Below are 57,671 nucleotides of genomic sequence, written 5' to 3'. Positions count from 1 at the left end.
GGACCTGGGAGACGAAGACCTACCGGAAGACCAAGGCCAGCAACACGATTCGCCTGCCGACGGTTCGGCAGAACAGGCCGACGACGAGAACGCGTCAGCCGACGAGCCGCCGGCCGGGCCGACATCGGTGACGCTGCCCGACGGCGAAACGGTGACCGCGGCCAGCCCGCAGCTGGCGGCGGCGATCAAGGCCGCCGTCGGCGGAACCCCGATCGCGGAAGCCTTCCAACAACAGGGAATGACCCTCCCCGCACCCGGGACGGCGGTGGCCAACCCCGTCGACGTTGTGCGGGTGAGTCCCGGCGACATCGGCATGTTCACCGATCGCCACGCCCTGGCGCTCGGCCCCGGCAAAGCGCTTCTGGACGGGCAAATTCAACACATCGCCACCGTGAGCGGGCCGAGCTTCCTAGGCTGGGAGCACCCGCCGGCGGCGGCCGCGAGCGTGACCGCGCCGGCTAAGCCCGACCCACCGACACCGACCCGGCCGGCGAGCTCGTCGACCACCTGAGAAAAATGAACTCGCCGGCAGGACCGGCGGTCCTCAACAGGAGACAGCGGATGGCAGATTCGATCCATGTAGTGCCCGCGCACCTGCGTCAGGCCGCTGCGCATCACCAAGACACCTCGGAGTACCTGCGCACCGTCCCGTCGTCGCACGCCGCCATCCAGGAGAGCCTGGATTCGCTCGGGCCGATTTTTAGTGAACTGCGCGACGCCGGCCGCGAACTTCTCGAGCTGCGGCGCCAGTGTTACGAGCAGCAAGCTGCTGACCACGCCGACCTGGCCGACCAACTGACGGTTTCGGCGGCGATGTGGGAGCAGCACGAGCAGGAGGCGGCAGACAAGTTCGGCAGCATCGTCGACCGCGGTCGATGACGGACGCGAATCCCGCTTTCGACACTGTTCACCCGAGCGGACACATCCTGGTCCGCTCGTGCCGCGGCGGCTACATGCACAGCGTCGCGCTGAGCGAAGAGGCGATGGAAACCGACGCCGAGACGCTGGCACAAGGCATTCTGCTGACCGCCGACGTGTCCTGTCTCAAGGCGTTGCTGGAAATCCGCGACGAGATCGTCGCCGCCGGGCACACACCGTCGGCGGAAGTTCCGACCCCGCGCGACCTCGATGCGGCCATCGAAAAGTTGCTGGCGCACAAGTTGCGCCGCCGCACGCACGCCAAGTAGACGGCTCGGACCGGTCTCAGCCGAGGTGTTCGGTTAGCGCAGCCACGGCTTGGCCGCGCTGGGATCGGGAGCGATACCGGTCGGCGGCTCTACCGGATTGGGGCCGAACAACTCTCGCGCTCGGGCGAGCAGCGTGCGCACCTCGTCGAGTTGCTGCTGCAATGCAGAATCAGCCATGTCCCCACGCTACCCAGGCCTTGACGGCCGCACAATTCACTGACTGCACAACTCGCCGGGCGGCTGCCGCTAGGCTTAGCCGGTGGCGATCTTCGGTCGGATGACGGCGCGTCAGCGCCTCCGGAGAGCTACCCGGGAATCACTGTCGATTCCGGCCTTCAGCTCTCCCGTCGACTGCACCCCGTGGGTGACAGGCGGGCTGTGGCCTGCCGAATTGTCGACGGTCACGCCCGAAACCGCCACGCTCGCAGAGTATCTCAAGGCCGACCTGCAGCGAATTGCCGACGGCGCCAACGATGAATTGCGCAAGCTCAAGCGCGCGGGTATGACCGACACCGCCCGGCAGGCTGCCGAGGCGCGAGTCATCGAGCAGGCCCGCACGCGTGCGGTGCGACGGGTCGAATCGACGATCCGCTACCTGCATGCGGTGCAAAGCGGCGCCCGGCCGCCGGCTCCACCGCGGCCGACCCTCGATGCTCCCGGCGCGGACTTGGAAAGGACGCAGGTGCTGCCCGCGGTCGGCGACGCCGAGCACACCGCCGGCCCGCCAGCGCAGCAGACGCCCGAAGCGCGCCCGCGACCGACCCGGCGGCGGGCGGCCGAGGACGAGCCGGCGCAACTCGAGGAGACCCGGGTGCTTCCGGCCATTCGCGACGACGCGGCGGCCGCGGACGCTTCGGTCCCGGAGACGCCGGCCCCGGAAACACCTGTCCCGGAGGCACCGGCCGCCGAAGCACCTCTCCCGGAGGCGCCGGCCCCGGAAGCGCCGGCCGCCGAAGTCCCGGAGGCGCCGGCCCCGGAAGCGCCGGCCGCCGAAGTCCCGGAGCCGCTCGGCGAACCCACCACCCGCGGTCGTCACCACGCGCCGGTGCCCGAACCGGTCGCCGAGCGCGTCGAACCGGACATCGCCGCACCCGCCGAGGCGGCCGACCTGGAGCAGACCCAGGTCATCCCGGTCGTCAGGCGAGACGAGCCGGTCCCCGAGCCGCCGGTCGTTGCCCCACCGGAGCCGGCCGAGGAGCCCGCGGACAGCGGCCGGCACCACGCGCCGGCGGACGGCGACGAGCCGGCGACCGAAGGCCGGCCCGCCGGCGCCGACACCGATACCGCCCAGCCCCGCGTCGAAAAGCCCGCGGCCACAACGGCATTCGACAACAACCGCTTGAACCGGCTGCTGGAATTCGTGGTCCGGCAAGAGCCGCGGCTGAATTGGGCGATCGGCGATCGCGCCGACGGGACGACGATCCTGGTGACCGATCTCGCCCACGGATGGATACCGTCGGGCATCGCCCTGCCGGCGGGCGTGCGGTTGCTGGAACCCGAGCGGCGCAGCGGCGACGTGGTCGCGCTGATCGGCGAGACGGTACGCCGCGTCACCTACACACCCGGTGATACGCTGCGCCGCTCGGCGGACTTCGCCGCCACGCAATCGTCGTCGCAGCCGCGTGAACTGCCCCCCATCGACGACTTGGCGACAGCGATCAGCCGGGCCATCCGCGGGCGCGCCGACCTGCCCAAGATCGTGCCGCGGCTGGCCGACGCGGCGGCCGCGGGCGCGGTCATCGTCGACCAGGAGGTCGACGTCTTGCGGGTGCACCTGGACACGGCCCGCTATCAGCTGCTGGTGCAGTATCCGAACGTCAACCCGGCGCTGCTGCTCAAGTGCCTGTTGATGGCCGCCACCGAAGGCATCGCCAGCGGCGACCCGGTGTCCGCGAACTACCACCTGGCCTGGTACCGCACTCTGGCCGCGCCGGCCTCCGGTGGTTGAGCCGGCAACCCGTCGTATGAATTGACGCTGGTCGGAGGGCTCGACGATACTGTGCAGGTGTCGGATTCGGGCAGTCGCGCGAATCTCAGCGACAAGGATCTCGTCGAATCGGTTCTTCGCGAACTGAGCGAGGCGGCCGACAAGTGGGAAGCCCTGGTGGCGCAGGCCGAGGCCGTCACCTACAGCGTCGACCTGGGCGACATCTACGCCGTGGCCAATTCCGACGGCCGGCTGCTGAAGCTGACCCTGCATCCCGGGGTGATGACCGGGTACGGCCACGGCGAGTTGGCCGACCGGCTCAACCTCGCGATCACCGCGCTGCGCGAGGAGGCGGAGGCCGAGAACCGGGCGAGTTACGGCGGTCCCCTGCACTGACGCGCCTCCCCTGCACTGACGGGTTCGCGCGTTTCACGCGCTCATCGCCCGGGGCTGAGGTTGTTGGCCCCGGCTCTCTTCGCGCGTTTCACGCGCTCATCGCCCGGGGCTGAGGTTGTTGGCCCCGGCTCTCTTCGCGCGTTTCACGCGCTCATCGCCCGGGGCCGGGCGGGCCGGCGAAGGCCTGCGCGATCTCCAGCCAGCGCTGCGCATCGGCGCCGAAGGCGGTGATGTCGAGCGCGCTCAGCGGCCGCCGCTGGGTGACCAGGAAGCAGAAATCCTCCGCGGAGCCGGTGACCCGCTGCACCGCCTCCGGCGGCCCCCACGACCAGGTGTCGCCACGGGGGCCGCGCAGCTCGACCAGGAACGGCTCGGCCGGCGGCGTCAGATTGTTGACGGCGAACGCGTAATCGCGGGTGCGCACGCCCAGATGAGCGATCGATCGCAGCCGGTCGGTCGCCGGACGGATGACCCCCAGCGCGTCGGCGACGTCCAGGCCGTGCGCCCAGGTCTCCATCAACCGCGCGGTCGCCATCGACGCGGCACTCATCGGCGGGCCGAACCACGGGAGTTTGCGACCGGCCGGCACCCCCAGCAGCGCCCGATGCAGCCGGTCGCGGGTGGCGCGCCAATCCGCGAGCAGCTCGGCCGGGGCGACGGCCGCGAGCTCCTCGGCGCCCTTGTCGACGAAGCCGGCCGGGTCGGCGGCCGCGCCGGCCAGCACCTCGGAGAACCCGGATTCATCGGTAACCGCGATCAGCGCGACCCGATCGGTCCACAGCAGATGCCCGATCTGGTGGGCGATCGTCCAGCCGGCCGCCGGCGTCGGGTCGGCCCAGCGGCCCGGCGGCAGCGGTGCGACCAGGGCGTCCAGCGCATCGCTCTCGGCGCGCAGATCCGCCACTATCGGGGCCGGACCGGTCATTGCCGCCCCCGCCGGTCGGTGCCGGCCGTCGGACAATTCACGTCGCCACCTTAGCGATCACTCGCCGCGCCGCCCGACGATGCCGTGCACGGCCAGCCCGACCAGATAGAGCACCGACCCGAACAGCGCGAACACCGGGGCGTGCCCGTCGTCGGGAATCACCATGCCGGCCACCGTGATCGCGACGATGAACGCCACCCAGAACAGCGCATCCTGCACCGCGAACACGTGTCCGCGCAGCGCATCGTCGACGTCCATCTGCATCGCCGAATCGGCGCACAGCTTGACCATCTGCCCGGTCACCCCGAGCAAGAAACCGCACACCACCATCACCGGAAGCAGCAGTTCGGCGCCCGCGACCTCGACGATCGCCGACGCGGCGAGCGCGCCGTTCGCGGTGGCGTAGCGGCCCCACCGGCGGATCGCGGGCGGCGTCAGCACGTTGGCCAAGAACGCGCCCAGGCCGGCGGCGCCGAAGAACAGCAATGCGGTGCCGAATCCCCCGCCCTCGAGGCCCGGCAGGTGATGGACCAGCAACAGCACCAGCAGCGAATTGATACCCACCACCATCCGATGGGCGGCCAGGCCGGACAGCGTGGCCGCGACCGTCGGGCGCTGAGCCACCGTCCGCGCCCCGTGCAGCCAGCCGGTGATCACCGCATAGAGCACCGGCCCGTGGATCGCCCGCCAGGTGTCGTCGGGACCCAGCGCCCGCGGGGCGAACCGCCACGACAACAGCAACGCGATCGAGACCGGAACCACGGTGAGGAAGACGATCGCCGCGGCGCCCCGGTCGCCGGCGCCGAACAGGAACCGCGGCACCAGCATGAAGTTGGCGCCGAGAAACGCGGCAACGGCCCCGGCCGCGGTGGCCACCGCGTTCATCGTCACCACCTGCTCACGCGGCACCACGTGCGGCAGCGCCGCCGACAGGCCGGACCCGACGAACCGGGCCAAACCGTTGGCGAACAGCGCGCCCAGCAGCAGCGGCAGGTCACCGGCCCGCACCGCCAGGATCGTGCCGATCGCGGCGATGAGCACCAGCCGGCCCACGTTGGCGCCGACCAGCACCAGCCGCCGGTCCCAGCGATCCATCAGCGCGCCGGCGAACGGCCCCAGCAGCGAGTACGGCAGGAACAGGACCGTGAAGGCGCGCGCGATGGCAAGCGGGTCGGCGGCCCGATCCGGGTTGAACAGCAGCGCCCCGGCCAGCGCCGCCTGGAACAACCCGTCCCCGAACTGACTCGCCACCCGCACCTGCAGCAGCCGCCAGAAATCCGGCAACGCGCGCACCGAGCGCCAGATTTCGACGGGTGCGCTGGACTGCATCCGGGTTGGAATCACCGAAACCGACTTCCACGATTGGGGCTGGAACGCTGGCGTGGTCAGGGCCGTGCCAACAACAGTACAAATCTTCGTGCCCCACGCTCCCGATTGCCCTGGGCGACGATCGGGCGGATGCCATGATGGTGGGGTGCCGCCGCCGGAGGATCCCGAGGACTACGTCGCACCCGCCGCGCAACGGGTGCGGGCGGGCACCTTGCTGCTCGCCAACACCGACCTGCTGGAGCCGACGTTTCGGCGCAGCGTGATCTACATCGTCGAGCACAACGACGGCGGCACCCTGGGCGTCGTGCTCAACCGGCCCAGCGACACCGCCGTGTACAACGTGCTGCGGCAGTGGACCACGCTGGCGGCCAAGCCGAAGACGATGTTCATCGGCGGGCCGGTCAAGCGGGACGCGGCGCTGTGCCTGGCGACGTTGCGGGTGGGCGCCGATCCGCAAGGCGCACCAGGCCTGCGGCACGTGGACGGCCGGGTGGTGATGGTCGACCTGGACGCCGACCCCGACGCGATCGCGCCGTTGGTGGAAGGCGTGCGGATCTTCGCGGGCTACTCCGGCTGGACCATCGGTCAGCTCGAAGGCGAAATCGAGCGTGACGACTGGATTGTCTTGTCCGCCTTGCCTTCCGACGTTCTGGTGGGGCCCAGGTCGGATCTGTGGGGGCAGGTTCTGCGCCGCCAGCCGCTGCCGCTGTCGCTGCTCGCGACCCACCCCATCGACATCAGCCGCAACTAGCTGGCTCCCCCGCCGTCACGCGCACGACTGCGTGCAGCCGGTGCAGCTGCCGGCGCAGGCCGGCGCGGCGGACTGCTGGCGCACCGCGAAGCGGGCGCTCTGCCACGAGCCGGCGGCCAGGGTCCCCAACGCCCCGGCGACGCAGACGATGAGCACGACCAGCGCGGTGTGCGGGACCGCGGCCAGCGCCACCGTGCCGCCGGCGGCCAGCATCACCGCGGCCGCCAACTGGGTGGGCGCCATGGCGCGCAGCGCCAGCGCGGTGGCTCCGTAGTTCCGGTTGTGCGCAAGCGACCAGGTGCCGAACCCCGCCGAGGCCACCGCCGCACAGATGCACAGCACGCCCGCAATCAGCATGGCCTCACAATACGAGCCGGGTCACCGCCGCGCGCAGCGGGCCGGGTAGTCGTTCTCAGTGCTGCAGGAACGAGAAGTTCGGCAGCGGGGGCAGGCCCGGCACCATGGCCAGCAGGCTGGGGGTGTGCTGTTGGTTGGGCAGCGGCTGCGCGGGCAACCCGGCCGGGGCCGCCGGAGCGGTCTGGGCGAGCGGCACCAGCGGAGCCGCGGCGGGCGCCGGCGCGGTCGGCGCGGTCGGGGCGGCGGGGGCGACGGGTGCCGGTGCGACGGGAGCGACGGCCGGCGCCTGGGCGGGCAGCGCGACCGGGGCGGCCGTGGGTGCCGGGGCGCTCGCGCCGGGCACGGTCACCCGGAATCCGTTGACGATGGCGTCGGTGGCCGGGGCGTCGGCCACGGCGACCGCACGGTCGGTGGTCACCGCCAGCGAAACCAGGTATTTGTCCGGCCCCGAGGTGGCGATGACGTGACGACGCGAGGTGTTCAGCGTCAGGTCGCCGTCACGGTAGGTGCCCTCCACGATCGACGACGGGAATCCGCCGAAATCGGCCATCGAGGCGTTGGTGGGCTGCCACGCCGGAAGCTTCTGGCTGTCCACGTAGCCGTGGGTGATGGCTTCCCTCGGATCGAAGTTGCCGACCAGCTTGTACACCACGACCTGGGCATTCGACGAGTAGATGCTGCTGCCGTGCCGGTCGGCGATCACCGCGAACGCGTCGGGCACGTTCGGGTCGGGCACCTGGGTCCAGCGGGCGGGCATCGGCAACGTGATGTCGAGCGCCTTGAACCCCTGGGGCTTTTGCGCCTCGAACTTGACGCCCTTGGACTGCAGGAATTCCCGGATGGTGCCCGAGGTCGCGGGAGCCGGGGCCGGGGCCGGAGCGGGGCCCGGGGTGGCCGGGGTGACCTGGGTGGCCGCGGTGGTGGCCTGCGGCGCGGCAAGGTATCTGCTCGGCGGCACCAGCTCGGGCCCGAGGTTCGCCGGCGCCGGCGCGGGGACGGGCGCGGGCGCCGGCAGCAACGGGTCTGCCGATGCCGTACCGCCCGCAGCAACCGCCAGGCCGATCAGGCCGGCGACCATACCGCCGAGAAGTGCCCGGTGGCCGGGGACGATCTCAATCATCTGCGTCGGTCCTTCCCATGGCTGCCTACCAGAAGCCGTCGATAGTGGCTGACTGTAACTACAGGTCAAAGGCGGTGAACAGGCTCGAAATACAGCTGGGATGAACCCCTGATCGGTGCGCAACGCAACCGAGACCAACCTGTGGCCGGCGAAGCCGCCGCGTCGGCCCTTATACCCTGTTCAGGTGACTGAATCCCCGACCACTTCGCCCGCCACCGGCTCCGGTGCCGCCGCGCCGGACTCCGACGCGCCGCCGTATCGCTACACCGCGGCGCTGGCGGGCCGGATCGAGGGCAGCTGGCAGGACACCTGGGCCAAGCTCGGGACGTTCAACGTGCCCAACCCGGTCGGTTCGTTGGCCCCGACGGACGGGACCCCGGTCCCCGAGGACAAGCTGTTCGTGCAGGACATGTTCCCCTACCCGTCGGGGGAGGGGCTGCACGTCGGCCACCCGCTGGGCTACATCGCCACCGACGTGTACGCCCGCTACTTCCGGATGACCGGCCGTAACGTGTTGCATGCGTTGGGTTTTGACGCTTTCGGCCTGCCCGCCGAGCAATACGCGGTGCAGACCGGCACCCACCCGCGCACCAGGACCGAGGCCAACGTGGTCAACTTCCGCCGCCAGCTGGGCCGGCTGGGGCTGGGCCACGACAGCAGGCGCAGCTTCTCCACCACCGACGTCGAGTTCTACAAGTGGACGCAGTGGATATTCCTGCAGATCTACAACGCCTGGTTCGACCCCGCCGCCAACAAGGCCCGCCCCATCGCCGAGCTGGTCGCCGAATTCGATTCCGGCGCGCGCGGCCTCGACGACGGGCGCAACTGGTCCGAGTTGTCGGCGGGGGAGCGGGCCGACGTGATCGACAGCCACCGGCTGGTATACCGCGCGGACTCGATGGTCAACTGGTGTCCCGGACTGGGCACCGTGCTGGCCAACGAGGAGGTCACCGCCGACGGACGCAGCGACCGCGGCAACTTCCCGGTGTTCCGAAAGCGGTTGCGGCAGTGGATGATGCGGATCACCGCCTACTCCGACCGGCTGCTCGACGACCTCGACCTGCTGGACTGGCCGGAGCCGGTGAAGACCATGCAGCGCAACTGGATCGGCCGTTCCACCGGCGCCAAGGCCCTGTTCGCGGCGACCGGCGCCGACGGCGCGGCGCTCGACATCGAGGTGTTCACCACCCGACCGGACACGCTGTTCGGCGCCACCTATATGGTGCTGGCCCCCGAGCACGAGCTGGTCGACGAGCTGGTCGCGCCCGCCTGGCCGGACGGCACCGACCCGCGCTGGACATACGGCGCCGCCACTCCGGGCGAGGCGGTCGCCGCCTACCGGCGGGCGATCGCCTCGAAGTCGGACCTCGAGCGCCAGGAGAGCAAGGCGAAAACCGGTGTCTTCCTGGGCAGCTACGCCACCAATCCCACCAATGGCAAGCCGGTTCCGATCTTCATCGCCGACTACGTGCTGGCCGGATACGGCACCGGCGCGATCATGGCAGTGCCCGGCCACGACCAGCGCGACTGGGACTTCGCGCACGAATTCGGCCTGCCCATCGTGGAAGTCATTGCCGGAGGCGATATTTCGGAGGGCGCCTACGCCGGCGACGGGGTGTTGGTGAACTCCGGCTACCTGGACGGACTGGATGTGGCGGCGGCCAAGGAGGCGATCACCGCCCGGCTGGAAGCCGAAGGCCGTGGCTGCGTGCGGGTCGAATTCAAGTTGCGTGACTGGCTTTTCGCCCGGCAACGGTACTGGGGCGAGCCGTTCCCGATCGTCTACGACAGCGACGGGCGGCCGCATGCCCTCGACGAAGCCGCCCTGCCGGTGGAACTGCCCGACGTGCCGGACTATTCGCCGGTGCTGTTCGACCCCGACGACGCCGACAGCGAACCGTCGCCGCCGTTGGCCAAGGCGACCGACTGGGTGCACGTCGAGCTGGACCTCGGCGACGGCCTGAAGCCCTACAGCCGCGACACCAACGTGATGCCGCAATGGGCCGGCAGCTCCTGGTACGAACTGCGCTACACCGATCCGCACAACTCGGAACGCTTCTGCGCCAAGGAGAATGAGGCCTACTGGATGGGGCCGCGGCCCGCCGAGCACGGGCCGCAGGATCCCGGCGGCGTCGACCTGTACGTCGGTGGGGCCGAACACGCGGTGTTGCATCTGCTCTACGCCCGGTTCTGGCACAAGGTGCTCTACGACCTGGGCCACGTCAGCTCCCGCGAGCCGTACCGCCGGCTGGTCAACCAGGGCTACATTCAGGCGTTCGCCTACACCGACTCGCGCGGCTCGTACGTGCCGGCCGAGGAGGTCGTCGAACGCGACGGCCGGTTTTTCTACCGCGGTCCCGACGGGGAGATCGAGGTCTTCCAGGAATTCGGGAAAATCGGGAAGAGCCTGAAGAATTCGATCTCACCCGACGAGATCTGCGACGACTACGGCGCCGACACGCTGCGGGTCTACGAGATGTCGATGGGTCCGCTGGAGGCGTCCCGTCCCTGGGCGACCAAGGATGTGGTGGGCGCTCACCGGTTCCTGCAGCGGGTGTGGCGACTGGTCGTCGACGAGCAGACGGGCGAGACGCGGGTGGTCGACGGGCCCGGACGGGATCTGCCCACCGGCACCCTGCGGCTGCTGCACCGCACCATCGCCGGAGTCTCGGAAGACTATGCGGCCCTGCGCAATAACACCGCCGTGGCCAAGTTGATCGAGTACACCAACCATCTCACCAAGGAACATCGCGACGCGGTGCCCCGCGCGGCGGTCGAGCCGCTGGTGCTGATGCTGGCGCCGTTGGCGCCGCACATGGCCGAGGAGTTGTGGCTGCGGCTGGGCCACACCACCTCGCTGGCGCACGGCCCGTTCCCGGTGGCCGACCCGGCGTACCTCGTCGAGGACACCGTCGAATACCCGGTGCAGGTGAACGGCAAGGTGCGCGGGAGGGTGACGGTGGCGGCCGACGCCGATCGGGACACCCTCGAGGCCGCCGCGCTGGCCGACGAGAAGGTGCTGGCGTTCCTGGCCGGCGCCCAGCCGCGCAAGGTGATCGTGGTCCCGGGCCGGCTGGTCAACCTGGTGGTGTAGCGGCGGCTACCGCCGGGCGGGCCGCAGCACCACCTCGTGCACATGCCCGTCGGGCGGGGTGGCCACCACATTGGCGACCGCGGCCGCGACGGTTTCCGGCTTCAAAAACCTGTCCGGGTCGTAGCTTCCGCCTTCGAACGCGATGAGCTCGCGCTGCATGCCGGTGTCGGTGCGACCCGGATACACGGTGGTGACCCGCAACTCGGGCTCGTCGTTGCGCAGCGAATCGGCGAAGGCGCGCAGCGCGAACTTGCTGGCCGAGTAGGAAGCCATGCCGGGGGAGACGTTGCGTCCCGCGCCGGAGTTGATGAAAACCACCTGACCGCGGGCCCGCCGTAGCGCCGGCAACAACGCCAGCGTGAGCTCAACCGGTCCAAAGACGTTGACCGCGAAGGTGGCACGCCACTCGCCGACGTTCGAGTCGGCCACGTTGCCGGGTATCGACAGTCCCGCGTTGTGCACCAACACGTCGAGTTCGTCCACGACTTCACAGGCGGCCTCGATGTCGCCGCCGTCGGTGAGGTCCAGCGGGAACGTGGTGGCACCGAGCCGCCGGGCGACCGCGTCGAGCCGGTCCGACGGCCGGCCGGCCAACAACAGGGTGTGCGTGGGAGCCAGCGCCGTGGCGATCGCCGAACCGATACCGCCCCCGGCGCCGGTGATGAGTGCATTGGGCATGCGGTGGAGTCTACCGATCCCGCGTCGCCGATCGAAAAGGGTTGAACTGCAGCCCGTTTCAGGCTTCCTTGCGTGCCGGGGGCACACCGGCCGGCCCGGACGTCGGGTCGCCGGAGGCCAGCCGCTCCAACGGCGCCAGCGCCTTCATCAGCGTGTCGAGGTCGGACGCGGGGAGCTGGCTCAGCATCGCCGCCAGCGCCGCGCGCCGATTGGCCAGGGACTCACCGTGAACCGCGCGGCCGCGCGGCGTGATGTCGACCAGCACCGCGCGCAGGTCGGACGGGTCGCGAGAACGCTTGACCAGCCCCACCTTCTCCAGTCGCCGGATCGCCACGGTGGTGGTGGGAGTCCGCACCCGTTCGTGCGCCGCCAGGTCGGTCATCCGGATCGGGCCCTGATCGAGCAGGGTGACCAGAATCGACAGTTGCGCCAACGTCAAATCCCCGGCCGCCGCCCCGCTGGGATCGCCCCGCCGCAGCATCGCAAACAATTTGGACAGCGCTCGGTGCAAACCTTCGGCGAGCTCGGCAACCTCGGCCGCGTTCGATTCGCTGTCTGCCATAAATCGGGAGTCTAACCTGATATCAGAGGCGTACAAGGGAGCCATTGCCCCGATGGTCGGTTCGGATCAAAGCACTTGGGACAGGAATCGCTGCAGCCGTTCGGTCTCGGCGGCTTCGAATATCTGCTCGGGCGGGCCCGATTCCACCACCTTGCCGTGATCCATGAATATCACCGCGTCGGACGCCGAGCGGGCGAACCCCATTTCGTGGGTCACCACAACCATTGTCATGCCCTCGGCGCCGAGGTCGGCGATGAGTTGCAGAATTCCTTTGACCATTTCGGGATCCAGCGCCGAGGTCGCTTCGTCGAAAAACATCACCTGCGGCGACATCGCCAACGCGCGGGCGATCGCCACCCGCTGTTGCTGCCCCCCCGACAGCGTCGCCGGCCGGGCACCGGCCTTGTGTTTCAGGCCAACTCGGTCCAGCTGGGTCAGCGCCAGCTCGCGGGCCGCCTCGGCGGGCAGCCGCCGAAGTTTCCGCGGCGCCAGCGCCACGTTGTCCAGCACGGTGCGGTGCGGGAAGAGATTGAAATGCTGGAACACCATGCCGATGCGCTGGCGCAGCTGGTCGGGGTCGTCGTGCAGAACCGACCGGCCGTCCAGCAGGATGTCGCCGCGGTCCGGCTCGTACAAGCGGTTCAGGGTGCGCAACAGGGTCGACTTGCCCGAGCCGGACGGCCCGATCACCGCCACGGTGCTGCCCGCGGGAGTGTCCAGATCGACACCGCGCAGCACCGCGTTGCCGTTGAGGGTTTGGTGAATGTCTTTGCACGCCAACGAAACCGACGCGCGGGAGGCGGGATTGCTCACGTGATCTCCTGCCCGAAGGTCAGCATGTCGGCAGGCTCCTCGGGGTCGACCGCGGCGCGGCCGCGGCGCAGCCGGGCGTCGATCATGTTCACCAAATGCGTCAGCGGCACGGTCAATATCAGGTAGCAGGCGCCGGCGGCGACCAGCGGCGACAAGTTACCGGTCTCGGCGTTGAGGTCGCGACCCACCTGGAACAGCTCCCGCTGATCGGCGACCAGACCCAGGAAGTACACCAGCGCGGAGGCCTTCAACAGCGCGATGAATTGATTGACCAGTGCCGGCAGCACCCGCCGGACACCCTGCGGCACCACCACCAGTCGCATCGCCGTCGCATAGCTGAACCCCAGCGCGCGCGACGCTTCCAGCTGGCCGGGGTCCACGCTCTGGATCCCGGAGCGCAGGATCTCACCGATGTAGGCGGCCGCCATCATCCCCAGCGCGGCGATGCCGAGCGGGTAGGGATTGTTGTTCGTCAATCCGCCCACGATCGGCCCGATCCCGAGCCCGATGAGCAGGATGATCACCACTTCCGGAAGCCCGCGGAACACATCGGTGTACACCCGGGCCGGCCAGCGCAGCCACCGCGCATGCGAGATGCCGGCGACGGCCAGCACCATGCCCAGCACCAGCCCGATCACGCTGGCGCTGAAGGTCAGGATCAGCGTGTTGGGCAACCCGGTGCGCAACAACGTGGGGATGGCCTGCCGATACATGTCCCAGTCGAAGAAGGAGTCGCGCAGCTGCGCCAGCGTCGATTTCGGCGCCGCCGGTCCCACCGCCTTGTGATGCTGACTCGCCGCGATCGCCGCGAAGTCCGGCAGTTTGGGGGGCGCCACGGCCTGGGAGCCGGGTTTCCAGCCCGGCGGCAGGGTGCGGGGCACCCACTGCGAGTACAGGTTCGACCAGGTGCCGTCGGCGATGACGGCATCGAGGCCGGAGTTCAGCGCATCCACCAAGGGCTTGTTGTCCTTGGCCACCGCGTAGGCCACGAAATTGCCCGGGCTGATCGTGTTCGCCACCACCACCGCCGGATCGCCCGGCTGGATGGTGGTCGCGGCCTGACCGGCGGGCGCCACCCAGGCGTCGATCTGGCGGGTCTTGAGGCTGGCGTACACGGTGGCGAAGTCGGGATACTTCACCGGCTGCAGATGCAACGTGTCGACCACGTAGGACTCCTCGACGGTGCCCTGCACCACCCCGATGCGCTGCCCGGCGGCCAGGTCGGTGAATTCCTTAATAGCGGAACCGGGCGGCACCACCAGCGCGTAGTAGCCGAAGTCGTAGCCGTTGGTGAAGGCCACGGTTTGGCGCCGCTCGTCGGTGGCCTTGATCGACGACGACCCGACGTCGAAGCGGCGCGACGCCACCTGGGCCAGCAGCCCGGCGAAATCAGTGCCGACGAAACGGACTTGGAGGCCGAGCTTGCCGGCGATCGCGCGCAGCAGCTGGTTGTCGAAGCCGCTGTACTGGCCGGTGGGGGTGATGCACACGTTGGGCGGGGCGCCCGACAGCGTCCCCACCGTCAACACCCCCGGGGTGCCCAGACCCAACGTGTCGATGCGCACCGAACTCAGCGGCTCGACGGTGGGCGTCGTGTGCTCGTCGGGCTGGCTCATGGAGCCGCCGCGGGTCAGGTTCTCGGGCAGCACAGCCGCGCTTTTCGGGCCGGCCGGCGCGCACTGGTTCCGGTCGGCCGCCGCCGACGGCGCCAGCAGCGCCGACGACCCGCACACCATCAGCACGGTCGCGGTCAGTGCGAGTAGCTTTCCCCGGCGCATGCAGCGCCGGCCCACGGGCAAATTCATCACTGCCACCGTATCGACTGGTCGGCGGCGCGGCCCGCCCAGAGCCGGTGCTACAGGGCCAGCGACGCCCCGCCGCAGATGGTGTCCGCGTCGGCCAGCACCGGCAGCGGGCCGGCAACGACGCGGCCGGCATCGTCGGGCGGCGTGAACACCCGGCGGCGAAACAGCTCGCCCAGCATCGTCTGGGCCATCCGGTAGGAGCGCTCGACGCACGCCGCGCGCGCCGCTTCGGCATCGCGCCGGTGAATGGCCGACGTCTCGTCCTCGTAGAACGGCAGCAGGTCGTCGCGACCACCCTGATAGGTGGTCCAGAACAGGCGGGGAATCAGGTTCTGCGAGGCGCGGATGGTCGCGTGCAGCCGCGGTCCGGCGTATTCGTCGTTGACGGTGCGCCGGTACTCGGCGGCGAGGTCGGTGAACGCGCGCGAATCCTTGGCGGTGCGCAGCGAGCGCAGCAGCGTATCGAGCTCGCCGAGGATCCGTGGGGTGGGACTGGTCGCCGCGCGGGCCGACGCGATCCCGTTGAGCAGCCCGTCCAGTTCGTGGTGCTCGAGCACGGTGGCTTCGTCGAACCGCTCGACGAACGCGCCGCGGTGGTAGCGGGTGGACACGATGCCGTCGTGCTCGAGTTGCACCAATGCCTCTTGAATCGGCACCCGGCTGACTCCCAGGCCAACGCAATTTCATTGCGGTCCACCCGGTCCCCGGTGCGCAGCTTCCCGGTCAGCAACAGGTGCAAAATGTGCGAAACAACCAGGTCCTTTTCCTTGACCCCATATTTCTTCGGCATCTTTTCGCTTCAGTCTCTTTCACACCGAACAGCTCTGGCGCTGAGAGTTTCTCACGAATTAACGCACGCGTTCATGCGTTTGGCCGACGAACTCGGAACCGGACGCGGGCGGGCACGCTCAGCGGCCGTCGCGCCATTTGCACAACGCCTCGGCGTCGCGGAGGTCGTAATCCGGGCCGTCGCACCCCACCGTCAGCAGGGTGACGCCGAGGCCGACCAGTGCTTCGGCGTTGGCGAGCAGTTCGGCACCGCCCTTGACCGCCGCGGAACGCTCGATGCGATCCGGGTCGCGGCCGACGTCGGCGCAGTGCCGGGCGAGCACCTCCGACTTCGCCGGGTATTCCTCGGCGGAGGTGAAGCTGTGCCAGATGTCGGCGTGCTGGGCGACCAGCCGCAGCGTCTTGCGTTCCCCGCCGCCGCCGATCAGCACCGGGATGTCGCGGGTGGGAGCCGGATTCAGCTTGGCCAGCCGCGCCTCGATCCGGGGCAGCGCGCCGGCCAGGTCGTCCAGCCGGCTGCCGGCGGTGCCGAATTCGTAGCCGTACTCGTCGTAGTCCTTCTGCTTCCAGCCCGAGCCGATGCCCAGGATCAGCCGGCCCTCACTGATGTGGTCGACGGTGCGCGCCATGTCGGCCAGCAGCTCCGGGTTGCGGTAGGAGTTGCAGGTCACCAGCGCGCCGATCTGGATGCGCGAGGTCTGCTCGGCCCAGGCGCCGAGCATCGTCCAGCACTCGAAATGCGCGCCGTCCGGATCGCCGTAGAGGGGGAAGAAGTGGTCCCAGTTGAAGGCGATGTCGACGCCGATGTCCTCGCAACGGCGCACCGCGTCGCGGATCTGGTTGTACTGCGGGGCGTGTTGGGGCTGTAACTGCACACCGATACGGATGGGGTGGGTCATAACGTCCACCGTAGGCTCAGCGCGCGTCGAGCACCCCACGCAGGATGTCGATCAGCGCGCGCGGCTGGTCGCTTTGCACGGAGTGCCCCGAGTTCGCCACCACGTGCGCGGTGCGGAAATGCTTTGCGCGACGGCCCAGCTCGGCCGCGTCCTCGTCGCTGACGAAGCCCGAGGAACCGCCGCGGACCAGGGTGACCGGCGCGGACAGGGCGTCGACGTCCGCCCACAGGCCGTCGAAGTCCGGGAATTTGCGGATGGCGTCGTAGCGCCACGTCCATTTGCCGTTGTCCAGCTTGCGCGAGTTGTGGAACACCCCGCGGCGCAGCGCCTTCACCTCGCGGTGCGGCGCCGCGGCGATCGTCAGGTCCAGCATGGCCTGGAAGCTGTCGAACTCGCGTTCGCCGTGCATCAGCGCCACCGTGCCCTGCTGCTCCTTGGTCATCTCGGAATGCCGTTGCAGCGCCGAGGGGGTGACGTCGATCAGCACCAGTTCCTTGACCAGATCGGGTGCGACGGCGCCCAGCCGGATCGCGGTCAGCCCGCCCAGCGACATTCCGACGACGAGGTCGGCGCCGGCGGCGTGCTCGCGCAGCATCGGCAGTAGGGCGTCGGCGTTCAGCTGCGGCGAGTAGTCGCCGTCCGCGCGCCAGGCGGAGTGTCCGTGTCCGGGAAGGTCGACCGCCAGCGCGGGCTCGCCGACGCCGACGATCACCGTGTCCCAGGTGTGCGCGTTTTGCCCGCCGCCGTGCACGAACACGATGCGGGGGTCGGTGCTGCCCCAGCGCAGCGCGCTGACTTTGGCGTCGCCCCTGCCCGATTCGACCCGGGCGACCTCGGGCAGGGAACCAGATACCCCGGCCTGCTCGGCGTTTTCGTGCAACAGCGCGAATTCGGACAGGCCCGCCAGTTCGTCCTCAGATACGTCGGTCACGTTCTCGACCCTAGCCCCGGTGTCTACAGCACGTAGCGGCGGCGAATGCCGCGGAAGCGTTCCCACATCGCGTCGGCGCGCTGCGACGGCGTCACCATCACGGTGTCTTTCGGCAGGGCGTCGAGCAGCTCGTCGTGCCCGACCACCCGGGTGTCCAGCACGGCGGGTTCGCCCTCCAGCATGTGCCGGTAGGTCAGGTTGCCGCGCTCGAAACCCTGGGTGTCCAGCCAGTTGTGCACGCCGGGATCGCGATGGGCCATGACCAGCCGGATGCGTCCGTCGCCGTCGACGGTGGTGCGGCTCGGTGTGTAGCTGACCGGGCGGTACAGGTAGTCCATGCTGTTGAAGAAGACGCCCATGTTGGTGAACATCCACAATCCGGGGTGGGCGTCGAATTCGACGATCAGCGCCTCGTCGGGCGCCAGTTCCCAGTACATGTTGGCGGCGGCCCGGCCGCGCTTGCCGTCGGCGTCGGTCGCGGCGGCCCGGGGGAACGTGTTCGGGCTCTCGGCGTCGACCCCGCCGTGGCGGAACGGGTATTCCGGCCAGTCCGACATCAGCCCGGTGACGAAATCGCCCGCCCACCGCATCGCCTCGACCATTTCGCCGGGTGTGGGCAACGGTTTCGGGATGGCCATGTCGACGCGTTCGATGCGCAGCTGCGCCGGGGTTTCGTCCCAGCTGTCGAAACCCTGGCGGATGAACAGTTTTCGGGATTCGGGCGTGGTGGGCAGCCAGTTGTGCCCGCGCTCGGCTCCGCCGACGTACAGCTCGAAGCGGCCGTCGGCGCCGACGCGGAGTTGCTGGCCGAACAGGTTGGCCTGCGGTGCGTCGCCGAAGGGTTCATGCAGCACACCCTCTCCGGGCGTGCGCCGTCCCTGCACGGTGACATTGAAGAAGCGCGAGGTGCCGCGGGTGCCGGTGATCCGGTAGGTGGACCGCCCGTCGATCCACGCCTGCTGGTAGGTGAAGTCGGCGCAGTCGCCGCCCAGCTTGCGGGTGGGGCCGCAGAAACTGTGCAGCACAGGATAATTGGTGTCGCGGGTCTCCAGGGCCAGATCGAAGGCCTGCCCGAGGTTTTGGGTCAGGAACCGGAAGGCGTCGACCCGATGCGGTCCGGAGGCCGGGTTGTGGTCTTTGAAGGCTCGCTCGCCCGCGCGTTGCAGCCGGGCGCAGAATTCGGTCCACGCCGCCCGCAGCGCCGCATCGTGCGGGCCGTCACCGAAGGCCATGTTCACCCACCCAGCCGGTCCAGCATCGCGCCGACGACATCGCAAGCGCGGCGGGCGGATTCGAGCCGGCCCTCCCGCTCGATGCGGGGGCCGATGAGTTCCAGGTCGAAGCCGTGGGCGTAGCCCACCGCGAGCGCCTGCGCGACGAACGCCTCGATCGGGATGGCGCCGTCGCCGGGCACGGCTCGGCCCGGCAGCGCGCGGTCGCCGAGCACGTAGTCGCTCAACTGGATGAGCGCGGTGCGCGGCAGCGCCCGCGGCAGCTGCGCCTCGAAATCCCCTTCGGCCCAACAGTGGAACAGGTCGATGCAGATTCCCAGGTCGCTCATCTCGGCCAGGGCGACGGTGTCGCGCAACGTGTGCGCGATGTGGATGTCGGCGTACAGGCTGGACGCGTTCTCGATCGCCAGTACCACGCCCGCCGCCTTCGCCCGGGCGGCGCACGGCGCGACCATGGCGGCGAACCGCTCGGCGGCCTGCGGCCAGGTGAGCCCGGCACGGCCCCCGGTGAGCAGGTAGACGGTGTGCGCGCCTACGCTCGCGGCGGCGTCGATGACCGCAATCAGCGCCTCCCGGGCAGCGCCGGGGTCGCTGGTCAGGCGGCCACCGGCGAACAGATGGTACACCGCTTCGACGGTGTAGTCGTTGCGCCCCAACAGCATTGGCAACTGCGGATCGAGCAGCTGGTTGTCCAGGATGCTCAGCCGGGACACCCCCAGCGCCGCCCAATGTGCTTGCAGCGCAGCCGGCGGCGCGCCGTAGAACGTGACGTTGTGCACGGACAGCCGTTTGTGTGCGCCCGTCATCTCAGCCCCGGTTTTCGATCGGGACGCCGAACCGCTGCCGGAACGGCCGGAATTCGGCGTGCAGCGCGTCGAGGTCCTCACCGATGTCGGTCAGCAATTGCGTGGAATAGCGGAACTTTCCGTACCGGTCGCCGGGGTTGTCGGCCAGGTAGGCCCGCATCGCCGACTCGGCCTCGGCCGTGAGCTCGCGCCCGCAGAACGCGTAATAACGCCGCACGGCCCCAACATGATCGGCGATGAAGTCGGTGTAGCTCAGGTGCAGGATGCGCGGATCGTCGACCAGGGGATTGGTCATCGTGTTGGCGATGCTGGCCCGGGTCATCTCGAGGTGCTTCTTCGCCTCTGCGTGCAGGTCGACCGGCCCGACCATGCCCTCGGCGATGTCGGCCATCATCATGGTGCGCGACGCGGCGACCTGGACGGGGTCGCGGTGCAGCCACACCATCCGCGCATCGGGGTAGGTGTCGAACAGCTCCTTGAGCCGAAACCCATGAAAGCCCTTCAGCACCCAATACTTTCGCGGCCTGTTGTATTGCAGCTGTTGCAGCATCGCCTTGTGCAGCCGGTACTGCGCGGCCGGGTCGGTGGGCAGGCCGGCGACCAGCGACTGCATCGGCACCCGCCACCACGCGGTGGGCGTCATCACCCGGAAGTCGAACGCCCAGGTGCGTTCGTCTTCGGGCAGGCCGTCGCCCAGCATGTCGTTGTAGGGGTGGCTGTGCAGCCACTTCGGCATCTTCGCGTTGATCTCACGCCAGTCGGCGTCCGCCCGCGCCCGGCGGTCGTCGTCGGGCCCCGCCAGCCCCGGCGGCGGCGACGGGTACATCACCTCCCAGAACCGCAACGCCCGCGCGTGCGGGTCGACCGACATCAGCGCGTGCATAAGCGTTGTGCCCGAACGAGGTTCACCAGTGACGAACATCGGCGCCTCGACCACCTCGGCCCCGATCGGGTAGCGGTTGCGGTCCTCGATGAGTTCCAGGCGGGAGGTCAGCAGCCAGCGACACACCTGCGCGGCTTCGAAGCGGCCATCGGCGTCCAGCCCCAGGGCGTTCAGGTGTTCGACGGCGACGGTGAAGCGTTGCGGCAACGTCGGATCGCCGTAGTCGTGCAGCCCGGTCTCCGCCTCGGCGGCCGCGAGCATCTCGGCGGCGTCCAAAAGCGTTGTCACGACCCGTCTCCGCACAGCCGCATGAGTTCATCCTCGGTGGCCCGCACGTTGGCCGCCGAGCTCTGCGCGTGGCCCAGGCCGGCCATGGCGCCGTAGTCGAGGATCTTGGGTACCCGCAACCCGGCGTCCACGTAGCTCTTGACGATCTTGGCGACCTGCTTCGGTGTGCCGTGCGGGACGACCGCCAACACCATCTCGGGTCGCACCCTGTGCAGGAACTCCACGATCCGGTCCCTGCCCAGTGCCGCCGGGTCGATGTCCTGGAATCCGCGCCAGCCATCGCCCATCGGGTGTTCAAACCCGAACTCGCCCAGGGTCTTCGCCGACACCTGCAGCAGGAACGCCTTGACCAGGGGAGCGCGCAGGATCTCGGCGAGGGCGTCGTCGTCCTCCCCGATCAGGCACACCTGGATGAAGCACGGGGTGATCGCCATCGGATCGCGCCCGGCACGCTCGGCGGAAACCCTTACCGCGCCGAGCATCTCGGCATAGTGCTCGGGTGTCCACGCCCCGGCCGGCCACCATCCGTCGGCGTACCGGCCGGCGATGTCGAGCATCCGGGGCCCGCTGGCGCCGATCCAGATCGGCGGCAGCCGGTCGTGGTAGGGCTCGGTGTCCAGGCGGGCCTGGTGCAGCGAGTAGAACTCGCCGCCGAAGTCGACCGGGCCGTCGGTGTCCCAGAGCAGCCGGATCACCCGCAGGGCTTCCTCGAAGCGGCTGACGGGACGGGCGAAATCGAAGCCGTAGGGCACGGTGTTTTCGCTTTCGCCGCTGCCCAGGCCGAGAATGAAGCGACCCTTGGACAGGTGGTCGAGGGTCAATGCGGTCTGCGCGAGCAGGGCGGGATGGCGGCGCACGGTGTCGACCACGGCGCTGACCAGCGGCACCCGCTCGGTCAGCACTGCCGCCGCGGCCGCGACCGCGAGCCCGTCCAGGTGCCGGTGCGGCGAGGCGGAGGCCGTGGCCAGATCGGTGAATTCGGGCGCCCAGATCGAGTCGGGCCAGAAGCTGACCATGTGGTCGGGCAGCCAGACGGAGTGGTAGCGCCCGCTGTCGAACTCGTCGAGCCGGGACAGGTCGAGGGCCAGCGTGGTGCGCAGGAACGCCGCGGGCTGAACGGTCATCGAGAGATGATGCTAAGCACCTGCACAGCGTTCTGTCGATGAATCGGCTCCAGCGACCGCGGGCGTAACGCCGTGGCGAAATCCGGCCGGGAAAATCGCCGTGGCGTTACGCCCGCGGATCGACGAGGCTGCTAGCCGCCGATGATGAACTCTTCGAGCTGGGTGCGCGCGACGTCGTCGGGCAGCTGCTGCGGCGGGCTCTTCATCAGGTACGCCGACGCCGGGATCACCGGGCCGCCGATGCCGCGGTCCTTGGCGATCTTGGCCGCCCGCACCGCGTCGATGATGACGCCCGCGGAGTTCGGCGAGTCCCACACCTCGAGCTTGTACTCCAGGTTCAGCGGCACGTCGCCGAAGGCCCGGCCTTCCAGCCGGACGTAGGCCCACTTGCGGTCGTCGAGCCAGCTGACGTGGTCGGACGGGCCGATGTGCACGTCCTTGGTCTTGAACTCGCGCTGCAGGTTGCTGGTGACGGCCTGGGTCTTGGAGATCTTCTTGGACTCCAGCCGCTCCCGCTCGAGCATGTTGAGGAAGTCCATGTTGCCGCCGACGTTGAGCTGCATGGTGCGGTCCAGCTGCACGCCGCGGTCCTCGAACAGCTTGGCCATCACCCGGTGGGTGATGGTCGCGCCGATCTGGCTCTTGATGTCGTCGCCGACGATCGGCACGCCGGCGTCGGTGAACTTCTTGGCCCACACCGGGTCCGAGGCGATGAACACCGGCAGCGCGTTGACGAACGCCACACCGGCGTCGATGGCGCACTGGGCGTAGAACTTGTCGGCCTCCTCCGAACCCACCGGCAGGTAGGACACCAGCACGTCGACCTTGGCCTCCTTGAGCACCTGGACCACGTCGACCGGCTCGGCGTCGGACACCTCGATGGTGTCGGCGTAGTACTTGCCGATGCCGTCCAGCGTCGGGCCGCGCTGCACCGTGACGTTGGTGGGCGGCACGTCGGCGATCTTGATGGTGTTGTTCTCCGACGCGAAGATCGCCTCGGACAGGTCGAAGCCGACCTTCTTGGCGTCCACGTCGAACGCGGCGACGAACTTGACGTCGCGGACGTGGTACTGGCCGAACTTCACGTGCATCAGGCCGGGCACGGTGCTGTTCTCGTCGGCGTCGAAGTAGTACTGCACGCCCTGGACGAGCGAAGATGCGCAGTTACCGACGCCGACGATGGCGACTCGTACCTCCGACTGCGCGTCTTCCGCCTGCGGCGGTTGGTGATCACTCATACGGGCGTTCTCCTAACCTCTAACCTTCTGTCTGGGATGCTGGGTTTTCGTACCGGGATTTACGTTTGCTCGGAGAGGCCGGGCATCGCCCGCTCCGCAGCAATGAGCTCGTTGAGCCACTTGACTTCGCGCTCACTGGACTCGAGCCCCAATTGGTGAAGTTGGCGGGTGTAGCGGTCGAACGAGCTACTGGCCCGCGCCACTGCTTCGCGCAGACCTTCCCGCCTTTCCTCGACCTGGCGGCGGCGACCTTCCAGAATGCGCATCCGCGCCTCTGCCGGAGTCCGGTTGAAGAAGGCCAGGTGTACCCCGAAGCCGTCGTCGGTGTAGTTGTGGGGGCCGGTGTCGGCCACCAGCTCACCGAAGCGCCGACGGCCCTCGTCGGTCAGCTGGTAGACGCGGCGGGCCCGCCGGACAGGCGTCCCGGCCGGCGCGGCGTCCTCGGCGATCAACCCTTCGGCCTGCATGCGCCGCAGGGCGGGGTAGAGCGAACCGTACGAAAACGCCCGGAACGCACCGAGTAAACCGGTCAGCCGTTTGCGTAACTCGTAGCCGTGCATGGGCGACTCGATCAGGAGACCCAGGATGGCGAGCTCCAGCAATCGAATCACCCCCTCGAAAAGGATTTGCGTAGCTTGTTACGACGGTCCGACGCCTCGCGCAATCGTATCGTCTCGATATATTAGCCACAACACCACTCGCTGTTGGCTTGCAGTTCGTCACACCGGTCGGGCCGCGGGAGCCGCCGTTACGTGGGCAAATTCATCTGCTTGACGGTGCCGTCACCGGTGAAGGCGATGTAGCCGCCGCCGTAGTCGCTGGAGACGTACACCGACAGCGACAGCGCGCCGGGGGTCGTCGGGTCCGTCGCCGGTTCGACGATCAGGTAGCTGGTTTTGACGTCGGACGGTTTCATCCGCAGGGTTTCGGGGGCGCCGCGCATGATGCCCACCGCGGCGGTGACGTCGAATTTGCTCAAGTCCACCAGGACGGGACCGTCCGAGGAGCTCTTGGCCGAGCTGGTCGGATCGCCCCAGCCGCCGCGGTAGGTGTAGGCCAGCACCCGGCGGTCGTCGGACGGGTCCGGACGGTCCAGCGCCGCGTAGGTCGGGTAGATCACCAGCCGGTAGCCGAGGGTGCTGCCGAACCGTTTGCGCATCTGTTCGAGCAGCCCGGTCAGCCCGCCGACCGAGTGCAGCTGGGTCGGCGGCGTGAGCACCACGGCGTTGACGCCGTCGGGTTTGGCGCCGGGGTCGCTGGTGAAGTCCAGCGGCGAGCTGGTGTTGCCGTACAACCCCCAGCCGATGCCGATGCCGAGCAGCACCGACACCACGAAGGCGGCGGCCAGCGTCCCCCAGCCGCGCACCCGCCCCGACGGCGGTGACGGGTCGAGGGCGGGCGGCTGCGGCCCGGTTTGCAGATCGCACACCAGGGTCTGCAGGTCGCCCAGCGTCACCGCCCTGGTGGCCGCGCTGACGCGTTCCCGATGTTCCTCGGCGGACAGCTCGCCGTCGTTGAGCGCGTTGTCGAGGATGGTGCAGGTGCTTTGCCGGTCGCTGTCCTTGGCGCGGGTGCTCGCCCGGCCGGACGGCGGCGCGGTGCCGGCGGGTGGTGTCCCGAGCCATTTCGCCACGGGGACGATCGTAGAAGTCCGGCCGCGGTTCGGCGGGCGAACCACCGTCGGGCAGCGGGGCGCGACCGCCACGGTTTTGGTTGCGTATCCCCGGTCGGGATGGCGACGTACTCTGGTGGGCGTGCGACTGCAGCGACAGGTGGTGGATTACGCGCTCCGGCGGCGCTCCCTGCTGGCCGAGGTGTACTCCGGCCGCACCGGGGTGTCCGAGGTGTGCGACGCGAACCCGTATCTGCTGCGCGCCGCCAAGTTTCACGGGAAACCCAGCCAGATCATGTGCCCCATCTGCCGCAAGGAGCAGCTGACGCTGGTGTCGTGGGTGTTCGGCGAACACCTGGGCCCCGTGTCGGGCTCGGCGCGCACCGCCGAGGAGCTGGTGATGCTGGCAACCCGTTTCGAGGAGTTCGCGGTCCACGTGGTGGAGGTCTGCCGAACCTGCAGCTGGAATCACCTCGTCAAGTCATATGTGCTCGGTGCGGCGCGCCCGGCGCCTCCGCCCAGGGGCACCCGGACGACTACGCGGACGGCGCGCAACGGCGCCCGCACGGCCACTGAATGAGCTCGAATAACGAAGGACGCCACAGCCAGTCGTCCGGTGATCAACGTGGGCCCGCGGCCGAGCAGGGTGCCGGCGAACGCCGGGAGACGGCGCGTCCGGACGCCGACCCGCAGCGGCGCAACGGCCCGTCGACGTCCAGCCGTCGCCGGCAGGCCCCGCCCGACGATCGGCTGACCACGATCCTGCCGCCGGTCGACGACGACCGGGCGCCCCGGCGCTCCGACCCGATCGAGGAGGTCAAGGCCGCGCTGGCGGGTCCGCCGTCGACGCCGTTGCGCCGCGACGCGCTCGACGAGGTCAAGGCCGCCCTGGACAGCCGGGGCCCTGCGTCGGGTCGCCAGCAGCGCGCCGGCCTCGGCGGCCGCCCGCCCGTGGGGCCCCCGCCGCCGCCTCCGCGCCGCGGCTGGTCCGGTGGGCCCGGCGGCCCGGGCGGCCGGGGGAGTGGACCGTGGCGCGACTGGAGCTGGACCCAGCAGATCAACTGGCTGTGGGTGCGCCGCGCCGCCTACCTGTGCGCGGCGGTGCTGGTGTTGTTGCCGATCGTCACGTTCGCGATGGCCTACTTCATCGTCGACATCCCCAAGCCGGGTGACCTTCGCACCAACCAGGTTTCGACGATCCTGGCCAGCGACGGTTCGGAGATCGCGAAAATCATTCCGCCGGAAGGCAATCGGGTCGACGTCAATCTCAACCAGGTGCCCGTGCACGTCCGCCAGGCGGTGATCGCGGCCGAAGACCGCAACTTCTACTCCAACCCGGGCTTCGACTTCAGCGGTTTCGCGCGCGCGGTGAACAACAACCTGTTCGGCAACGGGGATCTGCAGGGCGGGTCGACGATCACCCAGCAGTATGTGAAGAACGCACTGGTCGGTTCGGCGCAGCACGGGGTCAGCGGCCTGATGCGCAAGGCCAAGGAATTGGTCATCGCCACCAAGATGTCCGGCGAGTGGTCCAAAGACGAAGTGCTGCAGTCTTATCTGAACATCATCTATTTCGGCCGGGGCGCCTACGGCATCTCGGCCGCCGCCAAGGCGTATTTCGACAAACCCGTCGAGCAGCTCACCGTGTCCGAGGGTGCGCTGCTGGCGGCGCTGATCCGCCGGCCCTCCACCCTGGACCCGGCCGTCGATCCCAAGGGCGCGCTGGCGCGCTGGAACTGGGTGCTCGACGGCATGGTGGAGACCAAGGCGCTGCCCGCCAAGGACCGTGCCGCGCAGGTCTTCCCGCAGACCGTGCCGCCCGACCAGGCGCGCGCGCAGAACCAGACGACCGGGCCCAACGGCCTGATCGAGCGTCAGGTGACCAAGGAGCTGATGGAGCTCTTCAACATCGACGAGCGGACGCTGAACACGCAGGGCCTGCAGGTCACCACCACCATCGACCCCAAGGCCCAGCAGGCCGCCGAGAAGGCGGTGTCGAAATACCTTGACGGGCAAGACCCCGACATGCGCGCGGCGGTGGTGTCGGTGGATCCGCACGACGGCGCCATCCGCGCCTACTACGGCGGTAGCGACGCCAACGGTTTCGACTTCGCCCAGGCGGGATTGCAGACCGGCTCGTCGTTCAAGGTGTTCTGCCTGATCGCCGCGCTCGAGCAGGGCATCGGCCTGGGCTACCAGGTGGACAGCTCGCCGCTGACGGTCGACGGCATCAAGATCACCAACGTCGAGGGCGAGAGCTGCGGGACGTGCAACATCGCGCAGGCGCTCAAGATGTCGTTGAACACCTCCTATTACCGGCTGATGCTCAAACTCAAGGGCGGGCCGCAGGCCGTCGCCGATGCCGCGCATCAGGCAGGGGTGGCCACGAGTTTCCCCGGCGTGGACCACACGCTGTCCGAGGACGGCAAGGGCGGGCCGCCGAACAACGGAATTGTGTTGGGCCAGTACCAAACCCGGGTGATCGACATGGCTTCGGCGTATGCCACGCTGGCCGCCTCGGGCGTCTACCACCGGCCGCATTTCGTGCAGAAGGTGGTCAACTCGGACGGCCAGGTGCTCTTCGACGCCGGCAAGTCCGACAACAACGGCGAGCAGCGGATCCCGAAGGCCGTCGCGGACAACGTCACCGCGGCCATGGAACCGATCGCCGGCTACTCGCGGGGTCACGCGTTGGCCGGCGGCCGGCCGTCGGCGGCCAAGACCGGCACCACGCAGCTCGGTGACACCACCTCCAACAAGGACGCCTGGATGGTCGGCTACACGCCGTCGCTGTCGACGGCGGTGTGGCTGGGCACGGCCAAGGGCGACCAGCCGCTGGTAACCGCTTCCGGCGGACCGGTTTACGGGTCCGGGCTGCCCTCGGATATCTGGAAGGCCACCATGGACGGGGCGCTGAAGGGCACCCCCAACGAATCGTTCCCGAAGCCGGCCGAGGTCGGCGGCTACGCCGGTGTGCCCGCGCCGCCGCCCCCGCCGAAGGCGCCGCCCTCGGAGACCGTCATCCAGCCCACCATCGAAGTGGCGCCCGGCATCACGATCCCGGTCGGCCCGCCGACGACGGTCACGCTGGCGCCTGCCCCGCCCGCGGGCGGCCCGCCGGGGGGACCCGAGCCGGGTGGCGGTGTTCCGCCGGGCCCGGGCGGCGGTGTTCCGCCGGGTGGTCCCCAAGCACCGCCTCCGCCGCCGTGACCGGCGCTGCCGAGCCCAGCACCACCATTTCACCGGGGCCGTTGGCCGCGGATCGGCGTAGCGCCGACAATCGAGACTGCCCGAGCCGCAACGACTTTCTGGGTGCCGCGTTCGCCGAGGTGATCGGCGGGCCGGTGGGCCGGCACGCGCTGATCGGGCGGGCGCGGATCATGACCCCGCTGCGGGTGATGTTCTTGATCGCGCTGGTGTTCCTGGCGCTCGGCTGGTCGACGAAAGCGGCCTGTCTGCAAAGCACCGGCACCGGCACCGGCGATCAGCGGGTGGCCAACTGGGACAACCAGCGCGCCTACTACGAGTTGTGCTATTCCGACACGGTGCCGCTCTACGGCGCGGAGTTGTTGAGCCAGGGCAAGTTTCCGTACAAGTCGAGCTGGATCGAGACCGATTCCACCGGCGCCCAGCAGATCCGCTACGACGGTCAGCCCGCGGTGCGCTACATGGAATATCCGGTGCTGACCGGGATGTATCAGTACGTGTCGATGGCGTTGGCCAAGACCTACACCGCGCTGAGCAAGCTGGCCCCGCTTCCGGTGGTCGCCGAGGTGGTGATGTTCTTCAACATCGCCGCGTTCGGGCTGGCGCTGGCCTGGCTGGCCACCGTGTGGGCGAGCGCGGGCCTGGCCGGCCGGCGGATCTGGGACGCGGCCCTGGTGGCAGGATCCCCGCTGCTGATCTTTCAGATCTTCACCAACTTCGACGCGCTGGCAACGGCATTCGCCATGGCCGGGTTGCTCGCGTGGGCGCGGCGGCGGCCGGTGCTCGCCGGTGTCCTGATCGGGCTGGGCGCGGCGGCCAAGCTGTACCCGCTGCTGTTCCTGGGTCCCATGCTGGTGCTGGGGATCCGGACCGGACGCCTGGGCGCCTGGGCGCGCACTGCGGTGGTGGCCGTGGCGACCTGGCTGCTGGTGAATCTGCCTGTGCTGGTGTTCTTTCCGCGCGGCTGGTCGGAGTTCTTCCGGCTCAACACCCGGCGCGCCGAGGACATGGACTCGCTGTACAACGTCGTCAAGTCGTTCACCGGCTGGCGGGGATTCGATCCGAAGCTCGGTTTCTGGCAGCCGCCCACCGTGCTGAACACGGTCGTCGCGGTGCTGTTCGTGACCTGTTGTGCGGCAATCGCATTCATCGCGCTGACTGCCCCGCGACGGCCGCGGGCGGCGCAGCTGGTGTTCTTGGTGGTCGCCGCGTTCCTGCTGACGAACAAGGTGTGGAGCCCGCAGTTCTCGCTGTGGCTGGTGCCGCTGGCCGTGCTGGCGCTGCCGCACCGGCGGGTGCTGCTGGCGTGGATGACCGTCGACGCCCTGGTGTGGGTGCCGCGGATGTACTACCTGTACGGCAACCCGAACCGTTCGCTGCCCGAGCAAGTATTCACCACCACGGTCCTGCTGCGCGACATCGCGGTTATCACCTTGTGCGCGTTGGTGATTCGCCAAATCTACCGGCCCGACGAGGATCTGGTGCGGTGGGGCGGACGGGTGGACGACCCGGCGGGCGGACCGTTCAACCGCGCACCCGACGCGCCACCGGGCTGGCTGCCGGACTGGCTGCGGCCGGCCGGATCGCGCCGCGGGCAGGCCGCGGAGCCCGAACCCGCGCTGGCCGGGGCGACATGACGCTGATCGCCATCCCGCTGTTCCCGCGGGTCACCGCACTGGATGCGGTGGGACCTTACGAAGTGCTGCAACGGATTCCGTCTGTCCAGGTCGTGTTCATCGGGCAGCGCCGGGGCGAGGTGCGCACCGAGAACGGGATGCTGGGCCTGGCCTGCGACGCCACCTTCGACGAGGTGAGCGCACCGGACGTGGTGGTGTTCCCCGGCGGCATCGGCACCCGGCAGCTCATTCACGACGAGGCAGTCCGGGCCTGGCTGCAAGCGGTGCACCCGCACACCAGGTTCACCACCTCGGTGTGCACCGGCGCGCTGCTGCTGGCCGCGGCCGGTCTGCTCGACGGACTCACCGCCACCACCCACTGGCGCGCCGCCGACCTGCTCAACGGATTGGGCGCCCGCTACGTCGAGCAACGAGTCGTCGAACACCTGCCGCAGCGCATCATCACCGCGGCCGGGGTGTCCAGCGGCATCGACATGGCCCTGCGGCTGGTGGAGCTGCTCGTCGACCGCCAGGCCGCGCAGGCCGCCCAGCTGCTCATCGAATACGACCCGCAGCCGCCCTTCGACTCGGGTGCGCTCGGCAAGGCCGATGCGGCGACGGTGGCCCGGGCCGAGGAATACCTGACCGGCCGGCGCTGAGGCGATTGCCCGACCGCGCGGATTTTTCTGGTCAGCCCGCTATCCGGTAGCCTGGGGCGGTTGCCGACGCAGGCGACCCTCCTGCCACGGATCGACCGTGGCCGCTTGAGACCAGAGGAGGTGGTGAGGTTTCCATGCGTCCATACGAAATCATGGTCATTCTTGACCCCACGCTCGACGAGCGCACCGTTGCCCCGTCCTTGGAGACGTTCCTCAACGTCGTCCGCAAGGACGGTGGATCCGTCGAAAAGGTCGACATCTGGGGCCGGCGCCGGCTGGCCTACGAGATCGCCAAGCACGCCGAAGGCATCTACGTCGTCATCGACCTGAAGGCCGAGCCCGCGACAGTGTCCGAGCTCGACCGCCAGCTCAGCCTCAACGAGTCGGTGCTGCGCACCAAGGTGATGCGCACCGACAAGCACTAACAGTCGTGGCCGCGCCGCGGGCCCACCGGGGGAGGCACCTGCGTAGGCTCAGCGAGGACACGCTCATGACATCCACCACCGGAGCGGCGCGGAGCAGGGCGGAACGAGGAGGAAACTGTGGCTGGTGACACCACTATCACCGTTGTCGGAAACCTGACCGCTGACCCCGAGCTGCGGTTCACGCCGTCGGGTGCTGCCGTCGCGAATTTCACCGTGGCGTCGACGCCGCGCATCTACGACCGCCAGAGCGGGGAGTGGAAGGACGGCGAGGCGCTGTTCCTGCGGTGCAACATCTGGCGGGAGGCCGCCGAGAACGTCGCGGAGAGCCTCACCCGGGGATCCCGCGTCATTGTCACCGGCCGGCTCAAGCAGCGTTCGTTCGAGACCCGGGAGGGCGAGAAGCGCACCGTGGTCGAGGTCGAGGTCGACGAGATCGGCCCGTCGTTGCGGTATGCCACCGCCAAGGTCAACAAGGCCTCCCGCAGCGGCGGCGGCGGTGGCGGCTTCGGCGGGGGATCCCGCCAGCAGTCCGCGCCGGCCAGCAGCGCACCCGCCGACGACCCGTGGGGCAGTGCGTCGGCGTCGGGCTCGTTCGGTGGCGGCGATGACGAACCGCCGTTCTAAGAAGAAACTTTCAGCAGTAGGAAACGGAAAGAAAGACAGACATGGCCAAGTCCAACAAGCGGCGCCCGGCTCCGGAAAAGCCGGTGAAGGCACGGAAGTGTGTCTTCTGCGCGAAGAAGGATCAAGCGATCGATTACAAGGACACCGCGCTGCTGCGCACCTACATCAGTGAGCGCGGCAAGATCCGTGCGCGTCGCGTCACCGGCAATTGCGTGCAGCACCAACGCGACATCGCCATCGCGGTGAAGAACGCCCGCGAGGTGGCGCTGCTGCCCTTCACCTCCTCGGCGCGTTAAGCACCGAAGGCCAACCGAAAGTACGAAACGATGAAGCTGATTCTGACGGCTGACGTCGACCATCTTGGCGCCGTCGGCGACACTGTCGAGGTCAAGGACGGCTACGGCCGCAACTTCCTGCTGCCGCGGGGCTTGGCGATCGTGGCCTCGCGCGGCGCGCAGAAGCAGGCCGACGACATTCGCCGGGCCCGCGAGACGAAGGCGGTGCGCGACCTCGACCACGCCAACGAGCTCAAGACCGCGATCGAGGCGCTGGGGCCGGTGACGCTGCCGGTGAAGACGGCCGGGGATTCCGGGAAGCTGTTCGGCTCGGTGACCGCCGGCGACGTCGTCGCGGCGATCAAGAAGGCCGGCGGCCCCAACCTGGACAAACGGATCGTGCGGCTGCCCAAGGCGCACATCAAGGCTCTTGGTACCCACCCGGTGGCCGTGCACCTGCACCCCGAGGTCGACGTCGAGGTCGCGCTCGAGGTCGTCCCGCAGAGCTAAGCGGCAGGCATTTGCTCATTCCCGGCGGTGGCCATGATGGGCCGCCGCCGGGTTTCGTTGCGCTGCGGGCTTGCGCTCGAGGGCCGTCCGGGGCGGTCGCGGACACGGCTTCTGGCGAACTATTTGGGGGGCCCTCCGGACGGGCCCGTGTTACCGGGCCGTAACGCAGCGAAAATATGGCGGAAAGCCAACACGCCCGGGACGGTAACCTGGCCCGACACGCCGTAGAGATTCTTGTCCACACGGATTTCGTGGCGTTGTATGGCCGGTATCTGCGCCGATGTCCTTGCCCTTTGCATTAATCCACAGGTTTTCCACACCCCGCTCAACACAGGTGTCGACGGATATGCACACACCATGCACAGCTTCATGAACAGCACCCCCTTCACCCACTAGCCAGCAACGTCTAACGTCGTCCCGGCGCCGGGCGAGCGGGTGCGATACGGCCAAGATGTCAGCACCTTGACCTACGCTCAATGTCAACTGTCGAATGTATGTTCGGATTGCGTGGATCAGGGGAGGAGGGAATCCGTGGCGGTCGTCGATGACTTGACGTCGGGCATGGATTCGTCGTCGCCCAGTGAGGATTTCGGGCGACAGCCACCGCAGGACCTGGCGGCCGAGCAGGCCGTGCTGGGCGGCATGCTGCTGAGCAAGGACGCCATCGCCGACGTGCTGGAACGGCTGCGGCCCGGCGACTTCTACCGTCCCGCGCACCAGAACGTCTACGACGCGATCCTGGACCTGTACGGGCGGGGTGAGCCGGCCGACGCCGTGACCGTCGCCGCGGAGCTGGACCGCCGTAATCTGCTGCGCCGCATCGGCGGTGCGCCGTATCTGCACACGCTGATCTCGACGGTGCCGACCGCGGCGAACGCGGGCTACTACGCGACGATCGTGGCCGAGAAGGCCCTGTTGCGCCGCCTGGTGGAGGCCGGCACCCGGGTGGTGCAGTACGGCTACGCGGGCGCCGAGGGCGCCGATGTGGCCGAGGTGGTCGATCGCGCACAGGCCGAGATCTACGAGGTGGCCGAGCGCCGGACGACGGAGGATTTCGTTCCGCTCGAGGATCTGCTGCAGCCGACGATGGACGAGATCGACGCCATCGCCTCCAACGGTGGTGTGGCGCGCGGCGTGCCGACCGGTTTCACCGAACTCGACGAGGTGACCAACGGCCTGCACGCCGGTCAGATGATCATCGTGGCGGCCAGGCCTGGAGTGGGCAAGGCGCTGGCGTTGGATACGCCGCTGCCGACGCCGACCGGGTGGACGACGATGGGCGATGTCGCGGTCGGTGACGAGTTGCTCGGCGACGACGGGCGGCCGACGCGGGTGGTAGCGGCGACCGACGTGATGCTGGGACGGCCATGCTACGAGGTCGAGTTTTCTGATGGGACGGTGATCGTCGCCGACGCTGCGCATCAGTGGCTGACCGAAACACGCGTATCCCGAAAGTCGGCGCAGGCAGCGGCCGTTGGCTACAACCGGTACAAGAATCAGCGCACCTTTGCGGCGGTACGAACGACGGCCGAGATCGCCGAAACCCTGCGCTGCCCCACCCAAGACCGGCGGCTGAACCACAGTGTGGTCAATGCGCGCGCGCTCGACCTCCCGGACCGCGAATTCCTGGTGCCCCCTTACACACTCGGTGCCTGGCTCGGAGATGGCACCAGCGCCGCCGCGCAGATCACCGCTGCCGATCCCGAAATCATCATGCGGATCGAAGCGGACGGCGTCGTCGCGGTCCCGTCGGGGTCCGCCCCGTCCCGTTACCAATTGCGTTTACCTCCCGGTGCTGAGCAAGCACTGCCACGGTGCGTGGTGTGTGGCAAGTCGTTTATCCCCCAAACCAGCCAGGTGCGGACCTGTGGGCATTCGTGCGGCGGTCGCGCGCGCTTCATGTCCGACCCGGTGCCGAGCCCGACCTGCGTTCGCTGTGGCGGACCGTCGGCAGGAATGCGGTTGTGCCAGAAGTGCCACTCCACCGTGGGGACGTTGCAGGCGCGGCTGCGCACCATCGGCGTGCTCGGCAACAAGCACATCCCGACGGAATATCTGCGGGGGTCCGAGGCGCAGCGGCGTGCCTTGCTCGCCGGCTTACTCGACACCGACGGAACCGTGACGGCCGGCGGCGCCGTCCAATTTTCGGTTACCAACCAACGGTTGGTGCGTGATGTCAACGAACTTATTGTGAGCCTCGGCTATCGCTGCCAAACCTCGACCAAACGTGTCCAGGGCCGCTCCGAAACGTCGAGCATCGCCTACACCCTGACCTTTTCCACCGAAGACAGAGTGTTCGCGTTGGAGCGAAAGGCCATAGCGCACAAGGAGCGCCGGGCCATAACGGGCACCTCACGCTGTGGGTCGCGCTTTATCGTGGACGTCCGCCCGATCGAGTCGGTGGCCGTGCGCTGCGTCGAGGTGGACAACGACAGCCATATGTATCTGGCGAGCAGGGCGATGGTGCCCACGCATAACTCCACCCTCGGTCTCGACTTTTTGCGGTCGTGTTCGATCAAGCACCGGATGGCCAGCGTTATTTTCTCGCTGGAGATGAGCAAGTCCGAGATCGTGATGCGGCTGTTGTCGGCGGAGGCGAAAATCAAACTCTCGGACATGCGTTCCGGTCGCATGAGCGACGAGGACTGGACGCGGTTGGCGCGGCGGATGAGCGAAATCAGCGAGGCGCCACTGTATATCGACGATTCGCCGAACTTGACGATGATGGAGATCCGCGCCAAGGCGCGCCGGCTTCGGCAGAAGGCCGACCTGCGGCTGGTGGTGGTCGACTACCTGCAGCTGATGTCGTCGGGAAAGAAAGTGGAGTCACGCCAGCTCGAGGTCTCCGAATTCTCCCGTCAGCTCAAGCTTTTGGCCAAGGAACTCGAGGTGCCCGTCGTGGCGATCAGCCAGCTGAACCGCGGTCCCGAGCAGCGCACCGACAAGAAGCCGATGCTGTCCGACCTTCGCGAGTCGGGATCGCTGGAGCAGGATGCGGACATGGTGATCCTGTTGAATCGGCCCGACGCGTTCGAGCGGGATGATCCGCGCGGGGGAGAGGCGGATTTCATTCTGGCCAAACACCGTAACGGCCCGACCAAGACGGTGACCGTCGCGCACCAGCTGCATCTATCGCGCTTCGCCAACATGGCGCGCTGATTGTTTGTTTGTCCTGTAGGTTCTCAAAAAAATGTCAGCATCTCAGTTCCGATGTCACCTAAATGTCATTAAATTCTCAACCAATGTCATTTAGCTACAGATCCAATTCCAAACGCGCGATGTTTCGCCTCGGCGGGCGAGGAATTGATCTACAACAGCAGTTGGCCATTGGGGGTTCCCATTCAGCAATCGTAAATGTGTTGTACACCAACGGTATTGGCGCTGCCATCGAGGGCACACAACATAGCGACGTAAAGGATGTCCCAGGTTCCGTGGAACTTCGGTGGCGGTCCGGTGAGCGTCAGGCTGCGCTCACCTCGTCATTGTGCACGACGGGTCTGAATCGCCTGTAAGTCCGGAGACTTTCTGATTTGAGGACTCAGCTGGCGGCTGGTCTTCGTTGTTGAGCGTAATAGGCCGTCTCCAGTTCGATTGGTGGGATGTCGCCGCAGTATTGGTAGAGGCGGCTGTGGTTGAACCAGTGGACCCACCGTGCGGTGGCCCGTTCGACGTCATCGACCGTGCGCCAGGGCTTGCGGGGTTTGATCAGCTCGGTCTTGTACAGACCGTTGATTGTCTCGGCGAGCGCGTTGTCATAGGAGCTGCCGACCGCCCCGACCGAGGGCTGGATGCCGGCCTCGGCAAGCCGCTCGCTGAACCTGATCGACGTGTATTGACTGCACCCCTTCTTGTTGGCGGGTCCAGATGGCCTGCTCGATGGCGTCGAGGACCATGGTGGTGGTCATCGTCGCGGCGGCTCGCCAGCCCAGGGTAGTCGGCTGCGAAATCGCGCCAGCTGCGGCAGCGACGCGGCCACCAGTTGGTGTAGCCGCTGGTGGCTGAGCTGATCGGACCCGCCGAGGATGACCAGCGCAACCGTGTGCGCCGGCATTTTCGAGCTCTGTGTGTGCAGCGACAGCGCATCGGACCCCGACAATCGCATAACCATCAACGCACCCCTTCTTGCAACGAAACCTCTTGAGCCACAACCTCTACCAACACGGGCCAACGGTGATGCGAACAGCATCACTCCACCCAGCGGTGCGTTCTTCGTCGGTGACGAGTTGTTTACTTCACTTGTGCCAGTTGGTTCAATTCGATGAGTTGATTCTCGAGTTCGACCACGGCATGTGCGACGACGCTGGACGCCAAGGCGGCCCGCGCAGCCGCGGTAGTCGGGCCGGGGTTGTCGAATTGTCAATGTCCGCGAGTCGCCGAAGCATGCGTCGCGAAACTGCTGCCTCGGCGGGGATGTCGTCGAAACCGAAGTCGCTGAAGGCTTTGAACACTGGGTCGCCGCCACTTGTCATAGTCGCGTCGTCCCTAAGCCAGGGCGCGATGGAGGCGCGATGGCCGCAGAGGGAAGACGACCGGAAGACCTGCCCCAGGGTCGAGGATCGATCCCGACTATCCGCTGTTTCGCCCTGCATTGCGAATCCCAGCGCTCCCGCGCGGCGTCCCTCTTTGTGCGGCTTTCCCGGTCTTTCACGCTGATCATGAGCAGGGTATCGACGTTTGACGCGTCGCCCGGTGCTGCGGCTGCCATCACAATCCCGTGCGCTTGATCAGGGTCGATGTGATATGGGACAACCAGCAAGACAAGCTTATTGCCTTTGGAAGCAAGGACTTCGACCGTGTTGGGCGGCTGGCCGTGGCATCCGTCAAGTTGAACCACACGTCCGCCGCTCAGAAGTTCGTCGGGCGTTATTCTCCATTCGGTGTTGTTGTACATCACACAACTGATCGCGCCCAGGCGGATCGACAGAACCGCGATCAGACCTGGCAGCTCCGTCATCAGGTCATCACTGCGCGGCCACCATGCACCATCCACATAACCGCTGGCATGCGCCGTGGGTTTCAACCGAAACCGCGGCGTACGGACGCCCCGGGTGGCGTCCCACCTCGAGCTGTCGCCAGCTTGCCCTCGCGTCATCGCGACGCTCCCGCCTTGACCGCGATACTGGCCAATTATTCGAATCGGCGACGACATGACCCAGAACGATCACAAACGGAATACCGCCGATGTGTTGTCACCCTACCCCAATCCGGGCTGGAACAAAGGGCCGCCAACATCAATCAACGCGCTGCCGGCCCTGTTCCTGCAACGTCAGGCCAACGGGACATGGATCGAGTAGTTCCTGCAGTTCGTGACTGGCCCGGCGAGGGGGAATCAAGACCGAGGCTCCGCGCCAATTACCGGCTCAACGAAGAGCCGTGCTGTGTTTGTGCACACAGCGAAGATTCGACGGCGGCCGGCCTGGTGCTGACTGCTTAACACCACAGTTGCGCACCAACGGCCATCTAGCAACAGACTACGAACGCAGCCTGCTCAAATCGGTCGCTGACTCCCAGGGGTATGCCATATGCGGCGAAGATAGAAGATTGAACGTGGACCACTGCCGGCGGTGTTACACCGCAACGATGATCTCGGGAGGGGCGGACGCGCTGACGATCCACTGGGATGGCACCGACGATTTCAGCATCGTGGCGCTGCCAGGGTTCCCCGGTTCGGGCCTGGCGGACGCGTGTGCAGGGGAGCACGCCATCCCGACCCGGCGCCGCCGCACGGCTGGCGGATCCGGAACGACTGGCGCATGATCACGCCATGAGACGCGAAGTGGGCGCCGAAATCGAAGTCGAAATCACCGCACCCACGACGCTGGAGTTTCAGATTGCTGTTGCCCCGCATCCGCGCGCCGAGGTCTTGGAGTCGCTGCGCTTCCTCTTGGACGGACGGCCCGTCCAGCCCTTGGAAGTCAGCGGTGTACATGGCAACCGTATCCACAAGTTCGACGCAGGGGTGGGCACACTGAAAGTCGACTACGCGGCGACGATCGTGGGTCAAACCGATCCGGCACCGGTGACCGAATACGACCAGTCGATGTATCTGCGACCCAGCCGCTACGCCGAGGCCGATAAGTTCTACGGTTTCGCTGCAACCGAATTCGGCACCTACGGTGATTCGGCGACGTTGCTGGAGAATGTGAGCTCGTGGGTGGGCACCAGGCTGAGCTATGTGCCCGGATCAAGCGATCCGATCGACGGGGCCGTGGAAACCCTGCTCTCCGGTGCAGGTGTGTGCCGCGACTACGCGCATCTGGTGGTGGCGCTGCTGCGTGCGGTCAACGTCCCGGCCCGCCTGGTGTCGGTGTACGCACCGGGGGTGCACCCGATGGACTTTCACGCGGTGGCCGAGGCCTTTGTCGACGGGCAATGGCGGGTGGTCGATGCGACGTTGCTAGCGCCGCGGCAAACCCTGGTCCGCATAGCTACGGGTCGTGACGCCTCCGATACGGCCTTCCTCGACAATCACAGAGGCGCGATCACGCTGAACCAGCTGGCGGTGACCGCCGTCGTTGACGGCGACTTACCCTGGGATTCGATCGACCAACTCGTTTCCATCCGCTGAGAACGCCAGACCGGCTGATCGCGACGATCAATATGCCGTGGTTCCTGGACCATCCGAGTAGTGTGGGAATCATCGGCGATATTTCGTACCTGACTGTCCAAAGCCATGTCGTCGCCGATCCGAATGATTTGGCCGGTATCGCGGTCAAGACGGGAGCGTCGCTATGACGCTGAAAAACGACCACATGAATGCCGGGCACCGGCATACCCCACCGACCCACACACCCCGCTTGAGGCTAAAGCCCAAGGCGCCCCAGAGCGGATATGTCGACGGTGCGTGGTGGCCCCACAGTGCGGACCTCACGGCGGAGCTACCGGATCTGCTGTCGGTGCTGTCAGTTCGACTCGGGCCGATTGGCCGCGTGATCTACAACATTAACGAATGGGCAAAGGCGCCCGCAAAATTGGCGACAGGGGGACGAACGGTACGACTCGACGGCTATCGTCTCCAGCCGGTCAACACCGTCGAAGTTCTTGGGCTCAATCGCGACAAAATCGTCCTATTGGTAGTTTCCCCGCACGCCGACCCAGACCGGGCACACACGATCATGATGACCGCAGCCGGCCCAAACAATGCCTCGACCGTCGCGGGCCTCCTTATGAACAGCGCGAAAGAAACGGAAACCCGCGTATAGACCCATGCAGGCAGTCATCGCGCAAAACCACTGCGAATCAACAAAGCTCAGCCGATTTGGCCTTCACGCGCCGCTCCAGAGACTGCCACTCGCCGATTGAGAACCTCATTTGTTGCATCGCCGCTCCCGGTTTCGTACGTCGTCACACCGGCAACGAGGCTATGCTGCAGACATCGTGGATTTGTCGAGTGCCGCCCCTTCGGTAGCCATCTGCGATAGCTGAATTAGTAGATCGGAGCGTCACGTGGCGCGTCCTTCCCCCGTCCCTTCAAGCATGACCCGATTAGCGCTATGTGGACGCGACGATACAAGCGCCGCCGTAGACGGCGCCTGGTGGCCAAAGAGCTTGAACCTGAGCTCAGAGCTACCCGACCTACTTGCTGTATTCGGTTTATGGATTGGCACCGTGCGCCGAGTCGTTTACGACCCGAGCGTGTGGTTGCCCGCGCCTACACGAATTAGGCGCCACAATGAGATGGTTTCACTCAATCCATACCGCCTGATTTTCAGCGACACCATCTATCTAGTGGGTACGCATTCTCGCGACGCGGTGCTGTTCGTGCTATCGCCTTCGAGCTCTACGGAGGAGGCCCGCCACCTTATGGGTGAGGTTTGCACTTCATCAGAACCGATGAATGCGGGAGAGTTGCGGCAACTCGTGCGCAAATGCGCCTCAGGGTTTGGGAGTTCGGAACAATCGGCACCGTTAACTCCGCACGAAAACTCCTGGGGCTGACCGGGTATCGCCCTCTTGGTCGACGAGATTCTGTTATTTGTCGGCTCTCGGGTTTTACATGCCACAAAGGGCTGTCCCGACCCCGGGTTGGTTGACGTGCCTCGAGTCGGGCTATGAACTAGCGGTCACCGATTTGCTGCGTCGGCGCCGGTTCATCGACTCGCGTTTGCATGAGCGAACGTCATGCGGTCATCACTCGAAGATGTTGAGCAACAGAGCATTTAGCAACAGACCGGTCCGAAAAGCTCAGAGTCCGTCCGGTCCGGTCGGCCGCGAGCCGTCGCGTGGCTACGTATTGCGAGCGCAACCCTATTCGAAGTCATTGCGGCACAGCAGTAAACGTCGAGCATGCTGCAAAGTCGAGATCACCGCCAGGGTCGCCTCCGCGCCCTGGTTGTTGTCCACGCCGTCGGAGCGCAAACCGTCGTATCCGCCACCTGTATCCGGGTCCCACATCGGCTCCCCCGCGTCGTTGTCTCCCATGAACCAGGCGGCTGCGGCCTCGATGCTGGCCGGCCAGATCGGGTCGGTATCAACGGCGGCGGCGCGCGCGCACGCATCGGCGAGCGTGGACACCTCGGTGGGCCGCTGGTCGAATCCGGGTCGGGTGTCCTCGGCACCGCTGCCCCCGGCGGGGGTGGGCGACAGATGGCCGTCTGCCGTTTCGAATGCGACCAGCCACGCCAACAGTTCCAAACCTCGCTGTCGCAGCGTCGCGTCGGCAAGCGCGACACCGGCAGCGATCATCGCCTCGGGCACAACGGCGTTGGCATAGGTCAGTCGGGGCTCGGGCCACGGCCACCCCAGGTCTTTGTTCGGTGCAGGCACCGACGAGGCATAGTCGGTGAGCAGTGCGCGAGCCGCGCGGTGTGTTGGGTCGAAGACGAGAAGTTCGGCAGCACCGAGTGCAGCGAACGCCATCGCCCGCGGTAATACCGAGCGCTCCTGGGCGGCACGCTCGAACTGCATGATGGCCGACTGGCGGGCCCAGCCGACATTACTGTGCGCGGCTGCGGTTCCCAGACCCCAGATGCACCGCCCCCAGGCGTCCTCGAGGGTCGGCTCGTCGGCCCAACTTCCAGTGCTGTCCATCCGATTGCGGCATGCGCCAGTGAGAGCCTGTGCGTCGTTTAAGAACCGCAACGCAACACCGGCCAAACCGTTCAGTATTCGGTCGGGGCCATGATCTCGGGTGGCGACAACAAGCACCCGCGCCACGTCATCGGTGCAGTAACCGTGCTGGGGCAGGGGTTCGGCGAGCCGCGCGTGCACCAATGTGCCACGACGGTCGGTCAGCCGCAGCAGGTGATCGAAAATCGGCGCCGGTGACGTAGTGCTCATGCCCGTGCCCGTCGCTGCGCCAGGACCCGATGCGCCAGCCGCAGATACGCACGCGCGACCGTTGGCCAGGCCATCTCGGGCGCTAATCTCCTGGCCTCGGCCGCCATCGCACCGGCGAGGCGCGGCTCGGTCAGCACCCGGCGCAGGGCACAAGCCAGCGCATCCGGATCGTCATGCGCGACGACGATGCCGGCGCCACTGGCGAGCAGCTCGACGGCATGCGGGAACGCGGTGGCCACGACCGGGCGGCCGCTCGCGATGGCGTCGACCAGAGCACTGGAGCTCACCTGATCGGTCGAGTCGTAGGGCACGACCACAACCGCCGCGGACTGGAAGAGGGCGCTGAGCATCGGAACGTTGCGGCAATCCGTGTCAAAGCACACCGAATCCGCGACATCGCTGCGCAGTGCCTGATCTATTCGGGCATTCCGGTACGCCTCGCCATCGGCGGCCAGCACCTTCGGGTGCGTTCTGCCCGCAACCAGGTACCGCGGCCGGCCGGGCAGATCATTGAGCGACCTCATGGTCTCGATCACCCGCTCGATGCCCTGCCCGGACCCAGCAGGCCCTGGGTCAACAGGATAGGTCGACCGCTCCGCATGCAGGATGCCTTCGTCGGGACGGTCGCGCCGTATGGGATGGTGGTGACTTTGCGGCCGGCGATGTCGAAGCCCCGGCGTAGCCGTCGGCTGGCCGCCTCGGACATCACGACCACCTGGTCGGCTCGGGCGGCGAGCAGCTCGAGAAGCGAACGCTGGTGTGGCGTCGGGTTTTTTGGGACAGTGTGAGCGACCAAGATCGACGGGACGCGCAGTCGGTGGATGATGCCCACGACTTCGGCGCCATCGACGCCTCCGTAGCTACCGCACGCATGCTGGATGACGGCGACGTCGCTCTGGTTCAACAACTCGGCGCATGCTGCGACGGATGCCACTGAGCCGTTGACCAGCTCTCCGATGACGCGGGTGCTCGAGGACGGCGGGCCGTCGGACACTCGAACGACGCCGACCTCGGCGCCATTGGTGCTCAACCCGTCGGCCAGAGCGGCGCTGAACGTCGCCAGCCTGGACGATGTCGGTGGATACGTACCCAGAATGCCGAAACTCGTGGCGTCGGAAATCTCCTGTCGCCCAGGGCAATCCGTCAAACATAGAAATTCAAGCAAGGCGCTCAAGGTAATCCCAACTAAAGGTGGCCACCTGCGTGCCCGGCATGAGCGGTTGCTCGGTGCGATCAGCGTCGTATGACTGACTCAGTCCGGACTGCCTGGATTTCCAACTCCTTTGAGGATACACCCGCCAAGGCGTCGCCACGACGCCCGAAGATCCCCGCCGTGGGGTACAGTCGCAGAATCGGGACCGACCAGGCCCCCATAACGAAGGGGCCGGCGATGTCCGATAAGTCTCCTCGACGAGCCATGAGCAAGAAATCCGGAAAGTCATTGAAGGAGAAGCGCGCCGACAAGAACGTCAAGGCAGCCCGCCGCGCCGCGGCCACCGATGCGCTACTTTGCACCGAAAAGAGCTAAGGTGCAACGTCTTTCCTTTGCACGGTAGCGGCGGCGCGGCCTGCTGCTTAGTTAAGCCAGCGACAACACGCCCGATCGTGGCAATGCCGTGCACGTGGCGGTCGCTTATTCCTTCTCATAGTCTGACTTGCTCAGCACCCGGTCCGCGCTGTGCACAATGCTGCGGTGGAACTTGTACTGCACGTTGACGAGCTGGCCGGCCAATTCGATGGCGGCGTCGACGATTTTCTTGCGCAAGGGTTCTACGGACTCAGGAAGAGCTTGATCGACAGTGTCACGGAACTTGCGCAAAGCCTTGCTTGCGGCCTCCTGTCCGGCCTTTGCCGAATCACGCACCTCATCGACCAATTCCAGCGCTCGAGGCGCCACCGTCTTCTTCTCAGCGCTTTGGGTCATAATCCCAATCTCCCCAATCTGTTTCGTTTTTCGCTCGCTATACCAACCCGACACTAACCGCCGCCGGCGGTCAGCCCATAGGGCCAATGGTCACAGACCTAACAGCCGATGGTCCGCGTGCTCAGGCCGTGCCCATAGCCCGTCGGGCGGTCTGGGAACGGCACCCGAAGAACGGCGCCGCGGTGGCCTTCAGCGCCGGATGGCGATGTCAGTAAGGGGCGCGCTTCGCGACGCCAGCTGTGATCGCTGCGATTGCTGTCTTGAGTCCGCGACGGCGCCCTGTCCCTAGGTCAATGCCGGCGAAACCTGGCCCCAAATCGGTAAACATCCGCTCGCTGCGGGTCTCCGGAGCGTCGTCGGCTGTGTCGCGCAAGTAGCGGTCCGGCAACGACAGTTTGGCAATGGTGCGCCACGCCTTGCCGTACTGCATCAGGAACGGACCCGTGGTGTAGGGGAGGTCGTATTTGTCGCAGACCTCGCGCACCCGCACCGAGATCTCGTGCAGCCGGTTGCTGGGCAGATCGGGGTAGAGGTGATGCTCGATCTGGTGGCATAGGTTGCCGCTCATGAACCGCAGCGCCGGCCCGGCATCAAAGTTGGCGCTGCCCAGCATCTGGCGCAGATACCATTGGCCCCGGGTTTCGCCGATCATGTCGGTCTTCGTGAATTTCTCTGCGCCATCGGGGAAATGCCCGCAGAAGATCACCGCGTTGGCCCACACGTTGCAGATCACGTTGGCCACCACATTGGCCTTCAGCGTCGATTTGTAGGTGGCGGCCGGCGCCAGCGCGGTGAGCGTAGGGAACGCGACGTAGTCCTTGAACACCTGCCTGCCGGCTTTGACTGAGAATTCACGTGTCCGCTGAAGAGTGAGGTCGCGCTCCGGGCCGGCCTTCAAGATCTTCTCGAAATCGACGGTCTGCAAGCCAATTCCCCACTCGAACCCAAGCGCGAGGATGGCGTTGAACAGCAGGTTGCCGAGGTTGAACGGCTCCCAGCGCTGGTCGCGTGTGACTCGCAGGATGTAATAGCCCACATCGTCATCCATGCCGAGGATGTTGGTGTACTTGTGGTGCTGAAAGTTGTGGGAGGAAATCCAGTGTTTTGACGCCGCGGTCATGTCCCACTCCCACGTCGTGGAATGAATCTCAGGATCGTTCATCCAATTCCACTGGCCGTGCATGACGTTGTGGCCGATCTCCATGTTCTCGATGATCTTGGCCAGACCCAAGGTCACCGTTCCCGCCCACCACGCCGAGCGTTTCGAGCCGCCGGCCAACATGAGCCGGCCGACTATCTCCAGGGCGCGTTGCGCGCCGATGGTGCGGCGGATGTAGCGCGCGTCGCGCGCGCCACGGGAATCCTCGATGTCCAGCCGGATCGCGTCCAGCTCAGCGGCCAGATTCTCGATGTCGGCGTCGGTCAGGTGAACGAAAGCCGGAACGTCGGTAATCGCCATCGTTTTGCTCTCTTTCGTCGAGCTTGTATGTCGGGTTCTCGGCGCTCATCGGCGACGAAGACCTCGGAACCAGCGCAGCCGCTGCGGCAAGCCACCCGGCCAGCGCCTCATCGACAGGCGAAGCCCGGCTACGTCGTTGATGCGCCAAAACTCCCGAATGCGGATTTCAGGCGCAGATGGTTACCGGTTCGTGTGGTGGTCCTCCGAGTTGCGGGCAAATGAGCGACATCCGCATGCTGTCCCGGAACGAAACGGGTGGACATTGGAATGTGCGGCGCGAGCAGACGCTCATCAAGTTTCCGCGGCGTACTACCAAACCTTGCTTCCCGACTGGCTGATGGACTCAGCACCAACAACGCTACGCCTCTTATAGAACCCGGGCTACTTGTCCCCGCCGAGTGCGGTGTATCGGCGATGGTGATTGGGCCCGCGTGGCAGTACGGGCCGGTCACCGCGCTCAGCAATTTCCGAGCGCCCTGCGGTACGGTTTGTCACGGTTGATTGCGCAGCCTCCGGAAGCGTCCGGCGGCGATCTGTTACGAGATCCCCGCCGTAACGTCACTGCACACCCGGTTAATTCGACGGTCAAAGGGTTGTTCTTCGGACTGCCCCCTGACGGAGTCCGGTGGTCAAGCTTTGGTCGCTATCCCCCGTCCGCGACATCGGCGCGCCCCGCAGGCTGATTGCCCGCAAGTATGTACCGTCAGTGTGTCTGAATGCTCGAGACCGCGCTTCGATCGGAGCGACGAAACATCTGTGGTGTGCGTGAGGAGGGCACGCACGCTCTGCCGCTGCAGTCATCGTCCACCTCATTACCCGGCGGACGGCACTCCCAGCGCGCCAGCATCAGAAGTGCCGGCGCACTCCGAATTTCGATGACAGTTTGGCGCCGCAACACCGACGCACGGCTTCATCCGGTCGCGCGGGTCCGCAGTTAGACACCGGCGCACGGCCGGACACCAACCGCTGCGCCGGAGCCAAAGGAATGGCCTTGAGTAGATTCACCGAAACCATGTATGACACCGCCCAGTCCAGTTCGAAGGGTCTGGTTACCGGGGAGCCGAATCGTCCCGTCCGACACACCTGGGGCGAGGTGCATGAGCGCGCCCGTCGGATCGCCGGTGGCCTGGCCGCCGCGGGCGTCGACCACGGCAATGCGGTCCCGGTGCTGGCAGGTGCTCCAGCCGAGATCGCGCCTGCCGGGCAGGGAATCTGGATGCGCGGCGCCAGCCTCACCATGCTCCAACAGCCCACACCACGCACCGATCTTGGACGCTGGGCCGAGGAAACCGCCGCCGTCATCAAGATGATCGGCGCCAAAACGGTCGTCATCTCGGACCCGTTCATGGCCGCGGCCCCACTTCTGGCCCAGCTGGGTACGCGAGTGCTGACAATCGAGCAGCTGCTCGGCAGCCGGCCGATCGATCCGGTCCGGACCGACGAAGACGACGTTGCGCTGCTGCAGTTGACGTCTGGTTCTACCGGGTCGCCCAAGGCCGTCCAGGTTTCGCACCGCAATGTCGTTTCCAACGCCGAAGCAATGTTCATCGGCGCAGAAGTCGACATCGATACCGACGTGATCGTGAGCTGGCTGCCACTGTTCCACGACATGGGTATGACCGGTTTCTTAACCGTGCCAATGTATTTCGGCGCAGAGCTAGTCAAGGTCACTCCGATGGACTTCCTGCGCGACACGTTGCTGTGGGCCAAGCTCATCGACAAGTACAAGGGCACGATGACCGCCGCGCCGAATTTCGCCTACACGCTGTTCGCCAAACGCCTTCGTAAGCTGGCCCAGCCTGGCCAATTCGACCTGTCCAGCCTGCGGTGGGCGCTGTCGGGCGCCGAACAAGTTGAACCGGCCGACGTCGAAGACTTTTGCGAAGCGGGCAAACCGTTCGGGTTACGTCCGGAGGCGATCCTGCCCGCGTACGGCATGGCCGAGACGACCGTGGCGGTGTCGTTCTCCGAGTGCGGCGCGGGCCTGATGATCGACGAGGTCGACGCCGACCTACTCGCCGTGCTCCACCGAGCCGTTCCGGCGGCCAAGGGCAAAACCCGGCGACTGACAACGCTTGGCCGCCCGCTGAAGGGGCTGGAAGCGCGCATCGTCGACGACGATGGCAACATCCTGTCCGCGCGGGGCGTCGGCGTCATTCAGGTGCGCGGCGAACCGGTGACGGCCGGTTACGTGACGATGGGCGGTTTCGTCGCGGCTCTAGACGACCAGGGTTGGTATGACACCGGCGATTTGGGCTACCTCACCGAGACCGGACACCTCGTCGTCTGCGGCCGCGTCAAGGACGTCATCATCATGGCCGGCCGCAACGTCTACCCCACCGACATCGAACGTGCCGCCGGGCGCGTTCCCGGGGTCCGGCCCGGCTGTGCCGTGGCGGTGCGCCTGGATGCCGGACGGTCGCGGGAGACGTTCGCTGTCGCGGTGGAGTCCAATAACTGGCAGGACCCGGCCGAGGTGCGCCGCATCGAGCATCAGGTGGCGCACGAGGTGGTCGCCGAGGTCGACGTCCGGCCTCGCAATGTGGTGGTGCTCGAGCCGGGAATGATCCCGAAGACGCCGTCGGGGAAGCTTCGACGGGTCCACACGCTGACCCTCGTCGGCTGACTCTCGGGACGCGGCGAAGAGTAAGTTTGTCGGCGGAGGCGATATTGACCGACTTCGACGCCCAGCCCGGTCGCAAAGCGCCGGCACAATCCGAACCCTCCCTCACCCAACGGGAAGCAGACGAGGCCGAATTGTATGCCGGGCTCCGCGGAGTGTCCGGGATTGTGGCCGGCGCCCAAGGAGTGATCGAACTTTTGCGGGACGTGGCGGAATTCGCAGCCCAGGCGGTTCCCGGCGCAGACGGTGTGGGTGTCGCATTGATCGACCCTCGATACGGCATCTCCAGCGTCCAGACCTGGGCGGCGACAGCAGTACTTGTCCACGAGATCGACACAGTTCAGTACGACGAACTGCACGAGGGGCCATGCATAACGTGCATGCAGTCGCGGCGCCCCGCAGTGAGCGGATCCCTGGGCAGTGACAGCCGTTGGCCGCACTTCGGCGGCCGGGTAGCCCGGATGCGCGTGCACTCCGCGCTAGCTGCGCTCCCGTTGATCGTTGGCGACCAGGTGATCGGGGCGATCAATGCCTATGCCAAAAACCGCGACACCTTCGGCGAGCACGCGGTGCGGTTGGGCTCCCAGTTCGCCAAACCCGCCGCAGTATCGGTGCACAACGCGCAGTTGCTAGCCAACGCCCAGGAACGGACGACGCGCTTGCAGCGCGCGTTGGACAGCCGCGCAGTGATCGATCAGGCGATCGGCATCATCCGTAGCAGGTCGGGCAGCACCGCTGAGGAGGCCTTCGGCCGGCTCGCCCATATCAGCCAGACCGAGAACATGAAGCTGAACGTCGCCGCCGAACGGCTGGTCGAAGAGGCCGTGCGACGCGCCCGCGCATGGCATCGCTGAACCCGTTATCGTGGCGGCGCGGCCGCGAGTTCGGTCAACTCTGCCAGCAGTATCGGGCGGGAATCCCGATCAGTCATCAATCTGCGGGCGACGTCGGTCAAGTGTCGGCCTTTGGCCTGCGCGTAGGTGCGCAACAGATGGAACGCCTCCTCCACGGACACACCCAGCATTTCCCGGAGGAAGCCCTTGGCCTGCTCGATGATGACGCGGCTGGTCAGTGCGGAGCGTAGTTGCGGCATGACGGTCGAGGGTGTGGGCGGGTGTTCCTACAGGATCGCGACGCATGCGATGTGAGTCAGGGTCTGGCCGACGAGCAGGTCGGCCTCGTTGAGCTCGCCCGGGCGAGTGCCGAACAAACCGAGCGCGCCCAACACGATGCCGGCAGCGCGCATCGGGACGGCGTGTACGGAGGCGAAGCCCGCCCCGATCGCGGCGGGAACAAACCGCGGCCACCGCCCTGCTAGCCGTTGGACGTCGGCGACCGAAACCGGTCGACCCGTGGCGTAGCAGTCCACGCATGGGCCTTCGTCGGCTTGCAGCTGGAAGAGCTCGAGTTCACGGGCCTGCTCTGAGGTGGCGGCCAGCAGCCGGAGCTGGTGCAGCGGGTCGCGGCGAGCAGAAATCCCGCGGCCTCGATGTCGAGCAGCTCAGCACATCGCTCGGCGAGATCGGTCAGCAGGTCGACGACGTCGAAGTCGCCGAGCAGGCTGTCGACGAGCGAGACGACGGCGTCCAGCACGCGGGTTTCACGAGGAGTGTCAGTCACAGAGCCTCCGTTCCGGACCGTTCCTGCCTATGCGAGCCCGCATCAGTCGGCCTCGAGCTTCAGTCGGCGCTCGAGGATGTCGCGGGCGACGTCGGTGGCGCTGCGGCCGGTGGCGTAAGCGTGAGCGCGCAGCCGGACAAGGGCCTCGGCCGGCTCAACCTCCAGCTGGGCGACGAGCATTCCGGTGGCCTGGCTGACCTCTGAGCGGCTCAGCGTGTTGAGTTCGGCCCAGGCATTGCTCGTGGGGTCAGCAACGGCTGCCTGCAGGTCGGCGTCCAGGAGGTCCAGGAGCGGGATGCCTGCAAGCTCCGCGACGGCGACCGCGCCGACCAAATCCTCGCCCGGCAGCGGGCCCGGCTGCGCACGGAACAGGTCGAGGGCGCCGACAAATTCGCCGGCCACGACGACCGGTATCGCATAAACGCTTCTGACACCGTAAGCCAGCATGGCGGGCCGGTAGGCGGTCCACCGACCCTCGTCGGGGTCGGCAAGGTCGACGACCAGAATAGGAATCCGCCGCGTGACAGAGTCCAGGCACGGTCCCTCGCCGAGCGTGAACTGCAATTCGTCGTACAGGCGCGCCGCCAGGCTGCTGGATCCCAGTGTGCCGCTGCTCGCGCCGTCGAAGACGAGCGAAATCGCCGCCGCGTCAACCTCGAGGAGGGCCACGCAAGCGTCGCACAGACAGTCGGTGGCTTCTATCCCGCGCCGGCCGTCGACGGCGGCGAGAAGCTGCTCGTGGATCGCCACATTTAACCGAACGCGATTCGGGCCGCCGCGGAAGCGCCCGGGGGTCTCGGCATTGGCATCCCTCCACCTTTCCTAGTTCGAGGGATTTGACGAGCGTACCGCTGCTACCAGAGGGCCGGTCGGCTACTCATGGCTCAGAGCACCTGCGATCGCGCCTGGGTTCGGTGATCGCCGGGACGATCCCCGGAAAGGGTCGACGCAGCCGACCTGCCACGACGATCCGAGAGGCATGAGTTTCGGAACATGCAGTAGAGCGGGTGCCGCTGTCGGAGATCCGTGAGGATGAGATGCTCCAAGATCCGAGGTCTGGCAACTCGATCAAAGTCACGCACATAGCCGACAGCACAAGAGCAATGATCAGAACCTGTGGATGAGCCTTGGCGAGGTGGCGTGAAAGTGGGCGCACCTTCCCGAGGATGATCTGAATGTCATAGGTCTGATCAAGAGCCGGCGTTGGCGCGCTGGTTCGGGAAGGTACGCCCTTGCTCACGGTAGTTCACGATGCGGGTTGCGCCAACGACAACGAGGTGGTTGTCGTCGCTCGTTGTTGGATGAGATCGTCCGCGATGGTGCCCAGCAGATGCTGGCCGCGGCGCTGAAGGCCGAGGTGGCCGCCTATGTGGAGCAGTTCGCCGACCAGCTCGACGACAACGGTCATCGCCTCGTGGTGCGTAACGGCTACCACCAGGCCCGCGAGGTGCTGATGGCCTGACCCCGATCGGTTGATCCATGGCTTATGAGAGTCTTGCAGCCCACGACGTGGGCAGGAAGGCTCGACAAGATCATGGCAGCGAGAAAGCGGCATAGCCCCGAACAGATTGTGCGCAAGTTGATGGCGGCCGATCGGCTGCTGGCTGAGGGAAAAGACACTGCGGCGGTGTGCCGCGAGCTGGGTGTCTCCGAAGCGACCTATCACCGGTGGCGTAACCAGTTCGGCGGGCTCAAGGCCGAGGACGTCAGGCGGCTTAAGGACCTCGAACGTGAGAATGCCACGCTCAAGCGGCTGTTGGCTGATGCCGAGTTGGAGAAAGTCGCGCTCAAGGAGATCGCGAAGGGAAACTTCTAGGCCCGGAACGCCAGCGGGCAGCCGTTCGTCACCTGCAGCGCGTGCTGGGGGTCAGCGAACGGTTCGCCTGCCGCGTCACCGGGCAACACCGCGCCACCCAACGCCACGAACCAGTTTCGGTCACGCCCGAGGATCCTGATGCGTCGCTGCGGGACTGGCTTCGCCAGTACGCCAAGGACCACCCACGACGTGGGTTCCGGCCTGCATATCACGACGCCCGCGCGGAAGGCTGGGCAATCAATCACAAAAAGGTGCAACGCCTTTGGCGCGAAGAAGGCCTCCGAGTGCCGCAGCGCCGACGGCGCAAACGCCACGGCAACTCCACCGTCGCTGACGTTCCTACCGCCGATGCGCCCAACCGGGTGTGGGCGACAGACTTCCAGTTCGACTCCACCACTGACGGCCGGCCGATCAAGATCGTCTCCATCGTCGACGAGCACACCCGCGAATGCCTCGGTGGGATGGTCGAGCGCGGTATCACCGGCGAGCACCTGATCGCCGAGCTCGACCGTCTGGCGGGCCAGCGCGGCACTTATCCAGCGGCGCTGCGCTGTGACAACGGCCCCGAATTAGCCTGCAGCGCAATGGCCGACTGGGCCGCCGGGCAGGTCGGGCTGCATTTCATCCCACCCGGCCAGCCGTGGCGGAACGGCTATGTCGAATCATTCAATTCCCGCATCCGCGACGAATGCTTGAACATCAACAGCTTCTGGTCACTGGCCCAGGCCCGGCTGGTCATCAGCGACTGGAAACACGAGTACAACCACCATCGCCGGCATTCGTCACTGGGCTACCAGCCCCCGGCCCGCTACGCTGCCACCTGTACCCACCAATGAACGACTCTTGTTCGCTGTGGACCAGTTCACGGGGTCCGGCCACTGACCGCGGCCGGCGCGGGTCGAGGTCACAGCACCGCGGGTCAACGACCGCCGTGTCGACCCCGATTCTGGTGAGCGGCAACGGTTCTCCTCGGTGATCCTGCCGGCCTGGGCGCGCAAGTCCCCGCAGATGAGCGAGGTCCTGCCGCTGCTGTACCTGCACGGCCTATCGACCAGTGACTTTGGGCCTGCCTTGGAGCAGTTCCTGGGCTCTGGTGCCGGTTTGTCAGCCACGACGATCACCCGGCTTACGACACAGTGGCAGGACGAAGCCAAGACCTTCGCCGGCCGGGATCTCTCCGGTACCGACTACGTCTACCTGTGGGTCGACGGCATCCACCTCAAGGTCCGCCTCGACCAGGAAAAGCTCTGCCTGTTGGTGATGATCGGGGTGCGTGCTGATGGCCGCAAGGAGCTCGTCGCCCTGAGCGATGGATATCGGGAGTCCACCGAATCGTGGGCCGATGTGCTGCGTGATTGCCGCCGGCGCGGGATGACCGCCCCGGTGCTCGCCGTCGGCGAGGGCGCCCTGGGTTCTGGAAAGCGGTGCGCGAGGTGTTCCCAGCTACGCGTGAGCAACGCTGCTGGTTTCACAAGCAGGCCAATGTTCTTGCCGCACTGCCGAAATCAGCGCATCCCGCGGCGGCGGCGATCAAGGATATCTACAACGCCGCCGACATCGATAAGGCGCAGGTCGCGATCAAAGCGTTCGAGGTCTCGACTACGGCGCCAAGTATCCCAAAGCGGTCGCCAAGATCGTCGACGACGCCGATGTGCTCCTGGAGTTCTACAAATACCCGGCCGAGCACTGGATTCATCTGCGCACCACCAACCCCATCGAATCGACGTTTGCCACTGTGCGGTTGCGGACAAAAGTCACCAAAGGGCCCGGCTCCCGTGCAGCAGGGATTGCCATGGCCTACAAGCTCATTGACGCCGCACAAGCCCGCTGGCGTGCCGTCAACGCACCACACCTGGTCGCCCTCGTCCGAGCCGGGGCGGTGTTCCACAAAGGAAAACTGCTCGAACGCCCGGAGGTCGCCTGAAACACCCCAATCCACAGGTATTGACAATTCCTCACCTGTGCGACGGACCGAACCAACGACATGGTGATCTCCGGTGGCGTAAACATCTATCCCGCCGAAATCGAGTCCGTGCTGTATGAGATGCCGGGGGTCCGGCGACTGCGCGGTCTTCGGCATCCCCGACGACAAGCATGGGGGAGGAAGGCGCCGAAACATAGATTTATTTAATCAATTCAGCCTCTAGACGACTTTGGGCGCCGTAGGTAACCTACATGCCATGTCGGGCTCACTTTGGTCGCGCATTGGCCAGCGGCCAGTCGATCCGATACCCGCTTGCGGTGACGGCCAGCGAGTTCAAACGATTGCCCGAACAGTGTTGCGACGCTTCCGAATTCCGCCATGCAATTGCGACTAAATCAGTACTCGATCACACAGGGTCCGCCGTTCCCTACCGTCGACCGCCGCTTGGCGGCTAACAAGGAGAAGTTGGACATGCAGTATCGGCCGCAGCGTCTGCCCGTCTTGGTGGCTGTAGCTATCGCTCTGTGGAGCATTCCCGTCGCACACGCGGATAACGACAACAACACCCTCATACCGAACAACAAGCGACTCAACGACGGTGTCGTCGCCAACGTCTTCACCGTGCAACATCAAGCTGGCTGCATTAACGACGTGAGAATCAGCCCCCAACTGCAAGCCGCTGCGCAGCGGCACACCCAGGATCTGCTGAACAACCGCGCCCTCGATGGTGATATCGGTTCGGACGGGTCCAGCCCGCAAGACCGCGCCAATGCGGCCGGTTTCCACGGACCGGTGGCAGAGACGGTGGCGATCAATCAGTCAATCGCGATCAGCGGCAACGACTTGATCAACCGGTGGTATCACAACCCCGACGATTTCAAGATCATGTCCAGCTGTGCGAACAGCCAGATGGGGGTGTGGTCGTTGAACAGTCCGGATCGCACCGTTGTGGTTGCGCTATACGGACAGCCACAAGGCGATCCCTCGGGACGGGGAGCAACACCACTAAATACCGACGGACAGAATATTCCGCTGGATCCCAGTCCCGACTATGACGCCAGCGACGAACTCGAGTTCGGTCTCAACTGGTTCCCGTGGATCCTCAGGGGGGTGTACCCGCCGCCGGGCACTCCTCCAGAGTAGAGTGGGATTCGTCCATCGTTGGCGAACCCGCATCAAAGGCCGCGCAGTCAACGTAGTTCGGCCAAAGATAGCTGGTCGCGTTAACAGGCGACTTTGATGGTGAAAGAGTCGGTTGACCTCAAGCTGGGGTTATCGGTGTTAAAGCCCTCGGCCCGTCCGCGGATCGTGTAGGTGTATCCGTGCAGGGTTACCTCGGCGGCGCCCTGGAGGTGTTCGGCGTAGCTGCCGGTGAACCCATCCAGATTGTTGATGTTGATCGTTTTGGCGGTCAGAGGACTCTCATTGGACACGAACATGCTGGTGCCTGCCGCAGTGTCACCGATAGTAACCGTAGCTAGCGATCCCATCGGTACGCACTTCACCGCGTGGGTCTCTGGAAGCACATGGTCGTTGATCGTTACCTGCGCGGTTCCCGGGAGCAATGTACCGGGCGGAGGTTCGGCCGCGCGAGACGGTGAGCATGCCCCGACACTGGCTGCCACCAAAACGATTGCGGACGCGTTGCGGAACCGCTTCTTCACGAGCGCACCTCATTTCATCTCGCTGTCTTCCCGACTCCGCATTGAGAGCAGCTCGACCCTCGGCGGCAGCTTACTCAGCACGGCGAGCGGCCAGCTAGGTAAAGCAACCGTATCCGACTTTGGTGTGGTCATGGTCGCCGGCTCGTCGTCTTAACGAGGACAGCAATGTTGAAGGGTTAGCCGCATACCGTGACTTGATATCACCGAGGGCTATCGCCGAGGGGTGAGCGAGGCGACGAGCAAGTTTCGCAGCACGCCCTCGTCACCACCGTCGTCGGGGTCGGCGGGTTCAGCGATGAGGCTGAAGTTGACGCGGACGATCCAGCGGGCGAGGGTGTCGGCCGGAACATCTCGGCGGATATCGCCGGCAGCGGCAGCAGCCTCGAGGCGCCTCACCAGCGCGTCAGCGAGTTTGGCTCGCCACAACTCAGAGCCTTCGGCGGCGTGATAGGCAGCGCCGACAGCTTGGTGGTCGTCGACTAGCGATCGCATGACCGGGGAGCCCCGGGCGATGTCGATGCCCCGCATGCATGCGGCGACGAGCTGAGTCAGAAAGGGTTCGTCAGTCTGCCAACATCGTTCGACGGCGTGCAGAGTAACGGTGAGCACTCGCATGAAGGAGGCCGCCAGCAGAGCGTCCTTGCTCGGAAAGTAGTAGTACACCGTTGACCGGTGCACGCCTGCGCGCCGGGCGATGTCGCCCATCCGGGTGTGCACGGGCCCCTTATCCGAGTAGCAGGAATCGGCCGCGGTCAGCAACCGTTCGCGCGCCTCATCATCTGCCGGCGAGTCCGCCCCGGCTGGCCTCGGGCGACGGCCTCTGGATTGGGCGGTCACACCAGCACACTACGACCTCGGTGGTGTGCCGGTGACCCATGCGAACGGCCCGGCCAGGGCTGGTTGTCAATGGCCATCTAGAAGTCCCCGCTGGCGGCCAGGAGAAGTCCCCGCTCCGTTGCGGGTGATTGGCTAATTCTTGGTGGCTTCCTTCTTGTGGTCGGCGTGGCGCATCGGGTAGGACTCGCCGGAGGTGACGACGATGCTGGCGTGGTGCAGCAGCCGATCGAGAATGCTGGCGGCGGTGGTGTGCTCGGGCAGGAATCGGCCCCATTGCTCGAAAGGCCAGTGCGAGGCGATAGCCAATGAGCGGCGCTCGTAGCCGGCGGCCACGAGTCGGAACAACAGTTGGGTGCCCGTGTCATCGAGGGGTGGGAAGCCGATCTCATCGAGGATGACGAGGTCGGCCCGCAGCAGGGTGTCGATGATCTTGCCGACGGTGTTGTCGGCAAGTCCGCGGTTAGAGCACCTCGATGAGATCGGCGGCGGTGAAGTAGCGGACCTTGAAACCCGCGTGCACGGCGGCGTGTCCGCAGCCGATGAGTAGATGGCTTTTCCCCGTTCCCGGCGGACCGACCACGGCTAGATTCTGTTGGGCCCGAACCCATTCCATACTCGACAGGTAGTCGAAAGTCGCCCGGGTGACCGAGGATCCCGATACGTCGAACCCGTCGAGGGTCTTGGTGACCGGGAACGCCGCGGCCTTGAGACGATTGGCGGTGTTAGAGGCGTCGCGGGCGGCGATGTCGGCCTCGACCAGCGTGCGCAGGATCTCTTCGGGAGTCCAGCGTTGGGTCTTAGCCACCTGCAAGACCTCGGCGGCGTTGCGGCGCACGGTGGCCAATTTCAACCGGCGCAACGCGACGTCGAGATCGGCGGCCAGCGGCGCCACCGATGCCGGTGCGGCTGTCTTCGCGGCGCCAGTGCCGGTAGCGGTCATGAGGCGGTCCCGTCGGTGGTGGTGCCGACGATCTTGTAGGCCTCCAGGGATCGGGTCTCGGCGGTGGGGAGATCCAGGACCAGGGCGTCGCCGGCGGGGCGGGGGTGCGGGGTTCCGGTGCCGGCGTCCAGGATGGAGCGCACGTCGGCGGCACGGAACCGACGAAATGCCACTGCCCGGCGGAGGGCGTCGACCAACGCCTGTTCACCGTGGGCAGCCCCGAGTCCGAGCAGGATGTCGATCTCGGCTTTCAACCGGGTGTTGCCGATCGCGGCAGCGCCGACGAGGAATTGCTCGGCTTCGGCGCCCAGAGCGCAGAACTGTTTCTCGGCTTGGGTTTTCGGCCTCGGTCCACGTGAGGGTGCCCGACGGGGTCCGTCGTAGTGCTCGTCGAGGATCGAGACTTCACCGGGGCTGACCAATTCGTGCTCGGCCACGATCACCCCGGTCGCCGGTTCCAGCAGGATCAGAGCGCCGTGATCAACGACGACCGCGACCGAGGTGCCCACCACGCGTGTGGGCACCGAATAGCGCGCTGAGCCGTACCTGATGCAGGACAGGGCATCGACTTTGCGGCGCACCGACCCGGCCCCGACCTGCAGCCGCAGCGACGGCAGGGCTTTCAACACGCGGCGTTCCTCACTCAGGCGTTGGTCGGGCACTGCGCAGATCTCTGAATGCACCGCGGCGTTGACCTCAGCACACCACGACGCGGCCTGCTCATTGAGCGCCCGCAGGTCCAGTGCTTGGCCAGCCACGGCGGCTTCGGTCAACAAGGGGATCGCGAGGTCGTTCTGCGCATAGCCGCACAGGTTCTCCACGATGCCCTTCGATTGCGGATCGGCTCCGTGGCAGAAGTCGGGGCTAAATCCATAGTGGGAGGCGAATCGCACGTAATCCGGAGTGGGGACAACGACATTGGCGACGACACCGCCTTTGAGGCAGCCCATCCGGTCAGCCAGGATCTTGGCCGGAACCCCACCGATCGCCTCGAGGGCTTCGGCGATCATCGCCATCGTGGTCGAGGCCTTCTCGTCGCGAGCGAAGCGCACAAACCGCCACCGCGAATACGCCAGCACCGCGCAGAACACCATCAACCCCGGTGCAGCTTCGGCCCAGTCCATCACCAGATAGTCACCCGGTGACCACACCGCCGGACGGCGTTGATGCCGGTTAGCGTTGCGCCACAATACTTTCTGCTCGGCCACCAGGCGGCGGAAGTTACGGGCCGAGCCCTGATACCCGGCAGCGCGGGCGATCGGCAGCATCCGCTTCGCCGACATCTTGCCGTGTGATTTCTCGACTCGGGTGGCGACCAGCTCGGTGAACGCGTCAACATTGCGTGGTCGTGGTTCCCGCGCCGGCGGCCCACCGGCCTCGGCTCGCTCGATAACCCGCTTGACCGTCTTATGTAGTACCGCACAGCTCGGCCGCGCCGCGATACGACCCGACCTGATGATACGCCGAAATGATGTTCATACGCTCCCTTGCAGACTTCAATAGAGCTCCCTGGGCGGTGATCA

At 66.7% G+C, this 57,671-nt stretch carries 50 protein-coding genes and 10 pseudogenes (1 of these 60 only partly in view); 29 read left to right on the top strand and 31 right to left on the bottom strand.

Annotated elements, in window-relative coordinates; translation table 11 throughout:
* The 3 genes in view from H7I87_RS21805 to H7I87_RS21795 are tightly spaced (at most 50 nt apart) and all read left to right on the top strand, a layout consistent with a single transcriptional unit that may run on beyond the window.
* Nucleotides 1-511, top strand: partial view of a DUF4226 domain-containing protein gene (locus tag H7I87_RS21805; RefSeq protein ID WP_063971781.1) — the 3' end only. Its footprint begins 941 nt before the window's first position; 511 of the gene's 1,452 nt are visible here — the last part of the coding sequence; its start codon lies beyond the left edge, outside the window; it ends in the stop codon at nt 509-511.
* A 50-nt stretch (nt 512-561) separates the two neighbouring features.
* On the top strand, nt 562-879 hold the full coding sequence (locus H7I87_RS21800) for an ESX-1 secretion-associated protein (protein WP_003874762.1): 318 nt from the start codon (nt 562-564) through the stop codon (nt 877-879).
* Nucleotides 876-1,187 (top strand): DUF2694 family protein, encoded by a 312-nt coding sequence (locus tag H7I87_RS21795; RefSeq protein WP_009974204.1) that lies wholly within the window; start codon nt 876-878, stop codon nt 1,185-1,187. The genes H7I87_RS21800 and H7I87_RS21795 overlap by 4 nt, the downstream gene beginning before the upstream one ends.
* 33 nt (nt 1,188-1,220) lie before the next feature.
* Here the strand turns inward: H7I87_RS21795 and H7I87_RS21790 are convergent, their stop codons facing one another.
* On the bottom strand, nt 1,221-1,364 hold the full coding sequence (locus tag H7I87_RS21790; protein ID WP_011723308.1) for a hypothetical protein: 144 nt from the start codon (nt 1,362-1,364) through the stop codon (nt 1,221-1,223).
* A gap of 82 nt (nt 1,365-1,446) precedes the next feature.
* On the opposite strand from H7I87_RS21790, the gene H7I87_RS29260 reads away from it, so the two are divergent.
* Nucleotides 1,447-3,135 (top strand): DUF5632 domain-containing protein, encoded by a 1,689-nt coding sequence (locus tag H7I87_RS29260; protein ID WP_063971782.1) that lies wholly within the window; start codon nt 1,447-1,449, stop codon nt 3,133-3,135.
* A gap of 51 nt (nt 3,136-3,186) precedes the next feature.
* Complete coding sequence (locus tag H7I87_RS21780) at nt 3,187-3,510, top strand: DUF2710 family protein (RefSeq protein WP_003874759.1); 324 nt, start codon at nt 3,187-3,189, stop codon at nt 3,508-3,510.
* Between the two features lie 151 nt (nt 3,511-3,661).
* Here H7I87_RS21780 and H7I87_RS21775 read toward each other — a convergent pair whose 3' ends face one another.
* Complete coding sequence (locus H7I87_RS21775; protein ID WP_063971783.1) at nt 3,662-4,435, bottom strand: TIGR03084 family metal-binding protein; 774 nt, start codon at nt 4,433-4,435, stop codon at nt 3,662-3,664.
* Nucleotides 4,436-4,492: 57 nt separating this feature from the next.
* Nucleotides 4,493-5,846: pseudogene (locus H7I87_RS21770) on the bottom strand (MFS transporter).
* A 63-nt stretch (nt 5,847-5,909) separates the two neighbouring features.
* On the opposite strand from H7I87_RS21770, the gene H7I87_RS21765 reads away from it, so the two are divergent.
* Nucleotides 5,910-6,515, top strand: a complete 606-nt coding sequence (locus H7I87_RS21765) for a YqgE/AlgH family protein (protein ID WP_063971784.1) — start codon at nt 5,910-5,912, stop codon at nt 6,513-6,515.
* Nucleotides 6,516-6,530: 15 nt separating this feature from the next.
* Here the strand turns inward: H7I87_RS21765 and H7I87_RS21760 are convergent, their stop codons facing one another.
* On the bottom strand, nt 6,531-6,872 hold the full coding sequence (locus tag H7I87_RS21760) for a hypothetical protein (protein WP_003874755.1): 342 nt from the start codon (nt 6,870-6,872) through the stop codon (nt 6,531-6,533).
* A 55-nt stretch (nt 6,873-6,927) separates the two neighbouring features.
* Nucleotides 6,928-7,992, bottom strand: coding sequence for an LpqN/LpqT family lipoprotein (locus H7I87_RS21755; RefSeq protein WP_033726441.1), 1,065 nt, complete (start codon nt 7,990-7,992; stop codon nt 6,928-6,930).
* Nucleotides 7,993-8,176: 184 nt separating this feature from the next.
* Here H7I87_RS21755 and leuS point away from each other — a divergent pair, with 184 nt between their 5' ends.
* Nucleotides 8,177-11,086: a leucine--tRNA ligase gene (gene leuS / locus H7I87_RS21750; RefSeq protein ID WP_033726442.1), complete on the top strand. Its 2,910-nt coding sequence runs from the start codon at nt 8,177-8,179 to the stop codon at nt 11,084-11,086.
* A 6-nt stretch (nt 11,087-11,092) separates the two neighbouring features.
* Here the strand turns inward: leuS and H7I87_RS21745 are convergent, their stop codons facing one another.
* The 14 genes and pseudogenes from H7I87_RS21745 to H7I87_RS21680 form a co-directional block, all read right to left on the bottom strand.
* A complete protein-coding gene (locus H7I87_RS21745) occupies nt 11,093-11,764 on the bottom strand; it encodes an SDR family oxidoreductase (protein WP_033711881.1) in 672 nt (223 codons plus the stop codon).
* Between the two features lie 58 nt (nt 11,765-11,822).
* On the bottom strand, nt 11,823-12,326 hold the full coding sequence (locus tag H7I87_RS21740; protein ID WP_009974218.1) for a MarR family winged helix-turn-helix transcriptional regulator: 504 nt from the start codon (nt 12,324-12,326) through the stop codon (nt 11,823-11,825).
* Nucleotides 12,327-12,392: 66 nt separating this feature from the next.
* Nucleotides 12,393-13,139 (bottom strand): amino acid ABC transporter ATP-binding protein, encoded by a 747-nt coding sequence (locus H7I87_RS21735; RefSeq protein ID WP_011723315.1) that lies wholly within the window; start codon nt 13,137-13,139, stop codon nt 12,393-12,395.
* Nucleotides 13,136-14,944: an ABC transporter substrate-binding protein/permease gene (locus H7I87_RS21730; protein ID WP_033726443.1), complete on the bottom strand. Its 1,809-nt coding sequence runs from the start codon at nt 14,942-14,944 to the stop codon at nt 13,136-13,138. The genes H7I87_RS21735 and H7I87_RS21730 overlap by 4 nt, the downstream gene beginning before the upstream one ends.
* A 50-nt stretch (nt 14,945-14,994) precedes the next feature.
* Nucleotides 14,995-15,734: pseudogene (locus H7I87_RS21725) on the bottom strand (GntR family transcriptional regulator).
* Between the two features lie 118 nt (nt 15,735-15,852).
* Nucleotides 15,853-16,632: an LLM class F420-dependent oxidoreductase gene (locus H7I87_RS21720; RefSeq protein ID WP_009974222.1), complete on the bottom strand. Its 780-nt coding sequence runs from the start codon at nt 16,630-16,632 to the stop codon at nt 15,853-15,855.
* A 16-nt stretch (nt 16,633-16,648) separates the two neighbouring features.
* Complete coding sequence (locus tag H7I87_RS21715; RefSeq protein ID WP_033726444.1) at nt 16,649-17,563, bottom strand: Rv0045c family esterase; 915 nt, start codon at nt 17,561-17,563, stop codon at nt 16,649-16,651.
* A gap of 23 nt (nt 17,564-17,586) precedes the next feature.
* Nucleotides 17,587-18,795 (bottom strand): DUF1214 domain-containing protein, encoded by a 1,209-nt coding sequence (locus H7I87_RS21710; RefSeq protein WP_033726445.1) that lies wholly within the window; start codon nt 18,793-18,795, stop codon nt 17,587-17,589.
* Between the two features lie 2 nt (nt 18,796-18,797).
* A complete protein-coding gene (locus H7I87_RS21705; protein ID WP_033726446.1) occupies nt 18,798-19,601 on the bottom strand; it encodes a sugar phosphate isomerase/epimerase family protein in 804 nt (267 codons plus the stop codon).
* 1 nt (nt 19,602) lies between these two features.
* Nucleotides 19,603-20,772, bottom strand: a complete 1,170-nt coding sequence (locus tag H7I87_RS21700) for a sulfotransferase family protein (protein ID WP_033726447.1) — start codon at nt 20,770-20,772, stop codon at nt 19,603-19,605.
* A complete protein-coding gene (locus H7I87_RS21695) occupies nt 20,769-21,896 on the bottom strand; it encodes an LLM class flavin-dependent oxidoreductase (protein WP_033726448.1) in 1,128 nt (375 codons plus the stop codon). Before H7I87_RS21695 ends, H7I87_RS21700 begins: the two co-directional genes overlap by 4 nt.
* 131 nt (nt 21,897-22,027) lie before the next feature.
* Nucleotides 22,028-23,134, bottom strand: a complete 1,107-nt coding sequence (locus H7I87_RS21690; RefSeq protein ID WP_011723324.1) for an inositol-3-phosphate synthase — start codon at nt 23,132-23,134, stop codon at nt 22,028-22,030.
* 59 nt (nt 23,135-23,193) lie between these two features.
* Nucleotides 23,194-23,736, bottom strand: coding sequence for a PadR family transcriptional regulator (locus H7I87_RS21685; RefSeq protein WP_003874738.1), 543 nt, complete (start codon nt 23,734-23,736; stop codon nt 23,194-23,196).
* A 146-nt stretch (nt 23,737-23,882) separates the two neighbouring features.
* Nucleotides 23,883-24,767, bottom strand: coding sequence for a DUF1707 SHOCT-like domain-containing protein (locus H7I87_RS21680; protein ID WP_009974233.1), 885 nt, complete (start codon nt 24,765-24,767; stop codon nt 23,883-23,885).
* 121 nt (nt 24,768-24,888) lie between these two features.
* Between H7I87_RS21680 and H7I87_RS21675 the strand changes: the two genes are divergently transcribed.
* From H7I87_RS21675 to dnaB, 9 genes are all read left to right on the top strand, one after another.
* On the top strand, nt 24,889-25,326 hold the full coding sequence (locus H7I87_RS21675) for a DUF5318 family protein (protein WP_029244975.1): 438 nt from the start codon (nt 24,889-24,891) through the stop codon (nt 25,324-25,326).
* A complete protein-coding gene (locus H7I87_RS21670) occupies nt 25,323-27,956 on the top strand; it encodes a transglycosylase domain-containing protein (RefSeq protein ID WP_011723325.1) in 2,634 nt (877 codons plus the stop codon). Before H7I87_RS21675 ends, H7I87_RS21670 begins: the two co-directional genes overlap by 4 nt.
* Nucleotides 27,953-29,590 carry a glycosyltransferase family 87 protein gene (locus H7I87_RS21665; RefSeq protein ID WP_009974238.1) on the top strand — a complete coding sequence of 546 codons (1,638 nt, stop codon included), beginning with the start codon at nt 27,953-27,955 and terminating at the stop codon, nt 29,588-29,590. Before H7I87_RS21670 ends, H7I87_RS21665 begins: the two co-directional genes overlap by 4 nt.
* On the top strand, nt 29,587-30,228 hold the full coding sequence (locus tag H7I87_RS21660) for a DJ-1/PfpI family protein (RefSeq protein ID WP_023868821.1): 642 nt from the start codon (nt 29,587-29,589) through the stop codon (nt 30,226-30,228). The genes H7I87_RS21665 and H7I87_RS21660 overlap by 4 nt, the downstream gene beginning before the upstream one ends.
* 134 nt (nt 30,229-30,362) lie before the next feature.
* Nucleotides 30,363-30,653, top strand: a complete 291-nt coding sequence (gene rpsF, locus H7I87_RS21655) for a 30S ribosomal protein S6 (RefSeq protein ID WP_003874732.1) — start codon at nt 30,363-30,365, stop codon at nt 30,651-30,653.
* A gap of 117 nt (nt 30,654-30,770) precedes the next feature.
* Nucleotides 30,771-31,277, top strand: a complete 507-nt coding sequence (locus tag H7I87_RS21650; protein WP_009974241.1) for a single-stranded DNA-binding protein — start codon at nt 30,771-30,773, stop codon at nt 31,275-31,277.
* Between the two features lie 41 nt (nt 31,278-31,318).
* Nucleotides 31,319-31,573, top strand: coding sequence for a 30S ribosomal protein S18 (gene rpsR / locus H7I87_RS21645; protein WP_003874730.1), 255 nt, complete (start codon nt 31,319-31,321; stop codon nt 31,571-31,573).
* A gap of 30 nt (nt 31,574-31,603) precedes the next feature.
* The gene (gene rplI / locus H7I87_RS21640) at nt 31,604-32,062 is read left to right on the top strand and encodes a 50S ribosomal protein L9 (RefSeq protein WP_009974245.1); all 459 of its coding nucleotides are present in this window, start codon (nt 31,604-31,606) and stop codon (nt 32,060-32,062) included.
* 531 nt (nt 32,063-32,593) lie between these two features.
* Nucleotides 32,594-35,221 carry a replicative DNA helicase gene (dnaB, locus tag H7I87_RS21635; RefSeq protein WP_033726449.1) on the top strand — a complete coding sequence of 876 codons (2,628 nt, stop codon included), beginning with the start codon at nt 32,594-32,596 and terminating at the stop codon, nt 35,219-35,221.
* Nucleotides 35,222-35,600: 379 nt separating this feature from the next.
* Here dnaB and H7I87_RS21630 read toward each other — a convergent pair.
* Nucleotides 35,601-35,991, bottom strand: a pseudogene (locus tag H7I87_RS21630) (integrase core domain-containing protein); the annotation flags it as partial.
* A 536-nt stretch (nt 35,992-36,527) separates the two neighbouring features.
* Entirely contained in the window at nt 36,528-37,154 is a 627-nt protein-coding gene (locus H7I87_RS21625; protein WP_219728254.1) for a DUF5994 family protein, read from the bottom strand.
* Between the two features lie 55 nt (nt 37,155-37,209).
* On the opposite strand from H7I87_RS21625, the gene H7I87_RS21620 reads away from it, so the two are divergent.
* The 4 genes from H7I87_RS21620 (at nt 37,210) to H7I87_RS21605 (ending at nt 40,000) form a co-directional block, all read left to right on the top strand.
* A complete protein-coding gene (locus H7I87_RS21620) occupies nt 37,210-37,356 on the top strand; it encodes a hypothetical protein (protein ID WP_023862291.1) in 147 nt (48 codons plus the stop codon).
* A gap of 470 nt (nt 37,357-37,826) precedes the next feature.
* Nucleotides 37,827-38,630: a transglutaminase-like domain-containing protein gene (locus H7I87_RS21615; RefSeq protein ID WP_031344716.1), complete on the top strand. Its 804-nt coding sequence runs from the start codon at nt 37,827-37,829 to the stop codon at nt 38,628-38,630.
* Nucleotides 38,631-38,793: 163 nt separating this feature from the next.
* Entirely contained in the window at nt 38,794-39,264 is a 471-nt protein-coding gene (locus tag H7I87_RS21610; RefSeq protein ID WP_076221242.1) for a DUF5994 family protein, read from the top strand.
* 274 nt (nt 39,265-39,538) lie between these two features.
* Entirely contained in the window at nt 39,539-40,000 is a 462-nt protein-coding gene (locus tag H7I87_RS21605; protein ID WP_219728034.1) for a DUF5994 family protein, read from the top strand.
* A gap of 309 nt (nt 40,001-40,309) precedes the next feature.
* Here H7I87_RS21605 and H7I87_RS21600 read toward each other — a convergent pair whose 3' ends face one another.
* Nucleotides 40,310-41,158 (bottom strand): glycosyltransferase, encoded by an 849-nt coding sequence (locus tag H7I87_RS21600; protein WP_244179177.1) that lies wholly within the window; start codon nt 41,156-41,158, stop codon nt 40,310-40,312.
* 24 nt (nt 41,159-41,182) lie between these two features.
* Here H7I87_RS21600 and H7I87_RS21595 point away from each other — a divergent pair, with 24 nt between their 5' ends.
* Complete coding sequence (locus tag H7I87_RS21595; RefSeq protein WP_236723554.1) at nt 41,183-41,329, top strand: hypothetical protein; 147 nt, start codon at nt 41,183-41,185, stop codon at nt 41,327-41,329.
* Nucleotides 41,330-41,337: 8 nt separating this feature from the next.
* Here H7I87_RS21595 and H7I87_RS21590 read toward each other — a convergent pair.
* Nucleotides 41,338-42,461 (bottom strand): annotated as a pseudogene (locus tag H7I87_RS21590) (glycosyltransferase).
* 270 nt (nt 42,462-42,731) lie between these two features.
* On the opposite strand from H7I87_RS21590, the gene H7I87_RS21585 reads away from it, so the two are divergent.
* Nucleotides 42,732-42,869 (top strand): hypothetical protein, encoded by a 138-nt coding sequence (locus H7I87_RS21585; RefSeq protein ID WP_167380315.1) that lies wholly within the window; start codon nt 42,732-42,734, stop codon nt 42,867-42,869.
* A 105-nt stretch (nt 42,870-42,974) separates the two neighbouring features.
* On the opposite strand, the gene H7I87_RS21580 is transcribed toward H7I87_RS21585, so the two are convergent.
* A complete protein-coding gene (locus tag H7I87_RS21580; protein ID WP_023864317.1) occupies nt 42,975-43,265 on the bottom strand; it encodes a hypothetical protein in 291 nt (96 codons plus the stop codon).
* Between the two features lie 208 nt (nt 43,266-43,473).
* Nucleotides 43,474-44,724: a fatty acid desaturase family protein gene (locus tag H7I87_RS21575; protein WP_033726919.1), complete on the bottom strand. Its 1,251-nt coding sequence runs from the start codon at nt 44,722-44,724 to the stop codon at nt 43,474-43,476.
* Nucleotides 44,725-45,715: 991 nt separating this feature from the next.
* Here H7I87_RS21575 and H7I87_RS21570 point away from each other — a divergent pair.
* Together H7I87_RS21570 and H7I87_RS21565 are read left to right on the top strand one after the other, a co-directional pair.
* Nucleotides 45,716-47,350, top strand: a complete 1,635-nt coding sequence (locus H7I87_RS21570; RefSeq protein ID WP_031344984.1) for a fatty acyl-AMP ligase — start codon at nt 45,716-45,718, stop codon at nt 47,348-47,350.
* A gap of 44 nt (nt 47,351-47,394) precedes the next feature.
* Nucleotides 47,395-48,201 (top strand): GAF and ANTAR domain-containing protein, encoded by an 807-nt coding sequence (locus tag H7I87_RS21565; RefSeq protein ID WP_033726941.1) that lies wholly within the window; start codon nt 47,395-47,397, stop codon nt 48,199-48,201.
* Nucleotides 48,202-48,206: 5 nt separating this feature from the next.
* Here the strand turns inward: H7I87_RS21565 and H7I87_RS21560 are convergent.
* Together H7I87_RS21560 and H7I87_RS21555 are read right to left on the bottom strand one after the other, a co-directional pair.
* A pseudogene (locus H7I87_RS21560) lies at nt 48,207-48,967 on the bottom strand (GAF and ANTAR domain-containing protein).
* Between the two features lie 42 nt (nt 48,968-49,009).
* The gene (locus H7I87_RS21555) at nt 49,010-49,717 is read right to left on the bottom strand and encodes a GAF and ANTAR domain-containing protein (protein WP_023862301.1); all 708 of its coding nucleotides are present in this window, start codon (nt 49,715-49,717) and stop codon (nt 49,010-49,012) included.
* A gap of 482 nt (nt 49,718-50,199) precedes the next feature.
* Here H7I87_RS21555 and H7I87_RS21550 point away from each other — a divergent pair.
* The 5 genes and pseudogenes from H7I87_RS21550 to H7I87_RS21535 all read left to right on the top strand — a co-directional run.
* Nucleotides 50,200-50,426, top strand: a pseudogene (locus H7I87_RS21550) (IS256 family transposase); the annotation flags it as partial.
* Nucleotides 50,427-50,501: 75 nt separating this feature from the next.
* Nucleotides 50,502-51,619, top strand: a protein-coding gene (locus H7I87_RS21545; RefSeq protein WP_264002873.1) for an IS3 family transposase whose coding sequence is annotated in 2 segments (ribosomal slippage) — nt 50,502-50,769 and nt 50,769-51,619 — 1,119 coding nt in all. Because the reading frame shifts where the segments join, the coding sequence is not laid out codon by codon here.
* 36 nt (nt 51,620-51,655) lie between these two features.
* Nucleotides 51,656-52,707 (top strand): annotated as a pseudogene (locus H7I87_RS21540) (IS256 family transposase); the annotation flags it as partial.
* A 45-nt stretch (nt 52,708-52,752) separates the two neighbouring features.
* Nucleotides 52,753-52,882 (top strand): annotated as a pseudogene (locus H7I87_RS29255) (AMP-binding enzyme); the annotation flags it as partial.
* Between the two features lie 296 nt (nt 52,883-53,178).
* Nucleotides 53,179-53,850 carry a CAP domain-containing protein gene (locus H7I87_RS21535; RefSeq protein ID WP_023862404.1) on the top strand — a complete coding sequence of 224 codons (672 nt, stop codon included), beginning with the start codon at nt 53,179-53,181 and terminating at the stop codon, nt 53,848-53,850.
* Nucleotides 53,851-53,930: 80 nt separating this feature from the next.
* Here the strand turns inward: H7I87_RS21535 and H7I87_RS21530 are convergent, their stop codons facing one another.
* From H7I87_RS21530 to istA, 4 genes and pseudogenes are all read right to left on the bottom strand, one after another.
* Nucleotides 53,931-54,371: a lipoprotein LpqH gene (locus H7I87_RS21530; RefSeq protein WP_224173274.1), complete on the bottom strand. Its 441-nt coding sequence runs from the start codon at nt 54,369-54,371 to the stop codon at nt 53,931-53,933.
* Between the two features lie 210 nt (nt 54,372-54,581).
* On the bottom strand, nt 54,582-55,130 hold the full coding sequence (locus H7I87_RS21525; protein ID WP_080683601.1) for a TetR/AcrR family transcriptional regulator: 549 nt from the start codon (nt 55,128-55,130) through the stop codon (nt 54,582-54,584).
* A 210-nt stretch (nt 55,131-55,340) separates the two neighbouring features.
* Nucleotides 55,341-56,148: pseudogene (gene istB / locus H7I87_RS21520) on the bottom strand (IS21-like element helper ATPase IstB).
* Nucleotides 56,145-57,648 (bottom strand): annotated as a pseudogene (gene istA, locus H7I87_RS21515) (IS21 family transposase). The pseudogenes istB and istA overlap by 4 nt, the downstream one beginning before the upstream one ends.
* Nucleotides 57,649-57,671 lie beyond the last annotated feature (23 nt).

It is taken from the genome of Mycobacterium timonense (assembly GCF_025821985.1).
GTDB classification, from domain to species: domain Bacteria; phylum Actinomycetota; class Actinomycetes; order Mycobacteriales; family Mycobacteriaceae; genus Mycobacterium; species Mycobacterium avium.
The sequence above is the reverse complement of the archived record's forward strand: the minus strand, read 5'-3'. Positions and strand labels throughout refer to the sequence as shown.

Excerpts from the sequence above, each read along its gene's own strand:
- H7I87_RS21800 (WP_003874762.1), top strand. The coding sequence starts at position 562 with ATGGCAGATTCGATCCATGTAGTGCCCGCGCACCTGCGTCAGGCCGCT.
- H7I87_RS21795 (WP_009974204.1), top strand. The coding sequence starts at position 876 with ATGACGGACGCGAATCCCGCTTTCGACACTGTTCACCCGAGCGGACAC.
- H7I87_RS21790 (WP_011723308.1), bottom strand. The coding sequence starts at position 1,364 with ATGGCTGATTCTGCATTGCAGCAGCAACTCGACGAGGTGCGCACGCTG.
- H7I87_RS21775 (WP_063971783.1), bottom strand. The coding sequence starts at position 4,435 with ATGACCGGTCCGGCCCCGATAGTGGCGGATCTGCGCGCCGAGAGCGAT.
- H7I87_RS21760 (WP_003874755.1), bottom strand. The coding sequence starts at position 6,872 with ATGCTGATTGCGGGCGTGCTGTGCATCTGTGCGGCGGTGGCCTCGGCG.
- H7I87_RS21755 (WP_033726441.1), bottom strand. The coding sequence starts at position 7,992 with ATGATTGAGATCGTCCCCGGCCACCGGGCACTTCTCGGCGGTATGGTC.
- H7I87_RS21745 (WP_033711881.1), bottom strand. The coding sequence starts at position 11,764 with ATGCCCAATGCACTCATCACCGGCGCCGGGGGCGGTATCGGTTCGGCG.
- H7I87_RS21740 (WP_009974218.1), bottom strand. The coding sequence starts at position 12,326 with ATGGCAGACAGCGAATCGAACGCGGCCGAGGTTGCCGAGCTCGCCGAA.
- H7I87_RS21730 (WP_033726443.1), bottom strand. The coding sequence starts at position 14,944 with ATGAATTTGCCCGTGGGCCGGCGCTGCATGCGCCGGGGAAAGCTACTC.
- H7I87_RS21720 (WP_009974222.1), bottom strand. The coding sequence starts at position 16,632 with ATGACCCACCCCATCCGTATCGGTGTGCAGTTACAGCCCCAACACGCC.
- H7I87_RS21710 (WP_033726445.1), bottom strand. The coding sequence starts at position 18,795 with ATGGCCTTCGGTGACGGCCCGCACGATGCGGCGCTGCGGGCGGCGTGG.
- H7I87_RS21705 (WP_033726446.1), bottom strand. The coding sequence starts at position 19,601 with ATGACGGGCGCACACAAACGGCTGTCCGTGCACAACGTCACGTTCTAC.
- H7I87_RS21695 (WP_033726448.1), bottom strand. The coding sequence starts at position 21,896 with ATGACCGTTCAGCCCGCGGCGTTCCTGCGCACCACGCTGGCCCTCGAC.
- H7I87_RS21690 (WP_011723324.1), bottom strand. The coding sequence starts at position 23,134 with ATGAGTGATCACCAACCGCCGCAGGCGGAAGACGCGCAGTCGGAGGTA.
- H7I87_RS21670 (WP_011723325.1), top strand. The coding sequence starts at position 25,323 with ATGAGCTCGAATAACGAAGGACGCCACAGCCAGTCGTCCGGTGATCAA.
- H7I87_RS21660 (WP_023868821.1), top strand. The coding sequence starts at position 29,587 with ATGACGCTGATCGCCATCCCGCTGTTCCCGCGGGTCACCGCACTGGAT.
- rpsF (WP_003874732.1), top strand. The coding sequence starts at position 30,363 with ATGCGTCCATACGAAATCATGGTCATTCTTGACCCCACGCTCGACGAG.
- rpsR (WP_003874730.1), top strand. The coding sequence starts at position 31,319 with ATGGCCAAGTCCAACAAGCGGCGCCCGGCTCCGGAAAAGCCGGTGAAG.
- rplI (WP_009974245.1), top strand. The coding sequence starts at position 31,604 with ATGAAGCTGATTCTGACGGCTGACGTCGACCATCTTGGCGCCGTCGGC.
- H7I87_RS21625 (WP_219728254.1), bottom strand. The coding sequence starts at position 37,154 with ATGACGCGAGGGCAAGCTGGCGACAGCTCGAGGTGGGACGCCACCCGG.
- H7I87_RS21620 (WP_023862291.1), top strand. The coding sequence starts at position 37,210 with ATGACCCAGAACGATCACAAACGGAATACCGCCGATGTGTTGTCACCC.
- H7I87_RS21615 (WP_031344716.1), top strand. The coding sequence starts at position 37,827 with ATGAGACGCGAAGTGGGCGCCGAAATCGAAGTCGAAATCACCGCACCC.
- H7I87_RS21610 (WP_076221242.1), top strand. The coding sequence starts at position 38,794 with ATGACGCTGAAAAACGACCACATGAATGCCGGGCACCGGCATACCCCA.
- H7I87_RS21605 (WP_219728034.1), top strand. The coding sequence starts at position 39,539 with ATGACCCGATTAGCGCTATGTGGACGCGACGATACAAGCGCCGCCGTA.
- H7I87_RS21595 (WP_236723554.1), top strand. The coding sequence starts at position 41,183 with ATGATCTCGGGTGGCGACAACAAGCACCCGCGCCACGTCATCGGTGCA.
- H7I87_RS21585 (WP_167380315.1), top strand. The coding sequence starts at position 42,732 with ATGTCCGATAAGTCTCCTCGACGAGCCATGAGCAAGAAATCCGGAAAG.
- H7I87_RS21580 (WP_023864317.1), bottom strand. The coding sequence starts at position 43,265 with ATGACCCAAAGCGCTGAGAAGAAGACGGTGGCGCCTCGAGCGCTGGAA.
- H7I87_RS21575 (WP_033726919.1), bottom strand. The coding sequence starts at position 44,724 with ATGGCGATTACCGACGTTCCGGCTTTCGTTCACCTGACCGACGCCGAC.
- H7I87_RS21535 (WP_023862404.1), top strand. The coding sequence starts at position 53,179 with ATGCAGTATCGGCCGCAGCGTCTGCCCGTCTTGGTGGCTGTAGCTATC.